The sequence below is a fragment of the Georhizobium sp. MAB10 genome (assembly GCF_045012825.1).
GTDB classification, from domain to species: domain Bacteria; phylum Pseudomonadota; class Alphaproteobacteria; order Rhizobiales; family Rhizobiaceae; genus Georhizobium; species Georhizobium profundi.
The window spans coordinates 1634529-1689646 of record NZ_CP118314.1 but is presented as its reverse complement, the minus strand read 5'-3'; the positions used below and the strand labels follow the sequence as shown (position 1 = coordinate 1689646).

The following is a 55118-nucleotide window of genomic DNA, read 5'->3' as shown; positions in this document are numbered from 1 at the left end:
TGCGCGAAGCAGAAACGGCCCGTGAGGCGCTCACGGCCAGCAACCAGGCAATGGACGAAGTGCTGGCCGCCATGCGCACGGCCGAGATCGCCGATCGCGACCTGCAGACCTCAAACTTCGCCATCCAGCCGCAATATGTCTATCCGGACGGTGACAGCCAGCCGCAGCAGCCGCGGATCACGGGATATGAGGCATCCAATACGCTGACCGTCCGCCTGCGCGACCTGGAAAAGCTGGGCGGCCTTCTCGACGAGGCGGTGACGCTCGGCGTCAACCAGGGCGGCAACATCGTCTTCACCAATGACGATCCGAGCGCGACCTTGAACGAGGCGCGCCGCGATGCCGTCGGCGATGCACGCGAACGCGCCGAGATCCTGGCCGAAGCGGCAGGTGTCGAACTGGGCCGCATCCTGTCGATCGACGAGCAGACGATGATGCCCCAGCCGATCCCCATGGCGCGCATGGAAGCCCGCAGTTTCGACGCAGCGGCTGCCGTGCCGGTCGCGACCGGTGAGAACGCCTATCGGATCACCGTGACGATGCGCTTCGAGATCGAGGAAGGCACGGCCGAATAAGTCGGTCGCCTCTCGCTCGACAAGAGTGAATCGAAACTCCCCGCCGGCGGCTCGCCAGCGGGGATTTTTCATGCAGCATGCAATGTGCGGCAGCGCTTGGCGGTAGCCGCTCGCTTATCGGTATCCGATGACCGGGCAGCCGCGCTGATTGGCAAACACGACCCGAACCTGCTGGCCGCGCTGAAAGCCGGCGACGGCGACGCGGCGCGGCGCATTGCGCACCACATGGGCGCGGCGGATGCCCATGCTCTGGGCCTTGCCGAGCGCATGGCGCGGGTCGCAGAAATTCGGAGCGAAATGCCGCCCGCCATGGCGCGGACCGTGGTGATAGCGCGGCGCATGGCCATTACCGAAGCGAAGCTCGATCGACTGAGCAGCCGCCTGGCCACTTGCCGATGCGGTCGCTGCAAGGGTGCCCACGCCGCCGGCAACAAGGGCAGCGCTGAGCACGACGGCTTTGATCATTTTCTTGAACATGATTGTCTCTCCACTAGGAAATCTTTGACCGAAGATCGCCGTCCCATGCGACCGAAGGTGAGATTAGGTGGAGGAGTGTGAACCGTGCCGGAACCGCGCATTCATCCCGCATTCATGGGCAACGCGATGCTTCTTTGCATTATTTGAGCGCAGCAGCCAGCGCCTGCTGATCAAAAAATCGCGTGAAGCGCACGATCTTCGCGCCGTCGATCTCGAAAAACAGGCCGGCCGACACCGAAAACGGCTGGCCACCGGCCTTCGTCCATCCATCGAGCGTTCGCTCATAGGTGCCTCGAAGCGTTGCCTCCACCGCGATGCGATCGCCGGCCTGCGATGAAAGCAGGACCCGATCGGCAAAGCGTTCGTTCAAGGCCGAGGCGCGTTCGACAAGTGCGTCCCGGACAGCGCTTGCGCCAACGATCCGGTGTCCATGGCCATCGTCATAGACAGCGTCTTCGTCAAGCAAAGCCGAAAGGGCGTTGCCATCAACCGCTTCCAGAGCGTCGAGAAATTCGGTGACGATCTTTGCACTGTCCATGCGGGCGTCCTCAGCAGGCTACAGTGGCATTGGTGACAGGATCGACGCAGATCGTAGCCGATCCCCGGCGTGTCTGCACATTGGTGCCGCTTGGTCCGACAGCGGCCGTCGCACTGCGGCTCTCGACCGCGATCCGGCCGTCGCTGACCGATGCGCCGGCGACGCCCCCCGAGACAAAGCCGCTGCAGCCCGACAGGGCAAGCGACGCAATCAAAGCGACACCTACTTGGACGCCAGCCCTGAGGCCGTGACAGTTGATACGCATCGTCGATCTCCCCAGTCGATTTGTTGTGAACTTAGTTCAAAGGTGCGGCGGTTGAAAAGAAAATGCCCGGCAGAGCCGGGCATGAGTTTAAGCTGGCAGCTTGGTTGTTTGTCTCTTCCCCAATGAGGAAACGCTGCCAATGCGTGTCGCTTTACTGTGCCGGTGCGGGGGCCGGGGCAGCAGGCGCTTCCGGAGCAGCCGGAGCTTCCGGTGCAGCGGGAGCTTCAGGTGCGGCAGGTGCCTCAGGCGCTGCCGGTGCGGCGTCCGGTGCAGTGTCTGTGGCAGCCGGTGCAGTAGTGCCCGTGTCGGCAGGTGCAGTCACGTCCACATCAACGCCGGCTCCGTCGCCGCCCCCGGAATTCATGTAGAAAAACGCTGCAATGGCAACCGCCACGACGAGAAGACCAGCGATGAACCAGCTGGCGCCGCCGCCGCTTCCACCATTGTTGCTGACAACGGTTTCGCGCGTCGTGTGCGTGTGAAGTGGATCGGCCGGACGCGTCGGGTCTGCGGGACGTGCCGGATCGGTGTAGCGAGGATCTCTGTTATCGACCATTTGATGGCCTCCATTATCGTTTGTCCGTCGCGAAATGAACGCGGATCATGGGGTAACGTTCCCGTGAAAGCACGAATTCGCTAATTCAGGGACCGCGAATGGCGGTTTGGCCCCTCGCAAGTAAAGTCACGAGGCCAAATGGAGCACGATTTCGCGGGAATGGGGCCGGTCGCGGTGTTCGAAGAGATAAAGGCCTTGCCAGGTCCCCAGCAGGAGCCGCCCCGTCGCGACGGGGATGGAGAGCGACACCGCCGTCAACGCAGCCTTGATGTGCGCCGGCATGTCGTCGACGCCTTCGGAGCGGTGAACGATGAAGCCCATGGACGGGTCATCCGCGGGCGGCACCAGCCGACGGAAGAAGGCATTGAGGTCCCGCCGCACGTCTGGATCGGCGTTCTCCTGGACGAGCAGGGAGCAGGATGTGTGGCGCACGAATACCGTCAGCAGCCCGGGACCTGACGCCTGAGCGGCGGCAACGAAGGCACGGGCCCTGTCGGTGAATTCGTAGAGCCCCTGCCCCTTGGTCTGAAGCGTGATCAGTTCCTGCATCGCCATGACGCCATTCTAGGCGGGCAATGCGGGCTGCGAAAGCCTCAGGCGGTCAGGAGCATGAGCGACTCGGTGCGCTCGGCGACACAGAGCCGGTTGCGGCCTTCCTTCTTGGCCCGATAGAGCGCGTCGTCGGCGAGTGCCACCAGATCGGTAAAGTCGAAGCCGTTCTCCGGGAACATCGCCATGCCGACAGAGATCGTGACATTCGGCAATGCCCGCTCTTCGTGCGAGAGTTGCAGTTCGGAGACGCTCGCGATGATCCGCTCGAAGCGTGATTGCGCGTTTTCGGGCGAAACCCCGCGCATCATCACGAGGAACTCTTCGCCGCCATACCGGAAGAGCCAGTCGCCGGAGCGGAGATTTTCCTGCAGATGATCGACGACGCTCGAGAGCGCCACGTCGCCTGCCAGATGGCCGTTCAGATCGTTGAACCGCTTGAAGTGATCGATATCCAGCATCGCAATGGCGACGTTCTGGCCGAGGCGACGGGCCTGCGCGATTTCCTTCTCCGCCACCATGTCGAGATAGCGTCGGTTGAAGGCATTGGTCAGCGGGTCGCGAATGGATTGTTCGTTCAACGTCTCGCGCAGGCGGATGTTGGAGAGCGTCAGGCCCAGTTGGTGGACAAGCATGTTGGCCAACCGGATCGTCTCAGGTGCAATCTGATTACCGTTTTCCGGCACCTTGAGCGCCAATAGGCCGATCGCTTCTCCGTGAGCGAGCAGAGGCAGGCACAACGTGTCGTGCGCGTCATGATGGTGCCGGCACGACGGTGCAGAGCCGGCCTGTTCATGATGGTGCACCATGCCGCGGCGCAGCGCCCAGCACTCCTGCGGATCGATGACCTCATCCGGAGTGCCCTCGCCCCAATGGACCAGGACGGTCAGCTGATTGCGTGACGCCGCATAGATATAGAGCCCGCCGGAAAGCGCAGGGAACAGCCGCTGCATGAAAGGCCCGGCCAGATCGGCCACTTCCGACATCGTGTTGCAGCTTTGAAGAAAGCTTCCAGCTTCGTTGAGAAGCTTGATTTCCGATCGTTCCACGGTGAGCCGCGAAACTGTATCGTTCAATGAATTCGCATAGCTCTCGATCTGCTTGGCAGCTTCGTGCTTGTTGAGCACCGCGCGCCGCGTGCTCCACCAGATGGTGGCAAACAGGCCCACGACAGCAGCCATGAGCACGGCAAAGGAGATGAAAGCAACGATACGCGCTGCTTCATAGCGCGCTTCGCGTTCCCTCAGCTCCTGGTTCTCCAACTGCTGCAATTCACCGATGAGCAGCCGCAGCCGATCCATCATGAACTTGCCGCGGTTTTGCGCGACCAGCGCGTTGGAAGCGTCGCTGCCCTGTTCCCCATGCACCTGGATCGTGCTGGCGAGTTCGTCGAGCTTTTGGTCGACAAGCCGGTTCATTTCGAGGAAGCGGCGTCGATAGTCTTCCGTCTGGGCGAGCGTCTCATCAAGCACCCGCATCTTTTGGCGCAGTTCCACCTCCGCCTGGTGATAGGGCGCAAGATATAGCTGTTCGGACGTCAGCAGATAACCACGCTGGCCAGTTTCGGCACTCAACAGGTCTGCCTTGATGCCAATCAATGTCTCGCGCACTTCCAGCGACTGGCGCACCCATTGGCTTGCCAGGAATAGCTGATTGACACTTGTGTGGAGAAACCAGCTGTTGATGCCCAAAAGCACGAGCGGTATCGCGACCGCCAAAATCCGATTTCGACGTCCAGAATGTGTCATGAAGCACCCCAGCAGCACTGGGGTGATCAGGCGCTCGGTCTGGTGAATTTTCCGTAACGATGCTGTAGCAAATGCTAACACTCAGGCTTCATGATGCGGCTGATCCGGGCGCGTAGGCATCGGTAAATTCCGCCGCTGGCGCGATAGGCTTGATGACGTCGATCAAGACGCCATTCGGATCCGCCGTGATGAAATGACGCTGGCCGAAGGCTTCGTCACGGAGCGGGAGCAGCATGGGGAGGCCGGCTCCTTGAAGCCGCTCCCACTCCGCATCGACATCATCGACTTCGAAGTTCAGAAGCAGACCCGATGCCGATCCGCCCCGCGCGCTCTGCGGGATGGTGTCATGATTGCGATCGAGGACGGCGAGATTGATATCCGGTTGCTCGGGCATCGTCAGATGCACGTACCAATCGCTCGTGAACGCCGGCTCGAAACCGAAATGGGTTTGATAGAACGCGGCGGTCTTGGCCACTTGGTCGGTCATGATGACGGGGTAATAGCTGTTGATCTGCATGGTCTTCCCCTCAGAGATAAAAACATACATACTGATTGCATGTTATTAACATACAGGCTGTATGCATGCAAGCGAAGCGTCCGCGGATCAGCAATGAAGACAGAAGCCAGGCGATGCGCCGGGCCTTACTTGAAGCCGGCAGAGCTCTTTTCGTGGCTAAATCCTACACGGAGACCTCGACACCTGACATCGTCGCGGCGGCCGGAGTGACGCGCGGAGCGCTCTATCACCACTTCGAAGACAAGAAAGCGCTCTTCCAGGCAGTGGTGGAGGCAGAGGCTGAGGCAGTGGCACGCTCTATCGACGAGGTCAGCGATGGCGAACTCACGGCCATCGGCGCTCTCATCAAGGGCGGTGAAGCTTTCGTCACGGCCATGACCGAACCGGGCCGCACGCGGCTGCTGCTTCTCGATGGTCCCGCCGTGCTGGGACCAGCCGCAATGCGGGCAATCGACGAACGACACGCGCGCAAGCAGCTGCGCGAGGGCATTGAGGCGGCCATTGCATCAGGCGCGCTCCCCGCTCTTCCGGCTGGCGCCCTGACAGCCCAGCTATCGGCTGCCTTCGACGCAGCTGCGCTCGGCATCGAGATGGGCGATGCCATCGCCGACCACCGCGCCGCCTTGCACGGCCTGATCGAAGGCCTCGCCGGCAGCCCGGCGGAGCGATGAACAAAAAAAGGGACGCCCGAGGACGTCCCTTTCACATTAGAATGGTGTTGTATCAGCTGTCGAGGAAGCTGCGCAGCTTGCGCGACCGGCTCGGATGCTTGAGCTTGCGCAGTGCCTTCGCCTCGATCTGGCGAATGCGTTCGCGCGTCACCGAGAACTGCTGGCCAACTTCTTCCAGCGTGTGATCGGTGTTCATGCCGATGCCGAAGCGCATGCGCAGCACGCGCTCTTCGCGCGGCGTCAGCGAGGCGAGAACGCGCGTGGTGGTTTCACGCAAGTTCGCCTGGATCGCAGCGTCGATCGGCAGGATCGCATTCTTGTCCTCGATGAAATCCCCGAGGTGCGAATCTTCCTCGTCGCCGACCGGCGTTTCGAGCGAGATCGGCTCCTTGGCGATCTTGAGGACCTTGCGGACCTTCTCGAGCGGCATCGCAAGCTTTTCAGCCAGTTCTTCCGGGGTCGGTTCGCGGCCGATTTCGTGCAGCATCTGGCGCGATGTCCGGACGATTTTGTTGATCGTCTCGATCATGTGCACCGGAATACGGATCGTGCGCGCCTGGTCGGCGATCGAGCGGGTGATCGCCTGCCGGATCCACCACGTGGCGTAGGTGGAGAACTTGTAACCGCGGCGGTACTCGAACTTGTCCACGGCCTTCATCAGGCCGATATTGCCTTCCTGGATGAGATCCAGGAACTGCAGGCCGCGGTTCGTGTACTTCTTGGCGATCGAGATCACGAGACGGAGGTTGGCTTCTACCATCTCCTTCTTGGCGATGCGCGCTTCGCGCTCGCCCTTCTGCACCATGTTCACGATGCGGCGGAACTCGGTGATCGAAATACCGGTCTCGGTGGCGAGATTCTGGATTTCGCCGCGGAGATCCTTGATCGCGCCATTCTCGCTCTTGGCGAACTCCTTCCAGCCCTTGGCCGAAAGGTTGGCGATCGACTTCATCCAGTTCGGGTCGAGCTCGGCGCCGCGATATTCCTCAAGGAAGGACTCGCGCTTGACGCCATAGCTCTCGGCCAGACGCAGCAAGCGGCCTTCATTCTGCATGAGGCGCTTGTTGATGTCGTAGAGCTGCTCGACGAGGCTGTCGATGCGGTTCTGGTTGAGCGCCAGCGACTTCACAGCCGTGATCAGCTCTTCCTTCAGCTTCTTGTAGCTGCGCTCCTGGCTGGGCGACAGCGTGGCCGAAGCGGCGAGGCGCGCTTCCACCTGCTGGTCCTGCAGCTTGCGCAGCTTCTTGTAGGTCTCGGCAATGAGATCGAAAGTTGCCATGACCTGCGGGCGCAGCTCGGCTTCCATCGCGGCGAGCGAGAGGTTCGACTCGTCTTCGTCATCCTCTTCCTCTTCGCCAGGAAGGCCCTCGCCACCGACATTGGTGACGTCGTCGCTCGCAGCACGCTCGCGGCGCACCTTTTCCTTTTCCTCGGCAGCCTTACGGTCCGCCTCGATCTTCTCGGCGCTCTGGAACTGCGGAGCAGCCTTCGCCTCCGGACCGGAATAGGTGGTTTCGAGATCGATGATCTCGCGCAGGAGCGTCGAACCTTCGTTCAACTGGTCGCGCCAGATGATGATGGCCTGGAACGTGAGCGGGCTTTCGCAAAGCCCTGCGATCATCGTCTCGCGGCCAGCCTCGATGCGCTTGGCAATCGCGATTTCGCCTTCGCGCGACAGAAGCTCGACCGAGCCCATCTCGCGCAGATACATGCGCACCGGATCATCGGTACGGTCGGTCGGCTCTTTCTTCTTGGCCGTGGCGAGCGCGGTGCCGCTGCTCGTGGCAATCTCGTTGCCATCGCTCTCTTCGTCGGCGCTATCGTCCGGCTTCTCTTCCTGCTCTTCCTCGTCCTCGACCACATTGATGCCCATGTCTGAAAGCATGGACATGGTGTCTTCGATTTGCTCGGACGTAACTTCTTCGGAAGGCAGGACGGCGTTGAGCTCGTCCATAGTGACATAGCCGCGCTTCTTGGCGGCCTTGATCATCTTCTTGACGGCGTCATCGGAAAGATCGAGAAGCGGACCATCGCCGGAACCCTCGCGTTCGACTTCGGCTTCCTCGTTTTCCTTAACTTTTGTGGCCATATGGTCTGATCACTTTCCTTCGACGCCGATGGAGCGAGGCGCACATTCCGAAGCCAAATCGGCTGCGGCGCGCCGGCTGCGCTCGCGGCTATCTGCAAGTTTTTGGTTCACAATCTGATAAGGTAACGTCACTGGGGCAAAAAAATGCGATCCCGTTGACGTCGCAACAACCGCTCCGGGAAAATCGGGTCTCCCGAACACCGTAAGATTTTGGGTTAATGCCATAGGCAATGGTGATTCCCACAAATTCGGTCGTCGTCAAGGCTCACACTGAAAAAAGGGCCGTTTCGCCCGATTTCCACTCCGGCCAGACGCCGCAACGAGAATAACGATAGCCAGTGGCGCGCCTGCCAATTTGCGAGCGGCTGTACAGTCAGCACTAGATTTAGGTGTCGACTCCCATTTCGCAAGGGCTGAGGCGACGCTTTAACCGTCTGCCCGGCTGGATGTTCCCGATAGAGGAGCGAAACTCATCAGACGCGGGCGACGGCCTTGGACCGCCCCGACAGCACTCCGAACCCGTCGATGATGGCGTGCTGATTCTCAAACCGGGTGATTTCCATCTGAACCTGTTCGAGATTGAGCAACAAGGTCGAGATCAGTTCTTCGTCGCTGGCCTCGGTTGCCTCCGCGATGTCGCGCTCGAGTTCCTGCTTCTGCCACTTCAACACACGGGCGCGCTTGTTGAGCGAGAGCGCCTGGAAAAAACCTTCTCGCGCATCTTCAAGGGCAGCCTCCTGCGTCGCCACCCAAAGGCGCGCGTTCCGGATCTGGCGTTCCAGCGTGGCAACGAGCGGCGAAAACCCTTGCGCCTCCAGATGCGCAAGCATGCGTTCGCGGTCGATGCGGGCGCTGTCTGTCGAAGCGCCGAGGATCGCCTTCCACAGCCGATCTAGATCGACATTGTCGAATTCGACGCTGGTGATTTCGTCGAACTCCTCGATGATCAGGCTGGGATGATTGACGACAGTCAGAGCGAGCGCGCTTTCCCGGAGGGCCGGCACATCCGAGACGCCGCGCACCAGCGCAGAGCGCGTCAGCCGATCCGATGGTGTCAGGCGCGCCGGCGTCGTCCCGAACCCGCCCGCATTCTGCCCTCGCCCGCCGCCCGATCGACGACCCGGCTGGCCACCGCGCTGCTGGCCCACCCCTTGGGGTGCCGCACGGAAATGGCCGAGCATTCGTTCACGCATGTCCTGGGCGTAATGATAGCGCACGCTGTCGTCGGGGATCGCCGCCGTCACCGCCTTCAGCCTGGCCTCCAGTTCCGCGCGCCGCTCCGGCGTATCGTAGGACCCGCCGCCAAGTTCGCGCAGCCAGACCATGTCGGCCAGCGGTCGTGCCGCAGCAAGCACCGCGTCGAAAGGCGCCCTTCCCTCGCGACGCACGAGATCATCCGGATCCTTGCCCTCGGGCAGCATCGCAAACTGGACGGACCGACCGGGCTTCAACCCCTTCAGCGCGAGATCGACCGCACGAAAAGCCGCGCGCTGTCCCGCCCCATCGCCGTCGAAGCAGAGAACTGGTGTCGGCGCGATCCGCCACAGAAGCTCCAGCTGATCTTCCGTCAGCGCTGTCCCGAGCGGCGCGACCGCCTGTTTGAACCCGGCCTGATGCAGCGCGATCACGTCCATATAGCCTTCGACGGCAACGATCTGACCGCTGGAACCGGCCTGCTGCGCCGCGCGCCGGGCGCGTGTGAAATTGTAGAGCACGCGGCCCTTGTGGAAGAGCTCCGTCTCGTTGGAGTTCAGGTATTTCGCCGGCGCGTCCGCCGCCATAGCACGACCGCCGAAGGCAATCGGCTTTTCCCGCGCGGACAGGATCGGGAACATGATGCGGTCGCGAAAGCGGTCGTAGGACACCGGAATGTCGGGGCCGTGCACCAGAAGCCCGCATGCTTCCATCTGCTGCAACTCGATCCCTTTGGAGGCGAGATGCTCCTTCAGCCCATTGCGCGAGGGTGGCGCATAACCAAGCCCGAAGGTCTCCAGCGAGCGCCCGGTCAGCCCGCGATCACGCAGATAAGCCCGCGCCTTCGCGCCGTCGGAGCTTTGCAGCCGATCCTGAAACCAAGCGACCGCCATCTCCATGACGTCGAGCAGGCTCGCGCGCTCGCGCTCCCGGCGTTCCGCTTGCGGGTCGGCAATCGGCATGGCGATGCCGGCCATATCCGCGACCCGTTCGACGGCCTCTGGAAAGGACAGTCCCTCCAGTTCGGAGAGAAAGCGGAAATGATCGCCCGACACGCCGCACCCGAAGCAGTGATAGCGGCCCTTGCGATCCTCGCAGTGGAAGCTCGGCGACTTCTCGCCATGGAACGGGCAGCAGGCCCACCAGTCGCCACGACCGGTGTTCGTCTTGCGCTTGTCCCAGGAAACGCGCTTGCCAATGACGTCCGAGATAGGGACGCGTTCGCGGATCTCATCGAGAAAGGCGGGTGAAAAGCGCATGGTTCATCCAGCTGTCGGGAGCGCGTGACCTACACTTAGCGTCCCCGCTTGACCATGGCCCGACTGGCGCCACGCCGCAATAGTTTTAGACGTTCAAGCCGGCCCGGCGTTGTGCCGGACCGGCTTGAACGGTGATCAGCCTGGATTGCCTTACTTGTCGAGATAAGCCGGGCCGTTCGTCGACATGACGAAGGAATTCGAGCGGCCGTCTGAGCGGGCATCGTTCGAGACACTGCCGGTCGCGAAGCGGTCGATACCGGTGGAACTGCCGCCGAGCGGGCTTTCCAGAACCGGTCCTTCGAAGGACATGACGCGGCTGTGTGTGCTTTGGGCAAATGAAGCCTGCGAGAGGGCAGCAAGAGCGATCGCAGAAACAAGAAGAATTTTCATGACAGTCATCCCTTTTACGATCAATGGCGAAGATAAAAACGGCGGTATTGCCGGCTTTCCGCGCCTCGATTACCTGCAGCGCCGCGACCACCGCCGCGCTTACAATCAGATGACAAATATATAGTCCCGGCGCTTGATCCGGTCGCGTCACATGGACTTGAGCGGAAGGTGAGCCGCAGTGATTGTGATCGGCAGTCAAGAAAAAAGCCCGGAGAACCGGGCTTTCAAGAATTCTCAGCGCCTGCTGATCTCGCCAAGCGCACGTCCAGTTGATCGACAGTGCGGCTTCGTGATTAGCGAAGCAGGCCTTTGACCTTATTGGAAGCCTTGGCGAAGTCCATCTGGCCTGGATAACGCTCCTTCAGAGCGTTCATGCACTTGCCCATATCACGCAAGCCGTGAGCGCCGGTTTCCTCGACGACCTTGGCGCACGCCTTCTCCACCTCGGCCTCGGACAGCTGCGCGGGCAGAAACTCCTTGATGATCGCAATTTCCTCGCGCTCCTGCTCGGCCAGTTCGAAGCGCGACGCCTCGTCGTAGATCCTGGCCGATTCCTCGCGCTGCTTGATCATCTTGGCGAGGATCTGGGTGATGTCGTCATCACTCACATGGTCCTTGCCCGATCCGCGATTGGCGATGTCGCGGTCCTTTATGGCAGCCTGGATCAAGCGCAAGGTGGAAACCTTGCGGCTATCGCGCGCCTTCAATGCATCTTTCAACGACTGTGCGAACCTGTCGCGCATCGCCCTGAACTCCTGGAATTGAACACTTAACCTTAGCGCGCAATGCCACTTGGGCAAAGGCGACGGAACTAAGAACCTGTATTGATAAGAGTTTTTCGTCTGCCGATAGGTGCGAGCGCATCATTGACGATCCGCGACGCAATCTCTATTTTCCGGCCACAGCATCCACATAGTGCCGCGTCTCCTACCTGTCATCAACGATGACTGGGGCCGGAACGCGGCTTCGGCCACCAGCAGCATCAGATGGCACTGACGCTGCGCTTCTTCAAGAGCCGACCGGGACACAGAAGGACCTGCATTCATGACCGCTACCCCCGCGCAAAGCCCCGCCCCCTGGACCGCGCAACCGCAGACTGCGGTTCTCGTGCTGGCCGATGGCACGGTCATCAAGGGCCGCGGTATCGGGGCGACGGGCACGGTCGAGGCTGAGGTGTGTTTCAACACCGCACTGACTGGATACCAGGAAATCCTTACCGACCCTTCCTATCTCGGCCAGATCGTTACCTTTACCTTCCCACATATCGGCAATATCGGCGCGAATGACGAGGACATCGAAGACCTGACGCCCGCCGCGCGGCGCGGCGCCGTCGGCGCGATCTTCAAGGCCGACGTGACCGACCCTTCCAACTACCGCTCCGTCCAGCATCTCGATGCCTGGCTTAAAGCGCGCGGCATCGTCGGCATGACCGGTATCGACACCCGCGCCTTGACCGCATGGATCCGCGAGAATGGCGCGCCGAACGCCGTCATCGCCCACGATCCCCGCGGCGAGTTCGACATCGACGCGCTGAAAGACAAGGCCAGGCAGTGGCATGGTCTCGTTGATCTGGATCTCGCCAAGGAGGCCACGAGCGGCCAGTCCTCACGCTGGAGCGAAAAGCCGTGGGCATGGGACAAGAGCTATGAAACGGTAGGCGACGACGCGACGGGTCCGCACATCGTCGCCATCGATTACGGCGTGAAGCGCAACATCCTGCGCCTCCTCACCGGCCTCGGTGCACGCATCACGCTCGTACCGGCCGCTACGGAGGCCGAGGATATCCTGGCCATGGCGCCGGACGGCATCTTCCTGTCGAACGGCCCCGGCGACCCTGCCGCCACGGGAGCTTACGCGGTGCCCACGATCCGCAAGCTCATGGAAAGCAACATCCCCATTTTCGGCATCTGTCTCGGACACCAGATGCTGGCGCTCGCGCTTGGCGGCAAGACCGTGAAGATGCATCAGGGCCATCACGGCGCGAACCACCCGGTGAAGGACTTCACCACCGGCAAGGTCGAGATCGTCTCGATGAACCACGGCTTTGCGGTCGACACGCAGTCGTTGCCCGCGGGCGTTGAAGAAACGCACATCTCGCTGTTCGACGGCACCAATTGCGGACTGGCGGTCAAAGGCAAGCCGATCTTCTCGGTCCAGCATCATCCCGAGGCCTCGCCCGGCCCGCAGGACAGCCACTATCTGTTCCGTCGGTTCATGGACATGGTCGAAGCCCATCAGGCCAAGAAGGCCGCGGAACCGGCCTGATCGGCCGGTATCCTCTTTCCAGTCGATCAGGAACTGATCCGGACCCGGCGGATGCTGTCGGCGATCTTCCCGAAGGTTTCGTCAAGCGTTGCCGCATCGGGCACGTCGAAATAATGCGCCTCCGACGTCGCGCATTGTGACAGCAGCGTTCCGGTCGATTTGTCCTGCAGTTCCAGCCGGATCACATAGATGGTGATGCCGTCGGCCTTGGCGTTCGTGCAGCCTGCGAGCGTCTTGGTATCCATAGCATTCGAGACCATCACCGCACCCGATCCGGCACTGACAAGGCGCTCGTCCACCGCGTAGCCGAAGCTGGAATACATAGAGCCCAGGCTGTTGCTGAGCTGGTTCCAGGTGTTGGCCCCGTCAGTCAGGAAGATCATGATCTTCTCGTTGTTGGCCACACTCTTGGCGCGGCCCTCGGCGAAGGGCTCGCCCGGAGACAGCACCCGCCAACCCCAGGTGACACCCTCGAGCATGTTGGTGGCGCCCTCGGCGACCAGACCGTCGATGCGCTCCTTGATGAGATCGTAGTCGCTGGTCAGCGGCAGGATGGGCTGGGCCTGGCAGTCGAGGTTCGGCCCCTTCGACCAGTTCTCGCCGCTCCAGAATACGGCTCTTGAATCGTCGACTGCCGGCGGCTCTTCGAAAAGCACATCCGTCACCGTGTCGAGGAGCCCTCCGATCAGATCTGGGTCACCGGATCCCTGCAACTCGACGTGATACTTTTCGCGCAGGCGCTTGCGCTTGGGATCGCGCAGCGTGGTGCCGTCGTCCTCCAGGTAACTGTTGGGGTAGAGAGGACGTCCCGTGCGGCTTCTGTCATCCGGTTCGTCGATCGAGAAAGCCGGCACGAAAAGCGAGCGCCGGTCCTTGGAGGTCGCAGGCGCATCGGTCACATCATAAGCCATGTCCTTGTGCGGCGGACGTGTCTCGATGCAGCCTTCCCACTCTTGGCCCAGATGATGAAACATCTGAAACCGGCTGAGATTGTGCGCAAGCTCCACCTGCGGGATGGGGTTCTTGCCGCGCATGTCGAGCCACGGCGCAGCCTCGCGCGTCACCTTGCCGTCGGCGTCGAATTGCGGTCCGAACTGGGGGCCGACATTGACGAAGGACGAGAATGGCACGAGCGCCATCTTCACCATGTCGGGATCGACCGCGCTTTCGGCCATCGTATCGACGAGCTGCGTTGCAGCGGATTTCAGCTGCTCGAGCTTTTCGCCGCGCATTGATCCGGTCGTATCGAGAACAAGCCCGATCTCGTAAGTGTTCAGCGCGAATGTAGCGGCCGACTCGACCGATACGCTCGATGCATCGGCCCCGAAGATCTTGGCAAACCGCGTCGCGGACGACGCCGCCACGGCAACCGACCAGGTATCGTCGGTCTTGACGACCGTAAGATCGGAGTAGGAACCGGCGAAATGCGCCTGGATGAATTCATCCGCGAGCTGCTCGGCCTCCAGCTGGCTGAGCTCGTCCCCGCGGCGGGCAAGGGCGAGCGCCGCGGCATCGGCGGCATTGTGCAATTCGCTCCGCTGACGGGACGCAGCCGTGTAGTCGACCGCAAGCGCCACGGCTCCGACGATCGGAACCATCGCCAGACCGAACATGATCGCAAAATTGCCGGACCGATTGGTTGCGAAACGACGAAGCATCAAAGCACTCCCCAGAATGATGTTTCACATCACCAGAAAGCACTAAAATTTCAGTGAATTCAGACCCTAGGATTATTCAGGTGTCGTCATGTTGAGGAATTGCTTTCCCATTTCATAACGCTTCTTCAGATGCCCAAGGCCTAGACTGGACCATTGAACGTGTCGCAGTCCTCCAGCCGGCCGCTTTCGAAGCCACGCTGAAACCACTCGCGACGCTGGGCCGATGTGCCGTGATTGAAGCTGTCCGGCACCACGTAGCCCTGCGTGCGCCGCTGAAGGGTGTCGTCACCGATCTGCGTCGCGGCATTCAGCGCTTCCTCGAGGTCGCCCGCTTCGAGCAACCCGCGTTCAGCGGTGTAGTGTCCCCAAATGCCGGCGAAGCAGTCGGCCTGCAGTTCGACACGAACCGAAAGCGCATTGGCTTCCGTTTCGCCCATCTGCTGTCGCATCTGGTTGAACTGCGGCAGAACGCCGATCACGTTCTGGACGTGATGCCCGACCTCGTGCGCAACCACGTAAGCCTGCGCGAAGTCGCCGGCCGCATCGAACCGCTCTGCCAATTCATTAAAGAAGCCGAGATCGATGTAAAGCTGCTGGTCGTTGGGGCAGTAGAATGGCCCGACGGCGGAACTTGCCTGGCCGCAGGCCGAGGATACCGCGCCTTCGAACAGAACCAGCGTCGGCTCCGGATAATCCGCGCCTTCCGCTTCCATGATGCCGTTCCAAGTGTCCTCCGTTTCGGCAAGCACCGTGGCGATGAATTCCGAAGCTTCGTCACGCTGACCGGGAGCAAGACCCTGCGTCGATGGCCCTGCCTGCTGCTCGATGCTCGTAGAAGTACCGCTCCCGCCATCGAGCAGGATCATCGGATTGATGCCGACCGCCCACAGGATGATGCCGAGCACGATGAGCACGAAGATCGACCCGATACCGCCGCCACCGCGACCGCCGCGGATCACGCCACCGGGAATGCGCATCCGTGGGCCTGCACCGCCGAAGCCACCCGATCGTCCGCGCCGATCATCGATGTTGGAACTCTGTCGCCTGCCCCGCCAACGCATCCGCATCTCTCCGCGAAAAGGATCATCGATCCACCGAAAGTGCCCGCCGTCATTTTGGTTCCGGAACGACGTCACTGGCCGACGATCTTATCGAATCCGCCGACCTCGGCCAGCCTCCCCTCACCACTTCAAAGGCGGTCGAACACATCTGTCACAAACATCTGCAACAGTGCGGCCCAAGCTGTGCCGATGGAAGGCATGGTCAGCTGATGACCGAATAAACGGGCAAGCAAATCAATGTATTTAAGTTTATGCTTTTTAAGTATGGGCCGATTCGGTTCATTAGGACTACGGGGTTCATAACGGGATTGCTGGCAAACGGGTTGGCATCAGAAAACGGGCAGCGACACGATATGACGCCAGATGATTTCCGCCGTTGGCGCAAGGCGCTCGGGCTCAAGCAGAAAGATGCCGCCGACGCGCTCGGACTGAAGAAGCGCGTCATCCAATACTACGAGAAGGGCGACCGGGACGGTAAGGCCGTTGAAATCCCCGTTGCCGTCGCGCTGGCCTGCTATGCCATTTCCCAGGGCGTCACCCGCTATGACGCATCCGAACTGATTTACGAGAGCGAATGAGCGCAGGTTTGACCCCTGCCTGAAAAAGCGTCGGAACGTGCGCGTGCAGGGTTTTCCTCTCAGAACCTTTACCCTATAAGGCCGGCCTAGCCTCAAAATCGATAGACGAGCGCGGGTGCCGCATGAGCCAATCTTGGCCATGCCATACCCGGTGCCGACCTGACAGATGGATGACCCATGCCGAAAAGAACCGATATCCAATCGATCCTGATCATCGGCGCCGGCCCCATCATCATCGGCCAGGCCTGCGAGTTCGATTATTCCGGCACCCAAGCTGTCAAAGCTCTGAAAGAGGAAGGTTACCGGGTCATCCTGGTCAACTCCAACCCGGCGACGATCATGACCGATCCGGAGCTTGCGGATGCCACCTATATCGAGCCGATCACGCCAGAAGTCGTCGCCAAGATCATCGCCAAGGAGCGGCCCGATGCGCTGCTGCCCACGATGGGCGGCCAGACCGCACTGAACACGGCCCTGTCGCTGAAGCGCATGGGCACGCTGGAGCGCCACAATGTCGAGATGATCGGCGCCAAGCCCGAGGCGATCGACAAGGCCGAAGACCGCGCGCTGTTCCGCGAGGCGATGGCAAAGATCGGCCTCGAAACGCCCCGCTCGCTGCTCGCCAACGCCACCGCCATCAAGGAAGAAGACCGCAAGGCCCACGAAGCGCTGAAGGCGAAGATTCGCGCCGACCATTCGGGCGATGCGCTCGACAAGGCGCTCGACGATCTCGAGACGCAGTGGAACCTCGGCGAGAGCGACCGCAAGCAGCGTTACATGAGCCACGCCATGGCGATCGCAGCGCAAGCCCTCGACACAATCGGCCTGCCGGCCATCATCCGTCCGTCCTTCACCATGGGCGGAACCGGCGGTGGTATTGCTTACAACCGCACCGAATTCTTCGACATCATCTCCTCCGGCCTCGATGCCTCCCCGACCACCGAAGTGCTGATCGAGGAAAGCGTGCTCGGCTGGAAAGAGTACGAGATGGAGGTCGTGCGCGATCACGCCGACAATTGCATCATCGTCTGCTCCATCGAGAACATCGACCCTATGGGCGTGCACACGGGCGATTCCATAACGGTCGCGCCGGCACTCACGCTGACGGACAAGGAATACCAGATCATGCGCAACGCCTCGATCGCGGTGCTGCGCGAGATCGGGGTCGAGACCGGTGGCTCGAACGTGCAGTTCGCCGTCAACCCGGACAATGGCCGCCTGGTCGTCATCGAGATGAACCCGCGTGTGTCACGCTCGTCCGCACTTGCCTCCAAGGCGACCGGTTTCCCGATCGCCAAGATCGCAGCCAAGCTCGCCGTCGGCTATACACTCGACGAACTGGACAACGACATCACCGGCGGCGCGACACCTGCCTCCTTTGAGCCGTCGATCGACTACGTCGTCACCAAGATCCCGCGCTTTGCGTTCGAGAAGTTCCCGGGCGCCGAACCGACGCTGACCACGGCGATGAAATCGGTCGGTGAAGTCATGGCGATCGGCCGTACCTTCGCCGAAAGCCTGCAAAAGGCCCTACGCGGCCTGGAAACCGGCCTCACCGGCCTCGACGAGATCGAAATCCCGGGCCTCGGCATCGATGGCGACAGATCCGACGACCGCAACGCGATCAAGGCCGCGCTCGGCACGCCGACACCCAATCGCCTGCGCATGGTGGCGCAGGCGCTCCGTCTCGGCATGAGCGAAGCCGAAATCTATGCGAGTTGCAAGATCGATCCGTGGTTCCTTGCCCAGCTCAAGGCGATCGTCGACATGGAAGCGCGCGTGCGCGCCCATGGCCTGCCGCAGGATGCAGAGAACCTGCGCATGCTGAAGAGCATGGGCTTTTCCGATGCCCGCCTTGCGGGCTTGACCGGCCAGAGCGAAAAGGATGTCGCCAAGCTGCGCACAGCGCTCGACGTGCATCCGGTCTTCAAGCGCATCGACACCTGCGCGGCCGAATTCGCTTCGCCGACCGCCTACATGTACTCGACCTACGAGACACCCTTTGCAGGCGAATTGCGCTCGGAAGCCTTCGTCTCGGATCGCAAGAAGGTCGTGATCCTCGGCGGCGGGCCGAACCGCATCGGCCAGGGCATTGAGTTCGACTATTGCTGCTGCCACGCAGCCTTCGCGCTCGCCGATGCGGGCTATGAAGCCATCATGGTCAACTGCAACCCGGAGACGGTCTCGACCGACTACGACACGTCCGACCGGCTCTATTTCGAGCCGCTGACGGCTGAGGACGTGCTGGAGATCCTGCGCATCGAGCAGTCGAAGGGCACGCTGCACGGCGTCATCGTCCAGTTCGGCGGCCAGACGCCGCTGAAGCTTGCAGAAGCTCTTGAGAAAGCCGGCATCCCGATCCTCGGCACCGCGCCGGACATGATCGACCTTGCCGAAGACCGCGATCGCTTCCAGAAGCTACTGGTCAAGCTGGACCTCGCCCAGCCTAAGAACGGCATCGCCTATTCCGTCGAGCAGGCACGCATCGTCGCGGCGGAGATCGGCTTCCCGCTCGTCGTTCGCCCATCCTACGTGCTCGGCGGCCGCGCCATGCAGATCATTCGGGACGAGACGACGCTCTCTAACTACCTGCTCGGCACGGTGCCGGAGTTGGTGCCGGAAGATATCAAGGCGCGCTATCCGAACGACAAGACGGGCCAGATCAACACGCTGCTTGGCAGGAACCCGCTGCTCTTCGACAGCTATCTGACCAATGCCATCGAAGTGGACGTCGACTGCCTGTGCGATGGCACCAACGTCTATGTCTGCGGCATCATGGAGCACATCGAGGAAGCCGGCATCCACTCCGGCGACAGCGCCTGCTCGCTCCCCGTTTACTCCCTGTCCGACGACATCGTCGCCGAACTGAAGAAGCAGACAGAGGCCCTTGCCAAGGCGCTGCATGTCGGCGGCCTGATGAACGTCCAGTATGCGGTCAAGGACGGCACGATCTACGTGCTCGAGGTCAATCCGTGCGCCTCGCGCACGGTGCCCTTCGTCGCCAAGACCATCGGCGCGCCGATCGCCAAGATCGCCGCGCGCATCATGGCCGGCGAAACGCTGTCGGAAGCGCTTGCTGCCTACGGCGCCTCCGCCGAGCCGAAGAAGCTCGACCATATCGCCGTCAAGGAAGCCGTCTTCCCCTTCGCCCGCTTCCCGGGCGTGGACACGCTGCTCGGCCCGGAAATGCGCTCGACCGGTGAAGTCATGGGCCTCGACCGTGACTTCACGCTGGCTTTCGCCAAGGCGCAGCTCGGAGCCGGGGTGGAGCTGCCCCGAGACGGTGCAGTCTTCGTCTCGGTCAGGGACGACGACAAGGAACGTGTTCTCCCCGCCATCGAAACGCTGGTCTCGGTCGGCTTCCGCGTGATCGCGACGAGCGGCACGGCGAGCTTCCTCAAGGAGCGTGGCATCGCGGTGGAGCGGGTGAACAAGGTTCTCGAAGGTCGGCCGCATGTCGAAGACGCGATCCGCAACCGTCAGATCCAGCTTGTGATCAACACGACCGATGGCGCCAAGGCCGTGTCTGATTCGAAATCGCTGCGTCGTGCAGCGCTGATGCAGAAGGTGCCGTACTTCACCACCATGGCCGGATCGGTCGCTGCGGCGAAAGCGATTGCGGCACTGAAGGCCGGAAATCTTGAAGTGCGGCCTTTGCAGAGTTATTTCAGCATTTAAGAAGAGTGCGATCCATGCGATCGCATCTTTTCAGGTGAATTCGCCGGCATTATTTGATAATCACTCGCGATGGACAGCGAGAACGGTTCCGAGATCACTGCTCGAGAACCGTTTTCTTTTTTGCCCGATTGAGCACTTTTCAGCGGCCCGGAACACGGACCGGGCGATGGTGCTTTGAATCGGGACGCTACGGAAAGGGATACGACAATGGTCGACAAAGTGCCCATGACGCCTTCCGGCTTCAAGAAGCTGCAGGAAGAGCTGCGCATGCGCCAACAGGAAGAGCGCCCGCGCATCATCGAGGCGATCTCCGAGGCTCGCGCCCATGGGGATCTCTCCGAAAACGCGGAATACCATGCCGCCAAGGAAGCGCAGAGCCACAATGAGGGCCGGATCACCGAGCTCGAAGACCTGCTAGCACGCGCTGAAGTCATCGACCTGACGAAGATGTCCGGCGATACGGTGAAGTTCGGCGCGACCGTCAAGATCGTCGACGAGGATACCGAAGAAGAAAAGACCTACCAGATCGTCGGCGACCAGGAAGCCGATGTGAAGGATGGCCGGATCTCGATCTCCTCGCCGATCTCGCGCGCCCTCATCGGAAAGAGCGTCGGCGACTCGATCGAAGTCAACGCGCCCGGCGGCTCCAAGGCCTACGAGATCCTCGCGATCAACTGGGGCTGAGCCACAGGCTCCAGCCCATTGCACGACGATAGTTCAGGGGCGTGGCGGGAAACCGCTGCGCTCCTTGTGTATTGAGGTTGCGATGCTCGAAAGGCTCGACGCGAGACCTCAGATGGCAACTTCGCCTTCGTCCTTGATCTGGCGAATGGTCAGCATCGTGCGAACGGTGTCCACGTTCGGTGCCGCCGTCAGCGTATCCACGACGAAATCCTGGAAGCTCGACAGGTCCTTTGCGACACAATGCAGCAGAAAGTCGCTTTCGCCCGAAACCATCCACGCGGCCCGCACGATCGGCCACGTCGTGGTCATTGCGGCGAATTCCTTCAGATTGCCGTCCGACTGATGGATCAACCCGACCATGGTGAAGGCCACCAAGTCGTAGCCGAGCGCCTGTGCATTGATCAGCGCGCGGTAGCCGCGGATGATGCCTGCTTCTTCCAGTTTCCGCACCCGGCGCAGGCAGGGCGGAGCGGAGATCCCGACGCGTTCGGACAGTTCGACATTGGTGATCCGGCCTTCGCGCTGCAATTCGCGGAGGATTTTCATATCGATCGCGTCGAGATCTGCGCGAAATACCATTCCTGATGCCTCTGGCAATAAGATTGCGTTCATTTCGCCGTTTCACGCAATTTTATTGCGGGGCGATTCTTGTGTCTCCAAGTAGCACAATCGCCGCAAATGCGAGATACCTCTTGTGAGAAAGTCGTGGGTACGCCTTGAAACGGCGGCGTCCCCATTCGTAGATTAGCGACAGTGGTGATATGGACTGTCGCCAAAGACCAATAGGACATTACCGACATGAGCGAGCGTCATACGCCGGTCCTGATCATCGGCTCCGGCCCCGCGGGATACACCGCCGCCATCTACGCAGCCCGCGCCATGCTGAAGCCGATTATCATCGCCGGCATGGAACAGGGCGGCCAGTTGATGATCACCACGGATGTGGAAAATTATCCGGGCTATGCCGATCCCGTTCAGGGTCCCTGGATGATGGAGCAGATGCTCAACCAGGCGATCAATGTGGGCGCGGAAATCGTCAACGACCTCGTCGTCGAGGTCGAGACTGACCGCCGCCCCTTCCGCGTGCGCACGGATGGTGGGCAGGTCTTCACCGCCGATGCCCTGATCATCGCCACCGGCGCCAAGGCCAAATGGCTCGGCATCGAGAGCGAGCAGACCTTCATGGGCTTCGGCGTCTCCGCCTGCGCCACCTGCGACGGCTTCTTCTATCGCGGCAAGGATGTCGCGGTCGTCGGTGGTGGCAACACCGCGGTCGAAGAAGCGCTCTACCTCTCCAATCTCGCGAAGTCCGTGACGCTCATTCATCGGCGCGAGGGCCTTCGTGCGGAACGCATCCTTCAGGACCGCCTCTTCGCCAAGGACAACGTCAATGTGGTCTGGAACGCCGTGATCGACGAGATCACCGGAACGCCGGCCAAGCCGCCGATGCCACCTTCCGTGACGGGTGTGCGGCTCAAGGATACGCAGACGGGCGAGATCAAGGACCTCGCCGTCGATGGCGTCTTCGTCGCGATTGGCCATGCGCCGGCGGTCGATCTGTTCAAGGACAAGCTCAAGATGAAGCCGAACGGCTATCTCTGGAGCGCGCCGGATTCGACGGCAACCGACGTGCCGGGCATCTTCGCCGCCGGCGACGTGACCGACGACGTTTACCGGCAGGCGGTCACCGCAGCGGGCATGGGCTGCATGGCAGCGCTCGAAGTGGAACGATATCTTGCCGGCTACGTCCACATCGCGGAAGCCGCCGAATAAACAAGACGACCTGAGGGGATGGTCTGATCACATGGTAGCTCCTTTGGACTGGGACAAGCTGCGCATTTTTCACGCAGCCGCCGAGGCGGGTTCGTTTACCCACGCGGCAGACGCCCTGCATCTGTCGCAGTCCGCGATCAGCCGCCAGGTCAGCGCGCTGGAGCACGAAGTCGGCACCAAGCTCTTCCACCGCCACGCCCGCGGCCTGATCCTCACCGAACAGGGCGAGATGCTCTACCACACGGCGCATGACGTGCTGCTCAAGCTGGAGACGGTCCGCGCCCGTCTGACCGAGACCAGTAACAAGCCGAGCGGCAAGCTGCGGGTGACGACGACGGTCGGCCTCGGCCAGGGCTGGCTGACCGAAAAGGTTCAGGAGTTCCTCGAACTCTACCCGGAAATGCAGCTCCAGCTGATCCTCGACAATGAGGAGCTGGACGTGAACATGCGCCACGCCGATTGCGCGATCCGCCTGCGCCAGCCGCAACAGCCGGACCTCATCCAGCGCAAGCTTTTCACCGTGCACCTGCATGTCTACGCGTCGCCCAACTACATCAACCGCTTCGGCGAGCCGAAATCGCCGCAGGATCTCGATGGCCACCGCATCATCACCTTCGGTGAGCCGGCACCAGGCTATCTCCTCGGCCTCAACTCGCTCGAGGTCGCCGGTCGAACCGCCGACAATCCCCGCGTGCCGCACCTGCAGATCAACAATCTCACTTCCGTGAAGCGGGCGGTGCAGATGGGCATCGGCATCGCCATGTTGCCCGACTACATGGTCGGCCGCGATTCCGGCCTCGTGCAGCTGGAGACGACCGCTGACGCCCCCTCCTTCGACACCTATTTCTGCTATCCGGAAGAAATAAAGAACGCCGCAAAGCTGAAGGCATTTCGCGACTTCCTGATCTCGAAAGCCAGAAACTGGAACTATTAGGCGATGGAGTTCAGCACACCGTTAATTTGGTCACGATTAGAAAAATAAAAATATAATCCAATACCGAAAAACGAGTGATCCCAAATTAAGGCACTGACGGATGACCGAGGCATCGGTTCCAGCGGCGGCGGAATGATGCCTCGCTCGCGCGCGAAATTCTCCAGATCAGAGCTAGGTCGCATTTTCCGGCCTCGGAAAATTCTAAAACTCCAATATGCCACCGACAGGAAAATAGCCGGATAGAACCCGAGGAAGCCGGAAACGAACATCAATGGTCGTGTGAGGAGACTACTTAGCGGAAACACAATTGCCTCTTTGGCGCGCAATGATCCTGCACTGTTGCCTCTTCGACATCCACCGTCCAGTGATATGTGCGTGGCGCATGGCAGAAATGCGCGGCCGAACCTTGCCGTTTGCCTACCGAAGCATCATATCGCCTACAGCAGATGCACACGGTGACTACTTTCCTCCCACGTCATCGCATCTTGCTGTTCCCCTCTGGAGGTTTTGACCTTCAAACTTAAAAGGGCCCGGGTCTTCCCGTGGCCCTCTTTTTTTGTCCGGATGCCCTCCCCGCAATGAAAAAGCGCCGCCCCGAAGCCGGGAACGGCGCTTTGTTCAGTGTCAGATAGGCTGCCTCAGCGGCAGGCAGCGCAGAAGCGCTGGATGCGGCTGCAGGCTTCTTCGAGAAGCTCTTCCGAAGTCGCGTAGGAAATGCGGAAGTTCGGGCCGAGGCCGAATGCCGAGCCGTGCACGACGGCCACGCCTTCGGCTTCCAGAAGCTCGCTTACGAAATCCTCGTCCGTTTCGATGACCTTGCCGCTCGGCGACGTCTTTCCGATCAGGCCTGCGCAGGATGGATAGACGTAGAACGCGCCTTCCGGCGTCGGGCAGTTGATGCCCTTGGCCTGGTTCAGCATCGACACGACGAGATCGCGGCGACGTTCGAAGATCTTCTTGTTCTCCGGAATGAAGTCCTGGGTGCCGTTGAGCGCTTCGACAGCGGCCCATTGAGCGATCGAGCAGGCACCTGAGGTTTGCTGGCCCTGGATCATGTCCATGGCCTTGATCAGCTGCAGCGGACCGGCTGCATAACCGATGCGCCAGCCCGTCATCGCGTAGGCCTTCGAGACGCCGTTCATCGTCAGCGTGCGGTCGTAGAGCTTCGGCTCCACCTGAACCGGCGTCGTGAAGGTGAAGTCGCCGTAGACGAGATGCTCGTACATGTCGTCGGTCAGCACCCAGACATGCTCGTGCTTCAAAAGCACGTCCGTCAGGGCCTTCAGCTCAGCCTCGCTGTAGGCGGCGCCAGAGGGGTTCGAAGGTGAGTTGAAGATCAGCCACTTGGTCTTCGGCGTGATCGCCTTGTCGAGCGCTTCCGGTGTCAGCTTGAAGCTGTTGTCTATGGTCGTTTCGACGAAGACCGGGGTACCGCCGCAGATCGCGACCATTTCCGGGTAGCTCACCCAGTAGGGAGCCGGGATCACGACTTCGTCGCCGGGGTTCATCGTCGCCATGAAGGCGTTGAACAGGATCTGCTTGCCGCCGGTGCCGACGATCGTCTGGGACGGATCGTAATCGAGACCGTTTTCACGCTTGAACTTGTCGGCGATCGCCTTGCGCAGTTCCGGGATACCCGAAACCGGCGTATATTTCGTCTCGCCGCGATTGATCGCAGCGATGGCGGCGTTCTTGATGTTGTCCGGCGTATCGAAGTCTGGCTCACCTGCGCCAAGCCCGATCACGTCCCGGCCCTGCGCTTTCAGTTCGCGGGCCTTCTGGCTGACAGCGATCGTTGCCGATGGTTTGACGCGCGAGAGCGCGTCGGCGAGAAAAGCCATGCTCTTAACTCCGGTTCGATTGCACCGGTGCGCCGAATGAAATGCCGCACGCGCCGGCGAGGAAAATGCCGGTCTGGTATGTCCAATCTGCCCGCGACTTTCAAGCGCACCGGTGAGATGAGTGGGCCGGTTGTGTTAAGAAGATGTCAGTTGGAAGCTGCGACAGTGCCTGATCGGCCGCTTGGGAGAGAGACGGGGCGATGCAGAACCATACGCTCTCGCAAAATATCGTTCGGCAGCAAGATGGCTGGTACGCTGCCGTCTATGGTCCCTTTGCGCTCAAATCCGCATTCCAGCCGATTTTTCGCCAGATCGGGCACGGCAAACTCCGCCTGGAAGCCTTCGAAGGCCTGATCCGGCCGAGCAAGGGCGGCCAGAGCGTTTCGCCCTACGGGTTTTTCGCAAGCGTGCCCCCGGAGGATGGCGGGCCTGTCGACGCGCTCTGTCGCCAACTGCATCTTCTGAACATGGGCCAGCTCGATCGACCAACGGCGACGTTGTTCCTCAACTTCGATCCGAGGCTCTTCAACGATGCGCGCACAACCGCAACGGAAGTCGCGCGCCTCCTGGATCTCACCTCGCAGATCGGCCTGGCACCGCGGCAGATCGTTTGCGAGATCACCGAAAAGAAGGCTGCCAATCGCGCCGCGCTCGTCGCCGTCGTCGACGATTTCCGTGGATGCGGTTTCCGCATCGCGGTCGACGACTATGGCGCGGAAGATTCCGACATCGCGCGCATCGAACTGCTCAAGCCCGACATCGTGAAATTCGACGGGGATTGGGTGCTGCGCTATATGGAACATGCACCCGGCGTAGACCTGCTGCGAGACACGGTGCAGCGGTTCCGGGCAAACGGCATCGCGACACTGTTCGAGGGACTGGAGCATCCATGGCATGTAGATGTCGCGATCGACTTGAAGGTGGATCTGCTGCAGGGCTACGCGCTGGCGAAGCCGGACACGATCCTCGGCAAGTTCAACGATCTTTTCCCCGATCAACCGGGCGCCTCATCAATAACCGAGGCACCGCGGTTGCACGAGGCAGCCGTGGCTCCCGTGCTGCCGGAAGCGCCGTCGATCATCGCTCCGCCACCCGTCCCGCAGCGGCCGATCACGGCCCGAAAAACCTTCGGCAAACGCAGCCGCTAAGCCGCCCCGGCATGATATGACCGATTTGCTGGCCCCGATTGAAGCCATCTGCGAATGAAGATGTTCTTCGTAATCCTCGTCGTCGTCATCGGCCTCATCGTTCTGGCGGCCATCGTCTATGGTCGCGAACGCATCTGGGAACGCATGACCGGACCGGCGGATCTCGGCCGCTATGATTTCACGCAAGGCCGGCGCAGCGGTTCGCCCAACGATGCCCTTGCGTGCACCGAGGGCGCCTGCACTGCACCAGGCGTCACGATCGCGACGCCCGACCAGCCGCCGACCGAGATCGTTGCCCGGCTTGCCGAACGGCTCGCAGCCATCGAAGCGCATGTGCGTCGGGTCGATGATCGCAGCAATCCCCTCTATGCCCGCTTCGTCATCTACACGCCGTTGATGCGCTTCCCCGACACGCTGGACATCGAAGTCACTGAACATTCGGATGGCGCACCCGCCATCCGCGCCTATTCCCGCTCGAAACTGGGGCGATCGGATCTCGGCACGAACAGGAAGCGGCTGGAAGAGCTTTTCGGCGTCAGGTGAGCAGGCGCTACTGCGCAGCCGGCCAGACAAGCGGCCAGGACTCTGGGCCGTCGCCATAATCGCCGTCGCAGTCGTCCTTCACGCGCTGTTCGACAAGCGTAAGCGAGGGGCCGTACCCGTCGTTCTCCACGGACCAGACCGACAGCGTTCCACAATCGCCGATGCCGCGCCCCTTGAAGAAGGATGTGATCCGGTCGGTCGTCTGATCGAAATCGATGTTGTAGGCGAAGGGCTCCGATTGCGGGCCATCCTCGCCCATCACCGGAAAATCCCGTGCGCGCACGGTGGCGAGTTCACCGCCGATATAGACCGCATAGGGGAAATTGTAGGCGCCGCCGAGCCCGCAGGGCAAAAGCAGCATCACGCCCTCATCGCCGCGATCCACGAGCACGCCTTCCATCGCGGCGAAGCGGTCGTCATCGAGGCCGCCGCAATAGCCCGTGTCGTCGGTGAAATCCGCAGCGATATGGGCCGGAAGTTCGTCGAACGAGGTGATCGCACTGATCGGAGACGAGGCCGGCGGCTGGCGATCGCCGATGGCCTGCAGCGCATCTGTGCGCTCCAGGCGGTCCTGGCTTTCGTCGATGAAGAGCAGCGACGCGGTGACGCCCGAAAGCGACACTTCGGTGATCGCCGATGGATCATCCGACGAAATAGAAACAGTCATCTCGGTACCGTTCTTCATGGCCTCGATCAGGCTGCGCAGAACGGCATCGTCTTCGAAGTGAAGCTCGGAATAATCCTCGCGCCGCTCCGCCTCGGCAAATTCGAGCGAGAGGGCCGGGCCGTCCGTGATCTCGATGTCCATGCGCGCGCTTGCGTCTGGAAGCGTCTCCCGAAAGCCGACGGTGAGTTCCACCGGGGCATCCGGCGCGTTGCTGCGGCTGAGGGTGAAAGCATAGAACGGCGCGTCATCCGGCAGGGTCGGCGTCAGCCGGCAGGTGAGCGCAGAGGAGCAGTTCACCTGCCAGTCGCGAAACTCGCGATATCCGGAGGCGACTGCAGCCTCCGTAAGGATGAAAAGCCCGACTGCGGCGAGCGAAAGGTGCTGTAGGTGGGCCTTTTTCATCCAGCAGATCCTCGGCGTGGCGACGATAATGCCGCGCGTCTTGCAGCGGCTTTCACCAACTGTTAGCGCAAGTGCGGGCGATAGCAATCCGACTCCTGTCGTCGTCCTGCCCCTCTCCTTCCCGCTGGCTTTTGATGTCCCGTCTGCTTGCCAATTCCATCCTGCTGACCGCCGGCGCCATTTGGGGCATGGGCTTCGTGGCGCAGTCGACCGCGATGGACGCGATCGGTCCGCTGCTGTTCGTCGCCCTGCGTTCCGCCATCGCCATGCTGGTGACGCTTCCCTTCGCGATCGCCGAAGGTCGAAGGGCGGCAGACGGCCCCGTCATCGCCTTCAGCCCGGGCTTCGTGCTTGCCGGCCTCGCGCTTTTTGGCGGCATCGTCTTCCAGCAGATCGGACTGGTGACCACGACCGTCACCAATTCCGGATTTCTGACCGGCCTTTACGTGGTCTTCGTTCCCATTCTCATGACGGTGATCCTGAGGCGGCCGCCGCATCCCGTCGTGTGGCCGGGCGCGATCCTCGCCTTTGCCGGCCTCGTGCTCCTCTCCGATGGTGCGCTCACCTCGCTCCGGCCGGGCGACCTCTTCACCATTCTCGCCGCAGTCTTCTGGGCCATGCAGGTGATCCTCGTCGGCCAGCAGGCATCGATGACCGGCCGACCTGTTGCGCTGGCCTTCGTGCAGTTCAGCGTCTGCACCCTGCTTGGCCTTGCCGCAGCGCTTGTCTTCGAACCCATCGAGTGGACCGCGATCCAGGCAGCATTGCCCGAAATTCTCTATGCAGGCGCCATCGCGAGCGGCCTTGCCTTTACCCTGCAGGCCATCGGCCAGCGTTATGCCGCGCCCGCCACTGCCGCCATCCTGCTGTCGACCGAAGTGCTTTTTGCCGCCCTTTTCGGCGCCGTGCTGCTCGGCGAAACCATCGGCAGCCTCGGCTATCTCGGCGGCCTCTGCATCTTCGTCGCCATCCTGCTCATCGAAGTCCTGCCTGCGCGTCAGGCTCGAAACGCTGCCGCCTCCAGTTGAGATTTCGCAAGAAACTTTCACTTGCGAAATCTAAGGAGTTCAATCAGTCTTCCCATTGTTCGGACCCGTCGCGAACGAAGGAAAGATGCGTTCCGGAGACGCAAGAATCCTCCGGGCGGATAGACTTGGCCTTGCTTGTCGAAAGCATTGGCAGCCGCAACAACACGAACACTTTTCCTCTCATGACCGATCGAGACCGAGGCATGCCCCATGCATGCAGTGGGGTCGTTCAAGCATGGCCGCGCGCCACCCAGCGGGCGGCGGAAAAAGGGACTGCGTAGAATGCCCGAGACCGGTACAGTCAAATTCTTCAATTCCGAAAAAGGCTTCGGCTTCATCAAACCCGACAGGGGCGGCGCCGACATCTTTGTCCATATCTCCGCCGTGCAGGCCTCCGGCTTGTCGGGATTGGCCGAGAACCAGAAGGTCAAGTTCGACACCGAGCCCGATCGACACGGGAAAGGGCCGAAAGCGGTGAACCTCGCCGTAGACGGCTGATCAGACAGCTCGAGGCCAAGTGCTTGCGGACATGAAAACCTCCCGGCCATGCGTGGCCGGGCATCTCTCCGCTCATAAAATCGTACGGCGGGAAGCTGACGAAATTCGTTCAGCCAGCGTTCAGGCAGCACCCGATAAATTCTCATCATCGCCCAGCGCTTCCAAAGGCTGCGGGGTTCTGTTCAGGAGCGAGGCTCCTTGGGGATCAAGACCATGAAGAAATTGTCGCAGATGCTTGTTCTTGGTGTCGCCGCAGCGGCGACCCTCTTCACCACGCTGGCTCCGGCTGAAGCAGGCCATCGTCATTGGCACAACCGTGATCGCGGCGATGCCGTTGCGCTCGGTGTGCTGGGTCTCGCCGCCGGCGCCATCATCGGCGGTGCAATTGCCGATAGCAACAACAACCGCCGCGTCTATGTCGATCCGGCGCCGACCTATTACCCGCCGCAGCCGACCTACTATCCGCCGGCACCGAGCTATCAACCGGCCTTCCGGCCTGCGCCCGTCTATCACCCTGCGCCAGCCTATCGCCCTGCCCCGGTTTACCGGCCGGTCGTCAGCCAGGGTTATCAGCCCTGGAGCCCGGCCTGGTACGACTATTGCTCTCGCCGTTACCGGTCCTTCGACCCCTCCTCCGGCACGTTCGTGGGCTATGATGGTCAGGAGCGCTTCTGCGTCGCCAACTGACGATCGATCGAACGCCTCAACGAAAAGGCCGGTTCGCGAGAACCGGCTTTTTTTGTTTTATGGGTCAAAGACCCTTCAGATAGGGATTGGTCAGGCGCTCCTCGCCAATGCGACCGCCAGGCCCATGCCCGCAGAGAAAACCGAAATCGTCGCCGAGCGGCAGCACCTTGTCCTTGATCGATCGAAGGAGGGTTTCATGGTCGCCGCCCGGCAGATCCGTCCTGCCGATCGAGCCGCGAAACAGAACGTCGCCGACATGAGCGAACTTGGCTTCGTCATTGACGAAGATGACGTGGCCAGGCGCGTGCCCCGGACAATGGCGCACGGTGAAGACGTGACCGCCGGCGCTCACGCTGTCGCCATCGTCCAGCCAGCGATCGGGTGTGCAATTGCGCACCGGATCGTCGACGCCAAACCGGCGGCCCTGCTCTTCCAGCCCCTCGAGCAGGAAACCATCATCCCTGTGCGGACCGATGATGTCGATGCCGAGCGCTTCTTTGAGCTCCATGGCACCACCCGCGTGGTCGATATGTCCGTGCGTCAGCCAGATCGCCTCGATCACAAGGCCGTTTTGCGCGATCACCTCCTGAATCTTGTCCACCTCACCACCCGGGTCGACAACGACGCCGCGCTTGGTCTCACTGTCGAAGAGGATCGTGCAATTCTGCTGAAATGCCGTGACCGGGATGATGCCCGCCTGAAGTTGTCCCATAAGCAAAACCCCTGTTGCAGTCGCGGGCTAGCACCTTGAGCTTCATGTGAAAAGGGCCGCCTGAAAGAGGCGGCCCACATGGAACATTCCGGAAAGCAGTGGTTAGAGTTCCATCAGCTCGCGCGTGCGGGCACCGCCGAAGCCGGCAACAGCCGAAATCCCGGCGCCGATGAGGCAAGCCAGAAACGCCCAGAGCGACGCGCTGGAAATCGCATCGGCTGCCTGAGCGGCCTGCTCGCGCGCCTGCGCTTCAAGCTGCTCGATTTCCGTGCCGAGACCCTGGACTGACTGGACAGCGGCATCGACCTGTTCGCGCACGGACGTCGAGAACTCTTCGTAACGGGCAATCGCCTGGTCGGTCGCCTGCTCGGCCTCCTGCTGGGTCATGTCGGTGTTTTCAGTCAGCGAAGCAACGATCGCATTGCGATCGATCTCTTCGCCAAACCCTTCAAGACGCGTCTGCAGGTCGTTGGCGAGATTGTCCAGAACAGCAGCATACTCCGTCGGGTTGCTGCGGAGCGCTTCGAACGCATCGGCAAAGTCCGCCCGCGTACCCTGCAGTTCCTCGGAGATCGCTTCCGGCTGAAGGGCCTCGATATCGGTGTCCTGGAGAAGCTCACGAATGTCGGCAGCGGCACCCTCGGCGTCCACATCGGCGAACTGGTCTTCGTCGAAATTGGAAACGACGGCGGAAATCGCATCACCGCCGAGGCCAGCCGTGGTGGAAATGGCAGAGCCGGTCAGCGAGGCGACCGAGCCGATCGCCGAGCCTGCGAGCTGCGTCGCACCGCTGATGGCGAATGCCGAAAGAACGACAGCGGCAATCAAAGCTGTAGCCCAGGACAGAAGACCGTGGACCCAGCCAGCCTGCAGCGAGAGGTAACCTGCAACGAAACCGCCGGCGGCAAGGCTGATGAAGAGCGACAGAACGGACCAAATCCCGAACCCGACACCAATGCCGCCGAGCGGATCGTTCGACTGGGGATCTACGGCGCCAAAGCCGAGACCGGCGCCCAGAAGGGAAAGGAGAATGGAAACGGCAATCACAGTTACTGCGCCGCCGAAAATGCTGCCCCACGAAGCGACGGGGGTTACAACGCCGTGTCGATCAATCATCTGAGTTTTCCATGATAGAGAAAGCGGCGCCGAGGGCGCAGCATCACTCCCAAAAACGAAGATCACTCAGAAAATGTTCCGCCGGATCACGTCCCGTGATCCGGCGTAATGGCACAATATTCGAGCTGCCCTATTCGGCGGCGAGACGTTTCGGCTGCACTTCGGCAGCGTAGTCGTTGACGAGATTGGTCGCGATTTCACCGACGGTAAAGCTGTAGGGCCCGATTTCCGAAACAGGGGTTACTTCCGCCGCCGTGCCAGTCAAGAAGCACTGCTCGAAGCCTTCCAGCTCTTCCGGCATGATCGCCCGCTCTACCACTTCGTAGCCGCGGCGCTTGGCCAGATCGATAACCGTGCGGCGCGTGATGCCGTCGAGGAAGCAGTCGGGCGTCGGCGTGTGGATGACGCCATCCTTGACGAAGAACACGTTGGCGCCCGTCGCCTCGGCGACCTGGCCGCGCCAGTCGAGCATCAATGCATCGGCATAGCCCTTCTTCTCGGCCGCGTGCTTCGACAGGGTGCAGATCATGTAGAGGCCAGCAGCCTTCGACTTCGAAGGAGCCGTGCGCGGGTCCGGCCGGCGGTATTCCGCCATGTCGAGGCGGATGCCCTTCAGCTTCTCTTCCGGCTTGAAGTAGCTCGGCCACTGCCAGATGGCGATCGCGACATTGATCCGGTTGGCCTGGGCCGAAACGCCCATCATTTCCGAACCGCGCCAGGCGATCGGGCGCACATAGGCGTCCTGGAAGCCCTGCATTTCGAGAAGCTTGATGCAGGCATCATCGATCTCGGCAACGCTGTAGGGAATGTCGAAACCGAGGATCTCGCCGGACTTGATCAGGCGTTCGGTGTGTTCGGTCAGCTTGAAGATGCGCCCGCCATAGGCCCGCTCGCCCTCGAACACCGACGAAGCATAGTGGAGGCCATGCGTCAGCACGTGAATCTTCGCGTCCTTCCAAGGCACGAATTCGCCATTGAACCAGATGTGACCATCGAGTTGATCGAAAGGAACGGAAGCCATCGTGTTTCCTCCGCCGCGCCGGAGCTCTTGTGGATCGGTTGCGGCTCTAGTTGTGGACGCCCATCTGCATGAACCCGGCTGCGCGTCGAACCCGGCCGGTGCAGTGTGAGGCAGAACGAAAAGCTAGCAATCCGGTAAAAATATGTCAATATGCCTGACATATCTGAAAGGATCGAACGCGACGATGGCACCAGGCGCAACAAAACCGCAAGCCGCCGAGGCAGGCAAAAGCCAGGCATCCGATCTCGCATCCATCGATACGGAACTCATCGAGCTTCTGTTTTTCGCCTATCGAGACTTCACGTCGGACCCTGACCAGATCCTCCAGCGCATCGAGTTTGGGCGGGCGCACCACCGTGTGCTCCACTTTGTCGACCGTCAACCAGGGCTGACTGTTGCCGATCTCCTCGACACGCTGCGCATCACGAAGCAGAGCCTCGCACGCGTGCTGAAGCAGTTGGTCGATTCAGGCCACATCCATCAAGTCATGGGCGCTGAAGACAGGCGGCAGCGGAAGTTGTATACGACCGAAAAAGGGCGCAAACTCGCACTCGATCTGGCAAAGCCACAGTCTCGCCGTATCGCGAAGGCATTGCGCGATCTGCCCGCCGGGAGCCGCGAAACGGTCGTGAGTTTCCTGCGCGGCATGCTGGATGGGGGCAAGTAGCGACCGGCGGTGGACCTTTGCCGCCGCCCGGCGCGCAGAGGATGTGAGAGGTACTGCGTGACACAAAATCCATCGCCTGAACCGATTTCCGACGATGCTGCCCATCTGCTCGTCGTGGATGACGACACCCGCATCCGCGATCTCCTCAAGCGCTATCTCTCCGAACGCGGCTTCCGCGTCACGACCGCAGCCGACGCTGCGGAAGCGCGCCGCAAGCTCGAGGGCATCGATTTCGATCTGCTCATCCTCGACGTGATGATGCCCGGTGAATCCGGCGTCGATCTCACGCGCAGCCTGCGGGCCGTAAAGGACGTGCCGATCCTCATGCTCACGGCGTTGACGGAAGCCGACAACCGGATCGAAGGCCTCGAAGCCGGTGCGGACGACTATCTGCCGAAGCCGTTCGAGCCGCGCGAACTGGCACTGAGGGTCAGCAACATCCTGAAGCGCGGCGCACAGCCGGCAACGCCCAAGATCGAACAGGTGGTCTTCGGCCCTTACACCTTCGTGATCACCAAGCGCGAGTTGAAACGTGCCGGCGAGCCGATCCGCCTCACCGACCGCGAGCAGGAGATCATGACGCAGTTCGCCGAACGCGCCGGTGAAACGATCCCACGCCATGAACTCGTCGGCTCCGACGCCGAGGTTGGCGAACGCACGATCGACGTGCAGATCAATCGCCTTCGCCGCAAGATCGAGACCGATCCTGCAAACCCCATCTGGCTGCAGACCGTCAGAGGCATCGGCTATCGCCTGAGCGTGGAATAGACGGAGGCTTGGCCGATGGGTCGGCACGAGAGACAGCCGACCGACGCGGCACAGGCACCGCCGCAGGCGGGCCTGAGCCAGCACGCCTTGTCCGCAAGTGCGCTGGAGGACCGCCGCCCAGTGAGCGGCCTGCGCCGCGTGACGCGCTGGCTCAAGCGGCGCGTGCCACGCGGTCTCTACGCACGCGCTCTTCTGATCATCATCCTGCCGATGGTGATCCTGCAGTCGGTAATCGCCTTCAACTTCATGGAGCGGCACTGGCAGACCGTGACGCAACGTCTCTCGACAGCGGTGACGCGCGACATCGCGGCAATCATCGACGTCATCGAGACCTATCCGCAGACAGCGGACCACGCCGAGATCATTCGCATCGCGCGTGAGCGCTTAGCGCTCAACATCGCCATCGAACCGTCGGGAGACCTGCCTCCACCCCGGCCGAAGCCGTTCTTTTCGATCCTCGATCGCATCCTGTCGCAAGAACTGTCCCGCCAGGTGCGCCGCCCCTTCTGGATCGACACGGTGGGCAATTCCGATCTCGTCGAAGTGCGCATCCAGATGGACAATTCGATCCTCCGGATCTTCGCGCGGCGCAGTCAGGCCTATGCGTCCAATACCCACATCTTCCTGCTCTGGATGGTGATCACGTCACTCGTGTTGCTCGCCATCGCCATTCTCTTCCTGCGCGGTCAGATCAGGCCGATCCTGAAGCTTGCAGAAGCGGCGGAGCGATTCGGCAAGGGCCAGAAGCTGTCCGGTTTCCAGCCGCGCGGCGCCGACGAGGTGAGACGCGCGGGCCAGGCCTTCATCCAGATGCGCGAGCGCATCGAGCGTCAGATCGAGCAGCGCACGGCGATGCTATCGGGCGTCAGCCACGATCTGCGCACCATCCTCACGCGCTTCAAGCTGCAACTGGCCTTCCTGGGCGATGGCCCAGAGGTCAAAAGCCTCAACCAGGATGTCGAGGACATGCAGTTGATGCTGGAAGGCTATCTCTCCTTCGCCAAGGGCGAAGCGGAGGAAGACATCGGCACGCTGAACATCGAGACCCTGTTCGGCCGTATCCGCGACGAGGCGGCGCTGCTCGAATCCGGCATCATGATCTCGATCGAGGGCGATCCGCTGGTCAACGTCCGGCCGAACGCCTTCTCGCGGCTTGTTCACAACCTCACGTCGAACGCGTTTCGATATGCCGACAATGTGCGCCTCACTGCTGTCCACGGGCCGCGATGGCTGACGATCACGGTCGATGACGACGGCCCCGGTATTCCGCTGAAGGCGCGCGAGGATGTCTTCAAGCCGTTTTTCCGGCTGGATGAAGCGCGAAATCTCAACGAGAGCGGCACCGGGCTCGGCCTCGCGATTGCCCGCGACATCGCACGCAGCCATGGCGGCGACGTGATGCTGGACGACAGCCCCATCGGGGGCCTGCGGGCAATCATCCGGGTCCCGGCGTGACAGACGCTACCTGAACCGTCAGGCAGCTCGAGGGTACGGACCGCTTCGGACGCGGTTGCGCCCTTCGGTCTTGGCCCGGTAGAGCGCGTCATCGGCAACGGCGATCAGTGCATCGATCGGCTGGCCGCGCTCCGAGCTTACGGTAACGCCCGCGCTCACGGTGGCAGCGATGCTGCGGCCCTCGGCTGCGAAAAGTTGTGCGGCCAGTTCATGCCGGATGCGCTCGGCGATCGCCACGGCGGTGCGCTGGTCGGCGTCCTGGAGGATCACGCAGAACTCCTCGCCCCCGAACCGGGCTGCGATGTCTGTCGAGCGGATATTCGCCCTCATCACGCCTGCAAATCGCGACAGCACGACATCGCCCACGCCGTGGCCGTAGAGATCATTGATCGCCTTGAAGCGATCGAGGTCGAAGACGATGACGGCCGAGCGGGCATTTTGCGTGACAGCGCCATAGCGCTCCGCCAGCCCGCGCCGGTTCAAAAGGCCGGTTAGCGGGTCGGTTTGTGCCTGAAGATGATGATAGCGCGCGATACGCGACTGGTTGACGCCGAGCGATAGCGCGCCGATGCCGGTGAGGCCAATGATGGCGACGATCGAATTCAGGTCTTCAGCCCAGTTGGAAGGTCGCTCCGTCAGAATCCAGAGCCCATCCGCCGCAAGGACGAAGCCGCAGAGGAAGAACGAGATCGCAGTTGCGACATAGAGAATGGCGCCGGTCGTCATCGCAAGCGGCACTTCCTTCCGGCCCGTCCAGTATTCTCTCGCGATCAAAAGCAGGATCGCACCGATCATCACGTTACCGACGATCGTCCCGATGCCGGAGTAACCGAGAAGAAAGGCGACGGTGGTTGGTGCGACACCCGCGAAGACGGCAAACCCGACCAGACGCCAGTTCGCGCGCCCGGTTCGAAACTGCATCGACCCGCCATAGATCAACCCGAACCCCGACAGAAAGGCCATGAACGAGGCCCATTGCAGGGGTTCGTTGTAGGTTTCGCCGAGCATTGCAAACAGGATCACGCCGGCGACGATGGCTGCCAATCCGCCTGACCAATTGACCAGGAAGAGATCGGTGCGCGCCCCCATCCAGGCGCCCAGCAGGGTGACACACAATGCAGCGCCGGAAAAACCGATCGCTGCAAGAAGTGACACTTGATCGAAACCCATACCCACGCCCTGCCCGTTGACGGCGTCACCTTTGAGGATGAAACCCTAAGACGACGTCAACCGAAATGGACACTATCCGGATGCAGCCGAGTTTTGAGCTGCGTGGTGGCGAAAAGGTTAAGGCGGAGGTTTAGGTGTATCAGAACACGCGGCCGCCATTCGGCACGACCTTGTCGACTGCTGCCAGCACGACCTGACCTTCTTCATCCGGCAATCCGAGCGTTAGCACTTCCGAGCGCATCGGGCCGATCTGTCGCGGCGGGAAGTTCACGACCGCGATGATCTGGCGTCCAACGAGCTCACCGGGCTCATAATGCTTGGTGATCTGTGCCGAAGACTTCTTGATGCCGAGTGGCCCAAAGTCGATCCTGAGCTTGATCGCCGGCTTGCGTGCCTCAGGAAACGGCTCCGCTTCCACGATCGTGCCCACGCGGATATCGACTTTTTCGAAGTCGCTCCATGTGATCTCGGCACTCGTCTCTTCGCTCATCATTCGCTCTTGGACAGTTCTTCGGATCGGCTCTTGGCGGCTGCAACGGCCCGGTCGAAGAGGGCCTGCATCGCTCCGTCTTCCATCAGCACGGAGAGCGCCGCCGCCGTGGTGCCGTTGGGCGAGGTCACGTTCTTGCGGAGCGTTCCGGCATCATCGGGTGAACGATGCATCAGTTCGCCGGCACCGGAAACGGTGGCCCGCGCAAGGCGCATCGCCAGATCTTCCGGAAGGCCGGCCTTGCGACCAGCTTCTGCCATGCATTCCACCAGATAAAACGCATAGGCCGGCCCGCTGCCCGAGACAGCCGTGACCGCATCGATGAGCGCTTCGTCCTCCAGCCATTCCACCGGGCCGGAAACGGCGAGCAACGCATCGACCGCAGATTTCTGCCGGTCATCGACGGCATGCGTAGGCACGGCCGCGGTGATGCCCCGCCCGACCATGGCCGGAGTGTTCGGCATGGCGCGCACGATCGCTTCCGCTCCCAGCCCATCGCGAAGAGTGTCGATCGTGGTGCCGGCAGCGACCGAAACGACAACCGTCTGCGCATCGACAAGCGGACGCAGGGTCGGCAGCACCGCCGCCATGGCCTGCGGCTTGACCGCGACGAAGAGGATGCCGGCCTTTACATCACTGGAGGCTGCGGCATCGATCTGGATGCCCGATGCCTCGCTATAGGCCAACATCTCTGGAGATGGATTTGGATCGACGATTCGGATATCCGCGCCCGACAGGCCGGCGGCGACCCAGCCGCGCAGCATGGCGCCGCCCATATTGCCTGCGCCAACGAGGACGACAGGCCCGTGTGCTGCGATATCTCCGATCGCCAAGGCCTCAAGCCTCGCCGACGGTCTCGAACAGAACCGTTTCGAGAGCGCTCTTCGCTTCCATGCCGGACCAGACCACGAACTGGAAAGCCTGGAAATAGATCTCGCAGGTCTCGAGCGCGCTCGAAAGCAGCACTTCCACCTGCTGGTTGGTGGGCTCCGCACCGCCGGCCAGCAGCAGCGACTGGCGGAAGATCACGACGTCTTCCTGCTCCCAAAGATCGAAATGGCCCATCAGCACCTGGCTATTGACCAGCGACAGAAGCCGCACGACCTCGGTGACGCGGCTCGGCGCAACCTTCATGTCGAAGGCGCAGGCCAGATGCAGCGCCTCGAACTCTTCCATCCAGGAGAAGGAGATGTGGTAGTCGGACCACTTGCCTTCGACTGTCATGGCGATTTCGTCTTCGCCTGAGCGTTCGAACGACCATTGGTTCGTCGCAGCCACGAACTCGATCATATCGACCGGATTCGTTGCGCGTTCGAAGCTCACTTCCTGAAGGCTCATGCCACACCCTTTGTCAGCCGGAACCATCGCACCCGTATCCCTCTCATCAGGAAACCGCGGCGCTTATGCGACAGTCTTGCCGGACCTACCCCTTGGACGACGATCCGTGTTCACCAAGCGCATCATGCGCCAAGCCAAACTCAAAGAGCCCGTTTCGAATCATCATTAAAAATCAGTCTATAACGGGAGATTGCTTGCGCCAGCCCTGTCACGGCGGAGGATGGAAATGGGGTGTGGACAGTTCCTGCCAGACAGATTCAGCGGTGAGTCATAACTGACTCTGCCGCCTCGTCTTTTTCCCTCCGGCCAGAGCCGGAAGGGCATGGTTAAAAATCTATGGATAAGTGTGTCGACGGCCCGCGGCGTGTCCCGGGCCGGCACGCATGATCCAGCGACAATCAGCCGATCTTGTCGGTCGTGCCCGTCGCGGTCGTGCCTGTGGCGGTCGTGCTCGACGCGAGCTTGCCTTCGAGGGCTTCGATGCGCTTGAGGAGACGCTCGTTCTCGTCGCGCGCCTTGATCGCCATGTCGCGCACGGCCTCGAATTCCTCGCGCTTGACCACGTCCATCGTGTTCAAGACGCGATCGGCCTGGCTGCGGAATGCCGTTTCGAATTCCTGCCGCACGCTTTGCGCCGTGCCGGCGGCGTCGGTCATCAGCTTGGCGAATTCGTCGAGGATTCGGTTCGATCCGGAGGCCATGAAGTACCCTTTCTGTCTCTGTCAGGCCGACCACGACCTTTAAGCCTTCGAACTAGGAGCGCGAGGCCCTAAATTCAAGCGAATAGAGGATGGTCGGGACGTTTGTGTCTCGCGCCTTGACCACACCACGTTCCACCGTCATCTTCCGCCCGCCATCAACCAGGGTTCCGAGAGCTTGGACTATCTCCTGACACCGCTTGCGGTCCTCCCCTTCCCGACGATCGATCCCGTCATCGTGCAGATCGGCCCGGTTGCCGTTCGCTGGTACGGACTGGCCTATGTGGCCGGCATCATCCTCGGCTGGATCTATGCCCGCAGGCTCGTCGCGAACGAGCGTCTGTGGCCGACAGGCCGGGCGCCCATGACGCTGACGGATCTCGATGACTTCCTGTTGTGGGCGGCGGTCGGCATCGTCGCCGGCGGGCGCATCGGTTACGTGCTGTTTTACGATTTCGCGAGCTTCCTGGCGAACCCCCTGTCGATCTTCGCTGTCTGGACCGGGGGCATGTCGTTCCATGGCGGGTTCCTCGGCACGACGATCGCGATCATCCTCTTTGCGCGATCGCGCCAGATCCCGGTCTGGACGCTGCTCGACACCGTGGCTGCCGTCGTTCCGATCGGCCTTCTGTTCGGACGCCTCGCGAACTTCATCAATTCGGAGCTCTGGGGACGGCCGACGGACGTGCCGTGGGCGTTCGTCTTCCCGACAGGCGGACCGGAGCCGCGCCATCCAAGCCAGCTCTACGAGGCAGCGCTTGAAGGCATCGTGCTCTTCGTCGTGATCTGGCTGCTCATTCATTTCGGCCGCAAGCTGAAGCAGCCGGGCTTCATTGCCGGCACGTTCGTCGCGGGATATGCGGCCTCGCGCATTTTCGTGGAGTTCTTCCGCGAGCCGGACGCTCATATTGGCTACCTCTCCGGCGGCTGGCTGACAATGGGCATGCTGCTGTCGTTGCCGATGCTCGCTGCTGGCCTGTGGGCCATGGCCACCGCCGGTGGCCGCAAGGCGGCTTCGACCAGTGGCGCTCCATCCTGACATGAGCGGGCGCCCACCGCGCAAGACCCCACTTGCCGACAAGATAGTCCGCCTGATCGAAACGGGCGGGCCGCTCAGCGTCTCCGACTACTTCCATATCTGCCTGTCTGATCCGCAACACGGCTATTACATGACCCGCGAGCCGTTCGGTGCGTCAGGTGATTTCATCACCGCTCCGGAGGTCACGCAGCTCTTCGGCGAAATGATCGCGATCTTCCTGCTCGGCGGCTGGCAGGCGGCCGGAATGCCGAGACCGGTGCGCCTGGTGGAACTTGGCCCGGGCCGCGGCACGCTGATGAAGGACATGCTGCGCACGATCCGCAAGGTACTGGGCGCCGACATGGCCAGCTGGAGCGCCCACCTCGTGGAGACGAGCCCCCGGCTGCGCACCATCCAGGCCGAAACGCTGCGGGATTATGCCGATCGCTGCTCATGGCACGAGCGCCTCGAAGATGTGCCGAAGGGGCACATGCTGCTTGCCGCCAACGAGCTGTTCGACGCGCTTCCGATCCGGCAGTTCGTCAAATCCGGATCAGCCTTTCGCGAAAAGGTCATTGGCCTCGACCTGGCAGGAGAGCTCACCTTCGGCATCGGACCGGCGGTAATCGAGGCAAGCGCTCTCCCTCATGACTGGGAAAGCCAGCCTGAGGGCACCGTGTTCGAAGCCTCGCCCATTCGCGAAGCGTTCATGGCCGCGCTCGCGACGAAACTTCGCGCTGAAGGCGGGCTTGCCGCTGTCATCGACTACGGTCATCGCGTGGCGGGTTTCGGCGACACCCTGCAGGCCATGCGCAATCACGCCTTTGACGATCCGCTGGCGCATCCCGGCGAAGCCGACCTGACCAGCCATGTGGATTTTGCGGTTCTCAGCGCCGCTGCACAGGCTTCAGGCGCACATGTGCTGCGCCTGACATGCCAGAGCGACTTTCTCCTCGGCCTTGGTCTTCTTGATCGCGCGGGCCGGCTCGGTGCGGACAAAGACCGGGAAACGCAAAAAGCGATCGAAGTTGCCGTGGACCGCATCGCAGGGATGGGGCCAGGGCGGATGGGCGAATTGTTCAAGGTGCTTGCCATCTCTGGCCAACCGATGGATTTCGCTCCCTTTGCACGCTTTGGCGAAGCCGCCCCCAAGGGCCGCTGAGCTTGATGATTGACAGACTGCCGAGCCGTCGCCACCATCGCCGCGCTTCGACCAAGGGACGGGACGATTGATGCTTGCCACTTCACCACCCCAGCCGATCGAGAGCGATCTGATCGCGCAGGCGACGAGCGGAACCCCTATCAGACATGGGTTTTTCACCCGCCACGGCGGTGTTTCCCAAGGGATCTATCAGGGCCTTAATGTGGGCCTCGGCTCCAATGACGAGCGGGATGCAGTCATCGAGAATCGCGTGCGTGTCTGCGGCCATTTCAACCGGTCGATCGACGATCTCGCCACGCCGCATCAGATCCATTCGCCGGATGTGGTTGTCGCCACCGGCTCTTTCGGGGACGAGCGCCCGAAGGCGGACGCCGTGGTCACCAACATCCCCGGCGTCGTCATCGGCGTCTTGACGGCCGATTGCGGACCCATCCTGTTCTGCGACCCGGATGCAGGCGTCGTCGGAGCGGCACACGCAGGTTGGCGCGGCGCCCTGACCGGCGTGCTGGAAAATACGATCGCCGCCATGGAGAACCTTGGTGCCGACCGTCGGTCGATCCGAGCAAGCCTCGGCCCATCCATCAGCGTGCGCAATTACGAGGTCGGCCCGGAGTTCGTGGAGCGTTTCACAGACGCTGATCCCGACAACCAGCGCTTTTTTGCCGATTCCGATCGTGCCGGGCATGCCATGTTCGATCTGCCGGCCTACACGCTTCACCGTTTGAAGCGGGCCGGCGTCGCGGCAGAATCGACCGGCCACTGCACCTATGAGGACGAGGCCGCCTTCTTCTCCTACAGGCGCACCACCCATCGCGGCGAGCCGGACTACGGTCGGCAGATCGCAGCGATCGCAATCACGGAGTAACCCCCATGGCCCCGCGCTTTGCCCCGGAAGAATATTCCGGCCGTCTCGAACGGTTGCTCATGGCCATGAAGGAGGAGCGGCTCGACGCGCTGCTTTTGTTTGCCCAGGAGAGCATGTACTGGCTGACCGGTTACGACACCTTCGGCTTCTGCTTCTTCCAGAGCCTGATCGTGAAGGCCGATGGGCAGATGAGCCTTCTGACGCGCTCGGCCGATCTTCGTCAGGCACGCCACACCTCCACGATCGAGAACATCACCGTGTGGACCGATCGCGCCAACGCCGATCCGACGGTGGAACTGAAGAACCTGCTCGACGAGATGGACCTGCTCGGCGCGCGCATCGGCGTCGAATACGACACGCACGGGCTGACCGGAACGAACACGCGCCGACTGGACAACCAGCTCCAGTCCTTCGGCAAGATCATCGATGCATCCTACGTCGTCAGCAATCTGCGCCTGACCAAGAGCCCGGCCGAGATCGTGCATGTGCGCAAGGCGGCAAAGCTCGCCGATGCCGCGCTCGACGCGGCCTTGCCGCTGATCGAGCCCGGTGCACGCGAAGCGGATCTGTTGGCTGCCATGCAGGGCGCCGTACTGGCTGGCGACGGCGAGTATCCCGGCAATGAGTTCATCATCGGCTCAGGCGACGATGCCCTGCTCTGCCGCTCCAAGTCGGGTCGCCGGAAGCTCAACAAGACCGACCAGCTGACGCTCGAATGGGCCGGCACCAGCGCGCGCTACCATGCCGCCATGATGCGCACGATCATGATCGGCAAGCCGAAGCAGCGCCACATCGAGCTTTTCGACGCCTGCCTCGATGCGATCCAGCAGATCGAGCCGGTGCTGACCACGGGTCACACTTTCGGCGAGGTCTTCGACGTTCATGCCAGGGTGATGGATGAGCGTGGCCTTGCCCGTCACCGGCTGAACGCTTGCGGCTACTCGCTCGGCGCGCGCTTTGCGCCGTCATGGATGGAACACCAGATGTTTTACCAGGGCAGCCCGCAGCCGATCGAGCCGGACATGTCGCTCTTCGTCCACATGATCATCATGGACTCCGACGCAGGCGTCGCGATGACGCTCGGGCAAACCTATCTGACGACGCCAGGCGCCCCGGAAGCCCTGTCCAAACATAAGCTTGAACTTATTCAGCGTTGACTTAGCCGAACGCCCCGAACCATAAGTTGGCGTGGGCCTGCGCTTGTGTGCCCAGCTTCAAACGGGACGATGAGACGACAGGGATAACGGCATGAGGCGTGCTCCCGGACCGATCCGGATCATCTTGGCGCTCGGCCTCTTGGCCGGATTGGCCGCCTGCACATCGACCGATGGCCCTGTTGCCGCCATTGAGACAGCCGGTCAAAGCAGCAATCCGACCAGCCCGATCGAAATCGACGCTGCGACCTACGCGACACCGGCTGGCGAAGGCGATGGTGCCGAGCTCGCCCTTGTCCCACCGACCTCAGACCAGTCCGCCACGCCGACAATCCGCTTCATGCCGATCATCGGTGCTCCACTGGAAGCCGTGACGCCAATGTCACGCCGTTTGCGCACCGAAGCCGGACGGCTGGGCCTGACTGTCCTGCCTTTCCAGGACGAAACCAGCGCCTACGTGCTGAAAGGCTATTTGTCGGCCGAGCGCGGCGAGACCACCAACACGGTCTATTACGTCTGGGACGTGCTCGACGGCAGCGGCAACCGTCTCCACCGCATTCGCGGCACGATCGAAGCCGAAAAGCCGAGCCAGGCAGGCGCGACGTCCTGGGACGACATCCCGAGCGCAGCCATGGAGAGCGTGGCTGAGCAGAGCCTTCAAGCCTTCACACTGTGGGAAAGCCAGCGGCAGGGCTGATCCTTGGCGAACAATCCGCCGCCGCGGCTTGCAATCGAGACGAGACTGGCTAAAAGGCCGGCAACGGCGCGCAGCACGGGCGGACAATCATGAAAATCTTCGCGGGCAATTCCAACAAGATGCTTGCCGACTCCATCTGCACCTATCTCAATCTACAACTCGGCAAGGCCAGCGTCCGCCGCTTCGCGGACCAGGAAATCTTCGTCGAGATCCAGGAGAACGTGCGCGGCGAAGACGTCTTCGTCGTCCAGTCGACCTCCTACCCCGCCAACGACCACCTCATGGAACTGTTGATCATGATCGACGCGTTCCGCCGGTCGTCGGCCCGCCGCATCACCGCGGTGCTGCCCTATTTCGGCTATGCCCGCCAGGATCGCAAACCCGGTCCGCGCACGCCGATCTCGGCAAAGCTTGTGGCCAATCTGATTACCCATGCCGGCGCCGATCGCGTTCTGACGCTCGATCTCCACGCTGGCCAGATCCAGGGCTTCTTCGATATCCCGACCGACAACCTCTACGCCGTGCCGATCCTGTCGCGCGACGTGAAGGAGCATTACGATCTGTCGAACATCACCGTCGTGTCGCCCGACGTCGGCGGCGTGGTGCGTGCCCGCTCGTTGGCGAAGCGCCTCGATGCACAACTCGCCATCGTGGACAAGCGCCGCGACCGGCCCGGTGAGTCCGAAGTGATGAACGTGATCGGCGACATCGTCGGCCGCGACTGCCTGCTGATCGACGACATCGTCGATTCTGGCGGCACGCTCTGCAACGCGGCCGAAGCGCTGTTGAACCAGGGCGCGACGAGCGTCACCGCCTACATCACCCACGGCGTGCTGTCCGGCGGCGCGGTCGCCCGCGTCACCTCCTCCAAGCTGAAAGAGCTGGTCATCACCGACAGCATCCAGCCGTCGCCAGCGGTCCAGGCGGCCCACAACATCCGCGTCATCACGACGGCGAACCTGATCGGCGAAGCCATCAACCGCACCGCAGCGGAAGAGTCGGTCTCCAGCCTCTTCGACTGATCAACATTCCGATCGCTTTAACGAAAAAAGGCCGGGCGATGCGCCCGGCCTTTTTCACGATTGGACCGTGGAGAACTCCTACTCCGGCAAGATCCGCACCGCGCCCTTATCGGCGCTCGATGCGAAGGCGGCGTAGGCCTTCAGAGCGGTTGTGACGTTGCGCTTGCGCGGCGCCGCCGGCTTCCAGCCAAGCCTGTCCTGTTCGGCACGACGCTGAGCCAACTCGTCTTCAGCGACGGCCAGATTGATTGTGCGATTCGGGATATCGATCTCGATCATGTCGCCATCGCGCACCAGCCCGATCATCCCGCCCTGCGCTGCTTCCGGCGACGCGTGGCCGATGGAGAGGCCGGACGTGCCGCCTGAGAAGCGGCCATCGGTAACGAGCGCGCAGGCCTTGCCGAGACCTTTCGACTTCAAATAGCTCGTCGGGTAGAGCATTTCCTGCATGCCCGGTCCGCCCTTCGGCCCTTCGTAGCGGATGACGACCACATCGCCGGCCTTCACCTCATTGCCGAGAATGCCCTTCACCGCCGCATCCTGGCTTTCGAAGACGACCGCTGGACCGGTGAATTTCAGGATCGACTCGTCTACGCCCGCCGTCTTCACGATGCAGCCGTCGAGCGCGATGTTGCCCTTGAGCACGGCAAGACCGCCATCCTTGGAGAAGGGATTCGCGACAGAGCGGATAACGCCATTTTCGCGGTCGATGTCGAGCTCTTCCCAACGCGCTTCCTGGCTGAATGCCACCTGGGTCGGAATGCCGCCGGGCGCTGCGCTGAAGAACTTGCGCACGCTCTCGCTCGACGTGCGGCCGATGTCCCAATGGTCGATCGCATCGCCAAGCGTGGGTGCATGCACGGTCGGGCTGTCGCGATGAATGAGCCCGCCCTTTTCCAGTTCGCCGAGGATCGACATGATGCCGCCTGCCCGGTGGACGTCTTCCATGTGAACATCCGACTTAGCGGGCGCCACCTTCGACAGGCACGGCACCTTGCGCGACAGCTGGTCGATGTCGTCCATGGTGAAATCGATCTCGCCCTCATGGGCGGCGGCGAGGATATGCAGCACCGTGTTGGTCGAACCGCCCATGGCGATATCGAGCGACATGGCGTTTTCGAAGGCCCGCTTGTTCGCGACATTGCGCGGCAGGACGCTTTCGTCCTCCTGCTCGTAATAGCGCTTGGCGATATCGACGATAAGGTGACCGGCCTCCACGAACAGCCGCTTGCGATCCGCATGCGTGGCGAGCGTGGAGCCATTGCCCGGCAACGAGAGGCCGAGCGCTTCGGTCAGGCAGTTCATCGAATTGGCCGTGAACATGCCCGAGCACGAGCCGCAGGTCGGGCAGGCGGAGCGTTCGATCGCCTTGACGTCTTCGTCGGACACGCTGTCGTCGGCTGCAGCCACCATCGCATCGACGAGGTCGAGCGCCTTCACCTTGCCGTTCAGCACCACCTTGCCGGCTTCCATTGGCCCGCCGGACACGAAGACGGCAGGGATGTTGAGGCGCATGGCAGCGTTCAGCATGCCGGGCGTGATCTTGTCGCAGTTGGAGATGCAGACCATGGCGTCCGCGCAATGCGCGTTGACCATGTACTCGACGCTGTCGGCGATGATCTCGCGCGACGGCAGCGAATAGAGCATGCCGTCATGGCCCATGGCGATGCCGTCATCGACCGCGATCGTGTTGAACTCCTTGGCGACACCGCCGGCGGCCTCGATTTCGCGCGCGACGAGCTGGCCGAGATCCTTGAGGTGCACGTGGCCCGGCACGAACTGGGTGAAGGAGTTCACGACCGCGATGATCGGCTTGCCGAAATCGCCGTCCTTCATGCCGGTGGCGCGCCAGAGGCCGCGCGCGCCGGCCATGTTGCGGCCATGGGTCGTGGTGCGGGAGCGATATGCGGGCATGATTATTTCAATCCGTGTCGGTGTCAGGAAATGCCGTTGCGTAATTCGGGCCGCACCTTCGGTCAAGCATCCGGCTTTGTCCACCGATGGAGCGGAATTTCCGGTGCCGGATCTTCAGCCGAGCGTGAGGATCACGCCAGCGGCCGCAGCCGCTCCGAGAACGAGAAAGATGTTGAGGTGAAACCGGATGAGCGCAATGCCGGCGGCGAGCGCGATGGCAAGAGCCGCAATATCCAGCGCCGCCGGATCGAACGAAGGGAGCGAGAACGGGCCCCAATCGACACTCGACGTTTCGCCGAAGAGAACCTGCAGGCCGAACCAGACGGCAAGATTGGCGATGACGCCCACCACGGCTGCCGTGATGGCGGAAAGTGCTGCCGAAAGCCATTTCACGCCGCGCAGGCGCTCGATGTAAGGCGCGCCGACGAAGATCCAGAGGAAGCAGGGAATGAACGTGAAGAAGAGCGCCGTCGTGCTGCCGAGAACGCCGCCCGTGACCGGATCGAGACCGGACATGCGCGATGCGCCCAGGAAGCCAACGAAGACCAGAACGAGAATGAGCGGTCCCGGCGTCGTCTCGGCCAGTCCCAGGCCCGTCAGCATTTCGTCCGGCCGCAGCCAGCCGTAAAATTCAACCGCCTGCTGCGCCACATAGGCAAGCACCGCATAGGCCCCGCCGAATGTGACGATCGCGGTTTGCGAAAAGAACAGAGCCTGATCCGCAAACACCTGCCCCCTGCCGAAAATGATGACGAGCAAGGCGAGCGGACCGAGCCAGAGCGCTCCCCAGACGGCAAGCGTCTTCACCGTCGACGAAAACGGCACCTTCGGTTCCGGCAGGACGTCATCTGCCGGCTGGCCGGAATCCGCAGCGCCGAAGACGCGATGACGCAGAATCCCGAGAAGGCCGGCCGCGGCGATGATCAGCGGGAACGGCACCTGCAGAAACGCAATAGCCACGAAAGCGGCAATCGCGATGGCATAGGCGAAGCGTCCGTGCAGCGCGCGCCTGGCGACCTTGATCATTGCTTCCAGCACGATTGCGAGAACCGCTGCCTTCAGGCCGAACAGCAACCCATCGACGATCGGCACGTCGCCCAGCGTGATGTAGAGGATCGAAAGCCCCAGCAGCACGAAAAAGCCGGGCAGGACAAAGAGAAGGCCGGCCAGAAGCCCGCCGCGGACGCCTTTTAGAAGCCAACCGGAATAGGTGGCGAGTTGCATGGCCTCGGGTCCGGGCAGCAGCATGCAGAAATTCAGCGCATGAAGGAACTGCGGCTCGGACAACCAGCGTTTTTCATCGACCAGTATGCGATGCATGAGCGCGATCTGGCCCGCAGGCCCCCCAAAGGAGAGAAGCCCGATCTTGCCGAAGGTTTGAAAGAGCTCGCCCATCTCGACGGTCGGCCGTTCGGCAGCGAGATTGTCGCCGGTCATCGTCGATCGCTGCACTGTCATCGTCGCGGTCCTGATAAAATGCGTTTTACTCAGGCACCCATGCCGCGCCCGTGTAACAGTTCCGTGTCGTTCTACCGGCCGCAGCCTCGATCACAAGGCAAGGCTTTTCAAAATTGGACGTCTCCGCGCGAAAGCCGGCCGTGCTTGCGCTTTTTCCACCTGTCGGTTATAGACGCGCCGTCCGCGTAGACACCCTTGGAGGCAACGCGGATGGATCTCTCGACATGAGCGGTTCCACGTTTCGCGACTTCCTTAACTGGAAACGCGGGGCGCTCCAGATCATACCTCGAAAGGAAATGCCATGAGCGACACATACGAGCTCAAGGCCGAGGCGCGCGAACGGGTTGGTAAGGGGTCCGCCCGTGAACTCCGCCGCAACGGCAAAGTCCCTGCAGTCATCTACGGTGACAAGCAGCCCCCAATGGCCATCACGCTTCCCTCCAAGGAAGTGACGCTGAAGATCCGTGGCGGTGGTTTCATGACCACGGTTGCAACGATCGACGTGGATGGCAAGAAGATCCAGGTTCTCCCCAAGGACTACCAGCTGGATCCCGTCCGTGACTTCACCATGCATGTCGACTTTCTGCGCGTCGGCAAGAACACGGTCGTCACGGTCGAAGTCCCGGTGCATTTCGAAAACGAAGAAGCCTCGCCCGGCATCAAGCAAGGCGGCGTCCTCAACGTCGTGCGCCACACGGTCGAAGTTCACTGCCCGGCAGACAAGATCCCGGACGCTTTTGTTGCAGACCTCACCGGTCTCGAAATCGGCGACGGCATCCACATCTCCAACATCACCCTTCCGGAAGGCGTCGAGCCGACGATCACCGATCGCGATTTCACCATCGCAACGATCGCTGCTCCGGCTGTCCTGACGGCCGAGGAAGAAGCTGAAGGCCAGGAAGCGCCGGAAGCCGATGAAGTCGAAGCCATCGAGCAGAACGACGAAGCAGAAGAAGAAGGCGGCGAAGAGAAGTAATTCTTCTTGTCCCTGTTGTCTTTGGGTCGGCCCGGACGCTTGGCGCTCCGGGCCGATCGCTTTATACGACCTTGAAACAGCCGCAAGGTAAGGATCACGCGCATGCTGGTGATTGCAGGGCTCGGAAATCCCGGTTCGCGCTATCAGGCAAACCGCCACAATATCGGCTTCATGGCCGTCGACGCGATCGCGCGGGCTCAGGGCTTTTCCGGCTGGTCGAAGAAGTTCAAGGCCGAGATCGCGGAGGGCGAGATCGGCGGCGAGCGGGTTCTGCTGGTCAAGCCGCAGACCTTCATGAACCTGTCGGGCGAATCCGTTGGCGAGGCCTTGCGCTTTTACAAGCTCGGCCCGGATGCGCTGACCGTGATCTATGACGAGCTCGACCTTGCGCCCGGCAAGGTTAGGATCAAGACCGGCGGCGGCCATGGCGGCCACAACGGCATCAAGTCGCTCGATGCGCATGTGGGCAAGGACTACCGCCGCGTGCGCCTCGGCATCGGCCATCCGGGCGCGAAGGAGCTCGTGCACAACCATGTGCTCGGCGATTTTGCGAAGGCGGATGCAGTCTGGCGCGATCCGCTGCTCGATGCGATTGGCACCCATGCGGGGCTTCTCGTCTCAGGCGACGATGCCGGCTTCATGAACAAGATCGCCACCGCGATCGGCAGCTCTTCGGAAAATACCGGCGATGCGCCTTCCGCAAAGACTTCAGGCGCTGGCAAGGCAAAAAGCCACATCCGACAGGCCAACCGCCCCATGGGCACAAATCAGCCGGTTTCCGGCCCGATGGCAGACATGCTGAAGCGGCTCTTCGGCAACAAGAACGGCGAGTGACGGTGAAAGCGGTTGACGATCGTCGACCCCTTCCCGCATACGCCACCCAATCATCTTTTAAGCAATAGCGGACGCACCATCCATGGGTTTCAAATGCGGCATCGTCGGACTGCCCAATGTCGGCAAGTCGACGCTTTTCAACGCGCTGACCAAGACGGCGGCAGCCCAGGCAGCGAACTATCCGTTCTGCACTATCGAGCCGAACACCGGCGAAGTTGCAGTGCCCGATGAGCGGCTGCGCAAGATTGCAGCGATCGCCAAATCCAAGGAGATCATCCCGACGCGCATCTCCTTCGTCGACATCGCTGGCCTCGTGCGCGGCGCCTCGAAGGGCGAAGGCCTCGGCAACCAGTTCCTCGCCAACATCCGCGAAGTGGATGCCATTGTCCACGTGCTGCGCTGCTTCGAGGATGACGACATCACCCATGTGGAAGGCCGGATCGATCCGGTCGCCGATGCCGAAACAATCGAGACGGAGCTGATGCTCGCCGATCTGGAGAGCCTCGAGCGCCGCACCGAACAGACCCGCAAGCGCGCAACCGGCAAGGACAAGGAAGCCGCTCTGCTCCTGCCGATGATGGAAGCGTCGCTGAAGCTTCTGCAGGAAGGCAAGCCCGTGCGCCTGCTGCTCGAGGGCATGGCTGCGGAAGACCTGAAGATCTTGCGCACGCTCAACCTTTTGACCTCGAAGCCCGTGCTCTACGTTTGCAACGTCGCCGAAGGCGATGCGGCGGAAGGCAACGCGCACACGAAGGCTGTCGCCGAGATGGCTGCCGCCCAGGGCGCCGAGGCAGTGGTCATCTCCGCCGCGATCGAGTCGGAAGTGGCCCAGCTGCCGGAAGCCGAAGCGCGCGAATTCCTCGACGCCATGGGCCTCGAAGAGCCCGGCCTCGATCGCCTCATTCGCGCGGGCTACCGCCTGCTCGAGCTCATCACCTATTTCACGGCCGGCCCGAAGGAAACGCGCGCCTGGACCGTGAAGCGTGGTTCCAAGGCCCCCCAGGCCGCCGGCGTCATCCATTCGGACTTCGAGCGTGGCTTCATCCGCGCACAGACGATCGCCTATGACGACTATGTCGAGCTCGGCGGCGAAGTGCCCGCCAAGGAAGCCGGCAAGGCGCGCGACGAAGGCAAGGAATATGTCGTTCAGGACGGCGACGTTCTCCTGTTCCGCTTCAACACGTAAGCGACCGCCAGACCCGCCATGTACGATCAAAGCTTCATCCATTTCGAGGACATGGAACCCGGCCGCTCTTTCGAGCTTGGTCCGGTCACGGTCTCGGCGGAAGAGATCGTCGAGTTTGCCCGCCAGTTCGATCCGCAGCCGATGCATCTGAGCGAAGAAGCCGGCAAGGCAAGCATTCTCGGCGGCCTGGCAGCGTCCGGCTGGCACACATGCGCCATCCTGCACCGCATGATGTACGATGCCATGATCCGCCGCACGGCTTCCGAAGGCGGCCCAGGCATTGATTACGCGGAATGGAAGAAGCCCGTGCTTGCCGGCGATACGCTCACCGGCACCTGCACCGTGCTGGAGGCTCGCCCGTCAGCGTCGCGACCCCAGATCGGCATCGTGACGATCGAAAACAAGCTCTATAACCAGCGCGGCGAACTCGTCTGCGAGACGAAGCAGCCGACCATGATCCGCCGTCGTGACCACACCACGGCAGGAGCCACGGCATGAGCCCGCTTGATTATTACGAGATCGGCGCGCGTCAGGATTTCGGCACGCACACCTTCACCGCCGAAGAGATCATCGCCTTCGGAAAAGCATTCGACCCGCAGCCATTCCATGTGGATGCGGACGCAGCGAAAGAGAGCCTCTTTGGCGGCCTCTGTGCGTCCGGTTGGCATACGGGTGCCGTCTGGATGCGCATGATCTGCGATTTCCGCGAGAAGGAGACCGCGCGCATCAAGGCGGAAGGCGGCACACCGCCGATCCTCGGTCCCTCCCCCGGCATCCGCAACATGCGCTGGCTGAAGCCGGTTTTCGCCGGTGAGACGATCCGCTTCGGCTGCGATGTGGTGAATGCGCGAGAACTGCGCTCAAAACCCGGCTGGGGCATCGTCGAGACGCGCAACTTTGCCGAAAACGCCAAAGGCGAGCGCGTCATGGAATTCGACAGCGCTGTCCTGATCCAGATCTGAGAGATCGCAGAGCTTAGTGACCGTCGAAGGAGACGAGGGTGCGCACGTCGACGCCCATGTCTTCTAACTTCTTGCGGCCACCGAGATCCGGCAGGTCGATCACGAAGCAGGCCGCCACGATATTCGCCCCCATCTGCGTCAGAAGCTTGCAGGCGGCCTCTGCCGTCCCTCCAGTGGCAATCAAATCGTCGACGACGATGACCTTCTCGCCGGGCGTGATGGCGTCACGGTGCATCTCCATCTCGTCCACGCCGTATTCCAGGCTGTAGGCGATCCGCACCGTGTCGTGCGGCAACTTTCCCTTCTTGCGGATCGGCACGAAGCCGGCCGAAAGCTGGTGCGCGACCGCGCCGCCGAGAATGAACCCGCGTGCCTCTATCCCCGCAATCTTGTCAATCTTGGTGCCAGCATAGGGATGCACGAGATCATCCACCGCCCGGCGAAACGCCCGCGGATCGCCAAGCAGCGTCGTGATGTCACGGAAGACGATGCCCGGCTTCGGATAATCCGGAATGGCGCGGATGGACGAAACGAGGTCGCGATAGCGGTTTTCCATCAAGCTCTCCTACAGGGCGTGGCGCGTGACAAGACAGAGCGGCTAACGGCTCGCCGTCCCGAAAACGCATAAACAGAAATCTGAGACCAGTTGGGACGTTTCGGAGCGCGAAGCACGCGCGTGGTGGACATGAAAAAGGCGCCACTCTTGTGACGCCTTTTTCTCAATGACTGGTTTTGGAAACCGGATCAATGATCCGTCCGCGACCACACCGCTTTCTTGGTGAAGAACAACAGCACGGCAAAGATCAGCAGGAAGATAACGACCCGGAAGCCGGTCTGCTTACGATCTTCAAGGTGCGGCTCGGCCGCCCACATCAAGAAGGCACTGACGTCGGCCGCATACTGGTCGAGCGTCTCCGGCGAACCATCGTCATAGGTCACGAGCCCGTCGGAGAGCGGCGGCGCCATCGCAAGCGAAGGACCCGCGATATAGTACGGATTGTAGTAGGTGCCCTCGGGGATCGTCACCCCTTCCGGCGCATCCGTGTATCCCGTCAGCAGCGAGTACAGATAATCGGGACCGTTTTCGGCATACATCGTGAAGATGTCGAAGACGAAGTTCGGGAACCCTCGCTCGACCGCGCGTGCCTTGGCGAGCAACGAGAAGTCAGGCGGAATGGCGCCGCCCATCGCCGCTGCAGCGGCCTGGGGGTTGGCGAACGGTGCCGGGAAGTGGTCGGAGCCAGTTGCCGGACGCATGAACATGTCGCCATTGGCGTCCGGACCGTCCTGAACCTCGTACTGGGCCGCGAAGGTGCGAACCTGATCTTCGGAGTAGCCGAGATCGGCGAGGCTGCGGAAAGCAACGCGGTTCATCGAGTGACAGACGGCGCAGACTTCCGTGTAGACCTTCAGGCCACGCTGCAACTGGCCCTTGTCGTAGGTGCCGAACGGACCTGCAAACGACCAGTCCACGTGACGCGGCTTGTTGATCGGGTAATGCGGGGTCTCACCTTCCGCAGCCTGCGCGCCGAGTGTCGCCGTGAAGGCGATACCGACGGCCAAGGCGGCCGACAGAAGGCTAGCCAGACGAATTTTCATGAGAATTTCCTTTCAGACTCGTCTGGACGTCAACCACGGTGTTCCGGCGAAGCAGGCGCTGCGGCAGGTCGGCCCGCACCAGCCTTCTTCGCAAGCACGGCTTCCGAGATCGAATTCGGCACGCGACGCGGCGTCTCGAACATGCCGAGAAGCGGCATGATGATCAGGAAAAATGCGAAGTAGTAGAGAGTGGAAAGCTGCGAAGCCGTCACGTACCAGCCTTCTGCCGGGCGCGAGCCGAGCCAGCCGAGGAAGACGGCGTTCACGGCGAAGATCCAGAAGAACAGCTTGTACCACGGGCGATAGACAGCCGACCGAACCTTGGACGTGTCGAGCCAGGGCAGGAAGAACAGGACGATGATCGAGCCGAACATGGCCAGAACGCCGCCGAGCTTGGAGTCGATCGGTCCGATGTTGAAGGTGATGGCGCGCAGGATCGCGTAGAACGGCAGGAAGTACCATTCCGGAACGATGTGCGACGGCGTCACCAGCGCATTGGCGGGGATGTAGTTGTCCGCATGCCCGAGATAGTTCGGGATGTAGAAGATGAAATAGGCATAGAC

The 55118-nt window shown here is 61.8% G+C and carries 57 protein-coding genes (2 of these 57 cut by a window edge); 28 read left to right on the top strand and 29 right to left on the bottom strand.

Annotation, left to right across the window (positions count from 1 at the left end):
• On the top strand, positions 1-575 hold the 3' portion of the coding sequence (locus PU133_RS07760) for an SIMPL domain-containing protein (RefSeq protein WP_404864167.1). Its footprint begins 178 nt before the window's first position; the window shows 575 of its 753 coding nt (coding positions 179-753); its start codon lies beyond the left edge, outside the window; it ends in the stop codon at positions 573-575.
• 114 nt (positions 576-689) lie between these two features.
• On the opposite strand, the gene PU133_RS07755 is transcribed toward PU133_RS07760, so the two are convergent.
• The 7 genes from PU133_RS07755 to PU133_RS07725 form a co-directional block, all read right to left on the bottom strand.
• Positions 690-1052 carry a hypothetical protein gene (locus PU133_RS07755; RefSeq protein WP_404864166.1) on the bottom strand — a complete coding sequence of 121 codons (363 nt, stop codon included), beginning with the start codon at positions 1050-1052 and terminating at the stop codon, positions 690-692.
• A gap of 139 nt (positions 1053-1191) precedes the next feature.
• Positions 1192-1590, bottom strand: coding sequence for a nuclear transport factor 2 family protein (locus PU133_RS07750; protein WP_404864165.1), 399 nt, complete (start codon positions 1588-1590; stop codon positions 1192-1194).
• Between the two features lie 10 nt (positions 1591-1600).
• The gene (locus PU133_RS07745) at positions 1601-1855 is read right to left on the bottom strand and encodes a hypothetical protein (RefSeq protein WP_404864164.1); all 255 of its coding nucleotides are present in this window, start codon (positions 1853-1855) and stop codon (positions 1601-1603) included.
• A 151-nt stretch (positions 1856-2006) separates the two neighbouring features.
• On the bottom strand, positions 2007-2411 hold the full coding sequence (locus tag PU133_RS07740) for a hypothetical protein (RefSeq protein WP_404864163.1): 405 nt from the start codon (positions 2409-2411) through the stop codon (positions 2007-2009).
• A 126-nt stretch (positions 2412-2537) separates the two neighbouring features.
• Positions 2538-2960, bottom strand: coding sequence for a secondary thiamine-phosphate synthase enzyme YjbQ (locus tag PU133_RS07735; protein WP_404864475.1), 423 nt, complete (start codon positions 2958-2960; stop codon positions 2538-2540).
• Between the two features lie 44 nt (positions 2961-3004).
• Positions 3005-4708, bottom strand: a complete 1704-nt coding sequence (locus PU133_RS07730) for a diguanylate cyclase (RefSeq protein WP_404864162.1) — start codon at positions 4706-4708, stop codon at positions 3005-3007.
• Between the two features lie 88 nt (positions 4709-4796).
• Positions 4797-5225, bottom strand: coding sequence for a VOC family protein (locus PU133_RS07725; RefSeq protein WP_404864161.1), 429 nt, complete (start codon positions 5223-5225; stop codon positions 4797-4799).
• A 65-nt stretch (positions 5226-5290) separates the two neighbouring features.
• On the opposite strand from PU133_RS07725, the gene PU133_RS07720 reads away from it, so the two are divergent.
• Positions 5291-5896 carry a TetR/AcrR family transcriptional regulator gene (locus PU133_RS07720; RefSeq protein ID WP_404864160.1) on the top strand — a complete coding sequence of 202 codons (606 nt, stop codon included), beginning with the start codon at positions 5291-5293 and terminating at the stop codon, positions 5894-5896.
• Positions 5897-5948: 52 nt separating this feature from the next.
• On the opposite strand, the gene rpoD is transcribed toward PU133_RS07720, so the two are convergent.
• From rpoD to PU133_RS07705, 3 genes are all read right to left on the bottom strand, one after another.
• Entirely contained in the window at positions 5949-7985 is a 2037-nt protein-coding gene (gene rpoD, locus PU133_RS07715; protein WP_404864159.1) for an RNA polymerase sigma factor RpoD, read from the bottom strand.
• Between the two features lie 473 nt (positions 7986-8458).
• Positions 8459-10438, bottom strand: coding sequence for a DNA primase (dnaG, locus tag PU133_RS07710; protein WP_404864158.1), 1980 nt, complete (start codon positions 10436-10438; stop codon positions 8459-8461).
• A gap of 150 nt (positions 10439-10588) precedes the next feature.
• Positions 10589-10828: a hypothetical protein gene (locus PU133_RS07705; RefSeq protein ID WP_404864157.1), complete on the bottom strand. Its 240-nt coding sequence runs from the start codon at positions 10826-10828 to the stop codon at positions 10589-10591.
• On the opposite strand from PU133_RS07705, the gene PU133_RS07700 reads away from it, so the two are divergent.
• Entirely contained in the window at positions 10827-10952 is a 126-nt protein-coding gene (locus PU133_RS07700) for a hypothetical protein (RefSeq protein ID WP_404864156.1), read from the top strand. The genes PU133_RS07705 and PU133_RS07700 overlap by 2 nt on opposite strands.
• 169 nt (positions 10953-11121) lie before the next feature.
• Here PU133_RS07700 and PU133_RS07695 read toward each other — a convergent pair whose 3' ends face one another.
• Complete coding sequence (locus tag PU133_RS07695; RefSeq protein WP_126009244.1) at positions 11122-11571, bottom strand: GatB/YqeY domain-containing protein; 450 nt, start codon at positions 11569-11571, stop codon at positions 11122-11124.
• A gap of 301 nt (positions 11572-11872) precedes the next feature.
• On the opposite strand from PU133_RS07695, the gene carA reads away from it, so the two are divergent.
• Positions 11873-13093: a glutamine-hydrolyzing carbamoyl-phosphate synthase small subunit gene (gene carA, locus PU133_RS07690; protein WP_404864155.1), complete on the top strand. Its 1221-nt coding sequence runs from the start codon at positions 11873-11875 to the stop codon at positions 13091-13093.
• A 26-nt stretch (positions 13094-13119) separates the two neighbouring features.
• Here the strand turns inward: carA and PU133_RS07685 are convergent, their stop codons facing one another.
• A complete protein-coding gene (locus PU133_RS07685; protein WP_404864154.1) occupies positions 13120-14751 on the bottom strand; it encodes a pilus assembly protein TadG-related protein in 1632 nt (543 codons plus the stop codon).
• A 140-nt stretch (positions 14752-14891) separates the two neighbouring features.
• The gene (locus tag PU133_RS07680) at positions 14892-15812 is read right to left on the bottom strand and encodes a neutral zinc metallopeptidase (protein WP_404864153.1); all 921 of its coding nucleotides are present in this window, start codon (positions 15810-15812) and stop codon (positions 14892-14894) included.
• A 353-nt stretch (positions 15813-16165) separates the two neighbouring features.
• Here PU133_RS07680 and PU133_RS07675 point away from each other — a divergent pair, with 353 nt between their 5' ends.
• From PU133_RS07675 to greA, 3 genes are all read left to right on the top strand, one after another.
• Positions 16166-16390: a DNA-binding transcriptional regulator gene (locus tag PU133_RS07675; RefSeq protein ID WP_126009237.1), complete on the top strand. Its 225-nt coding sequence runs from the start codon at positions 16166-16168 to the stop codon at positions 16388-16390.
• A gap of 177 nt (positions 16391-16567) precedes the next feature.
• Positions 16568-20068 carry a carbamoyl-phosphate synthase large subunit gene (gene carB / locus PU133_RS07670; protein WP_404864152.1) on the top strand — a complete coding sequence of 1167 codons (3501 nt, stop codon included), beginning with the start codon at positions 16568-16570 and terminating at the stop codon, positions 20066-20068.
• 207 nt (positions 20069-20275) lie between these two features.
• Positions 20276-20752, top strand: a complete 477-nt coding sequence (gene greA, locus PU133_RS07665) for a transcription elongation factor GreA (protein ID WP_126009233.1) — start codon at positions 20276-20278, stop codon at positions 20750-20752.
• A 108-nt stretch (positions 20753-20860) separates the two neighbouring features.
• On the opposite strand, the gene PU133_RS07660 is transcribed toward greA, so the two are convergent.
• Positions 20861-21331, bottom strand: coding sequence for an Lrp/AsnC family transcriptional regulator (locus tag PU133_RS07660; protein ID WP_126009231.1), 471 nt, complete (start codon positions 21329-21331; stop codon positions 20861-20863).
• A 219-nt stretch (positions 21332-21550) separates the two neighbouring features.
• Between PU133_RS07660 and trxB the strand changes: the two genes are divergently transcribed.
• Positions 21551-22525, top strand: a complete 975-nt coding sequence (gene trxB, locus PU133_RS07655) for a thioredoxin-disulfide reductase (RefSeq protein WP_404864151.1) — start codon at positions 21551-21553, stop codon at positions 22523-22525.
• Positions 22526-22556: 31 nt separating this feature from the next.
• Positions 22557-23459, top strand: coding sequence for a LysR family transcriptional regulator (locus PU133_RS07650; protein WP_126009227.1), 903 nt, complete (start codon positions 22557-22559; stop codon positions 23457-23459).
• Between the two features lie 638 nt (positions 23460-24097).
• On the opposite strand, the gene PU133_RS07645 is transcribed toward PU133_RS07650, so the two are convergent.
• Entirely contained in the window at positions 24098-25300 is a 1203-nt protein-coding gene (locus tag PU133_RS07645; RefSeq protein ID WP_126009225.1) for a pyridoxal phosphate-dependent aminotransferase, read from the bottom strand.
• A 200-nt stretch (positions 25301-25500) separates the two neighbouring features.
• Between PU133_RS07645 and PU133_RS07640 the strand changes: the two genes are divergently transcribed.
• Both PU133_RS07640 and PU133_RS07635 read left to right on the top strand, forming a co-directional pair.
• Positions 25501-26448, top strand: coding sequence for an EAL domain-containing protein (locus PU133_RS07640; RefSeq protein WP_404864150.1), 948 nt, complete (start codon positions 25501-25503; stop codon positions 26446-26448).
• 54 nt (positions 26449-26502) lie between these two features.
• Complete coding sequence (locus PU133_RS07635) at positions 26503-26991, top strand: DUF1499 domain-containing protein (protein ID WP_404864149.1); 489 nt, start codon at positions 26503-26505, stop codon at positions 26989-26991.
• 7 nt (positions 26992-26998) lie between these two features.
• On the opposite strand, the gene PU133_RS07630 is transcribed toward PU133_RS07635, so the two are convergent.
• On the bottom strand, positions 26999-28060 hold the full coding sequence (locus PU133_RS07630) for a DUF1176 domain-containing protein (RefSeq protein ID WP_404864148.1): 1062 nt from the start codon (positions 28058-28060) through the stop codon (positions 26999-27001).
• 134 nt (positions 28061-28194) lie between these two features.
• Between PU133_RS07630 and PU133_RS07625 the strand changes: the two genes are divergently transcribed.
• The 3 genes from PU133_RS07625 to PU133_RS07615 all read left to right on the top strand — a co-directional run bounded on the left by PU133_RS07625 (position 28195) and on the right by PU133_RS07615 (position 30273).
• Positions 28195-29088, top strand: coding sequence for a DMT family transporter (locus tag PU133_RS07625; protein ID WP_404864147.1), 894 nt, complete (start codon positions 28195-28197; stop codon positions 29086-29088).
• A gap of 282 nt (positions 29089-29370) precedes the next feature.
• Positions 29371-29586 carry a cold-shock protein gene (locus PU133_RS07620; RefSeq protein WP_126009215.1) on the top strand — a complete coding sequence of 72 codons (216 nt, stop codon included), beginning with the start codon at positions 29371-29373 and terminating at the stop codon, positions 29584-29586.
• A gap of 213 nt (positions 29587-29799) precedes the next feature.
• Positions 29800-30273 (top strand): BA14K family protein, encoded by a 474-nt coding sequence (locus PU133_RS07615; RefSeq protein ID WP_404864146.1) that lies wholly within the window; start codon positions 29800-29802, stop codon positions 30271-30273.
• 64 nt (positions 30274-30337) lie between these two features.
• On the opposite strand, the gene PU133_RS07610 is transcribed toward PU133_RS07615, so the two are convergent.
• From PU133_RS07610 to PU133_RS07600, 3 genes are all read right to left on the bottom strand, one after another.
• Positions 30338-30985 (bottom strand): MBL fold metallo-hydrolase, encoded by a 648-nt coding sequence (locus tag PU133_RS07610; RefSeq protein WP_404864145.1) that lies wholly within the window; start codon positions 30983-30985, stop codon positions 30338-30340.
• A 102-nt stretch (positions 30986-31087) separates the two neighbouring features.
• A complete protein-coding gene (locus PU133_RS07605; protein ID WP_404864144.1) occupies positions 31088-32101 on the bottom strand; it encodes a hypothetical protein in 1014 nt (337 codons plus the stop codon).
• Between the two features lie 130 nt (positions 32102-32231).
• Complete coding sequence (locus PU133_RS07600) at positions 32232-33122, bottom strand: branched-chain amino acid aminotransferase (RefSeq protein ID WP_126009207.1); 891 nt, start codon at positions 33120-33122, stop codon at positions 32232-32234.
• Positions 33123-33306: 184 nt separating this feature from the next.
• On the opposite strand from PU133_RS07600, the gene PU133_RS07595 reads away from it, so the two are divergent.
• From PU133_RS07595 to PU133_RS07585, 3 genes are all read left to right on the top strand, one after another.
• Complete coding sequence (locus PU133_RS07595) at positions 33307-33789, top strand: MarR family winged helix-turn-helix transcriptional regulator (RefSeq protein WP_126009205.1); 483 nt, start codon at positions 33307-33309, stop codon at positions 33787-33789.
• 57 nt (positions 33790-33846) lie between these two features.
• Positions 33847-34557, top strand: a complete 711-nt coding sequence (locus PU133_RS07590; RefSeq protein ID WP_126009203.1) for a response regulator — start codon at positions 33847-33849, stop codon at positions 34555-34557.
• Positions 34558-34677: 120 nt separating this feature from the next.
• Positions 34678-36012 carry an ATP-binding protein gene (locus PU133_RS07585; RefSeq protein WP_404864474.1) on the top strand — a complete coding sequence of 445 codons (1335 nt, stop codon included), beginning with the start codon at positions 34678-34680 and terminating at the stop codon, positions 36010-36012.
• A gap of 18 nt (positions 36013-36030) precedes the next feature.
• Here PU133_RS07585 and PU133_RS07580 read toward each other — a convergent pair whose 3' ends face one another.
• The 5 genes from PU133_RS07580 to PU133_RS07560 all read right to left on the bottom strand — a co-directional run bounded on the left by PU133_RS07580 (position 36031) and on the right by PU133_RS07560 (position 39711).
• Entirely contained in the window at positions 36031-37182 is a 1152-nt protein-coding gene (locus PU133_RS07580) for a GGDEF domain-containing protein (RefSeq protein ID WP_404864143.1), read from the bottom strand.
• Between the two features lie 139 nt (positions 37183-37321).
• Entirely contained in the window at positions 37322-37672 is a 351-nt protein-coding gene (locus PU133_RS07575; protein ID WP_404864473.1) for a tRNA-binding protein, read from the bottom strand.
• Positions 37672-38448: a pyrroline-5-carboxylate reductase gene (gene proC / locus PU133_RS07570; RefSeq protein ID WP_404864472.1), complete on the bottom strand. Its 777-nt coding sequence runs from the start codon at positions 38446-38448 to the stop codon at positions 37672-37674. The genes PU133_RS07575 and proC overlap by 1 nt, the downstream gene beginning before the upstream one ends.
• A 61-nt stretch (positions 38449-38509) precedes the next feature.
• Entirely contained in the window at positions 38510-39010 is a 501-nt protein-coding gene (locus PU133_RS07565; RefSeq protein ID WP_126009194.1) for a YbjN domain-containing protein, read from the bottom strand.
• Positions 39011-39408: 398 nt separating this feature from the next.
• The gene (locus PU133_RS07560; protein ID WP_404864142.1) at positions 39409-39711 is read right to left on the bottom strand and encodes an accessory factor UbiK family protein; all 303 of its coding nucleotides are present in this window, start codon (positions 39709-39711) and stop codon (positions 39409-39411) included.
• A gap of 175 nt (positions 39712-39886) precedes the next feature.
• Here PU133_RS07560 and lgt point away from each other — a divergent pair, with 175 nt between their 5' ends.
• The 6 genes from lgt (at position 39887) to PU133_RS07530 (ending at position 45626) form a co-directional block, all read left to right on the top strand.
• Entirely contained in the window at positions 39887-40747 is an 861-nt protein-coding gene (gene lgt, locus PU133_RS07555) for a prolipoprotein diacylglyceryl transferase (RefSeq protein WP_404864141.1), read from the top strand.
• Between the two features lies 1 nt (position 40748).
• Positions 40749-41888 (top strand): class I SAM-dependent methyltransferase, encoded by a 1140-nt coding sequence (locus PU133_RS07550; RefSeq protein ID WP_404864471.1) that lies wholly within the window; start codon positions 40749-40751, stop codon positions 41886-41888.
• 70 nt (positions 41889-41958) lie between these two features.
• Positions 41959-42753, top strand: a complete 795-nt coding sequence (gene pgeF / locus PU133_RS07545) for a peptidoglycan editing factor PgeF (protein ID WP_126009186.1) — start codon at positions 41959-41961, stop codon at positions 42751-42753.
• Positions 42754-42758: 5 nt separating this feature from the next.
• On the top strand, positions 42759-43910 hold the full coding sequence (locus PU133_RS07540) for a Xaa-Pro peptidase family protein (RefSeq protein ID WP_126009184.1): 1152 nt from the start codon (positions 42759-42761) through the stop codon (positions 43908-43910).
• Between the two features lie 91 nt (positions 43911-44001).
• Positions 44002-44604, top strand: a complete 603-nt coding sequence (locus tag PU133_RS07535; protein ID WP_404864140.1) for a hypothetical protein — start codon at positions 44002-44004, stop codon at positions 44602-44604.
• Between the two features lie 89 nt (positions 44605-44693).
• The gene (locus PU133_RS07530) at positions 44694-45626 is read left to right on the top strand and encodes a ribose-phosphate pyrophosphokinase (protein ID WP_404864139.1); all 933 of its coding nucleotides are present in this window, start codon (positions 44694-44696) and stop codon (positions 45624-45626) included.
• A 78-nt stretch (positions 45627-45704) separates the two neighbouring features.
• Here the strand turns inward: PU133_RS07530 and ilvD are convergent, their stop codons facing one another.
• Both ilvD and chrA read right to left on the bottom strand, forming a co-directional pair.
• Positions 45705-47540 carry a dihydroxy-acid dehydratase gene (gene ilvD / locus PU133_RS07525; protein ID WP_404864138.1) on the bottom strand — a complete coding sequence of 612 codons (1836 nt, stop codon included), beginning with the start codon at positions 47538-47540 and terminating at the stop codon, positions 45705-45707.
• A gap of 114 nt (positions 47541-47654) precedes the next feature.
• Entirely contained in the window at positions 47655-48977 is a 1323-nt protein-coding gene (gene chrA / locus PU133_RS07520) for a chromate efflux transporter (RefSeq protein ID WP_404864470.1), read from the bottom strand.
• Positions 48978-49299: 322 nt separating this feature from the next.
• On the opposite strand from chrA, the gene PU133_RS07515 reads away from it, so the two are divergent.
• From PU133_RS07515 to PU133_RS07495, 5 genes are all read left to right on the top strand, one after another.
• Complete coding sequence (locus PU133_RS07515; RefSeq protein ID WP_404864137.1) at positions 49300-49974, top strand: 50S ribosomal protein L25/general stress protein Ctc; 675 nt, start codon at positions 49300-49302, stop codon at positions 49972-49974.
• A 102-nt stretch (positions 49975-50076) separates the two neighbouring features.
• Positions 50077-50808 carry an aminoacyl-tRNA hydrolase gene (gene pth, locus PU133_RS07510; protein ID WP_126009172.1) on the top strand — a complete coding sequence of 244 codons (732 nt, stop codon included), beginning with the start codon at positions 50077-50079 and terminating at the stop codon, positions 50806-50808.
• A gap of 82 nt (positions 50809-50890) precedes the next feature.
• Positions 50891-51994 (top strand): redox-regulated ATPase YchF, encoded by a 1104-nt coding sequence (gene ychF, locus PU133_RS07505; protein ID WP_404864136.1) that lies wholly within the window; start codon positions 50891-50893, stop codon positions 51992-51994.
• An 18-nt stretch (positions 51995-52012) separates the two neighbouring features.
• The gene (locus PU133_RS07500) at positions 52013-52492 is read left to right on the top strand and encodes a MaoC family dehydratase (RefSeq protein WP_126009168.1); all 480 of its coding nucleotides are present in this window, start codon (positions 52013-52015) and stop codon (positions 52490-52492) included.
• On the top strand, positions 52489-52956 hold the full coding sequence (locus PU133_RS07495) for a MaoC family dehydratase (RefSeq protein WP_404864135.1): 468 nt from the start codon (positions 52489-52491) through the stop codon (positions 52954-52956). The genes PU133_RS07500 and PU133_RS07495 overlap by 4 nt, the downstream gene beginning before the upstream one ends.
• Before the next feature lie 13 nt (positions 52957-52969).
• On the opposite strand, the gene PU133_RS07490 is transcribed toward PU133_RS07495, so the two are convergent.
• The 3 genes from PU133_RS07490 to PU133_RS07480 all read right to left on the bottom strand — a co-directional run.
• A complete protein-coding gene (locus PU133_RS07490; protein ID WP_404864134.1) occupies positions 52970-53512 on the bottom strand; it encodes an adenine phosphoribosyltransferase in 543 nt (180 codons plus the stop codon).
• 188 nt (positions 53513-53700) lie between these two features.
• Positions 53701-54555: a cytochrome c1 gene (locus tag PU133_RS07485; protein WP_404864133.1), complete on the bottom strand. Its 855-nt coding sequence runs from the start codon at positions 54553-54555 to the stop codon at positions 53701-53703.
• Between the two features lie 29 nt (positions 54556-54584).
• Positions 54585-55118, bottom strand: partial view of a cytochrome bc complex cytochrome b subunit gene (locus PU133_RS07480; RefSeq protein WP_404864132.1) — the final stretch only. The gene runs 765 nt beyond the window's last position; the window shows 534 of its 1299 coding nt (coding positions 766-1299); the start codon falls outside the window, past its right edge; the stop codon is at positions 54585-54587.

What these genes read in the sequence shown, in the direction of transcription:
- PU133_RS07755 (WP_404864166.1), bottom strand. Translation starts at nt 1,052, where the DNA reads ATGTTCAAGAAAATGATCAAAGCCGTCGTGCTCAGCGCTGCCCTTGTT.
- PU133_RS07750 (WP_404864165.1), bottom strand. Translation starts at nt 1,590, where the DNA reads ATGGACAGTGCAAAGATCGTCACCGAATTTCTCGACGCTCTGGAAGCG.
- PU133_RS07745 (WP_404864164.1), bottom strand. Translation starts at nt 1,855, where the DNA reads ATGCGTATCAACTGTCACGGCCTCAGGGCTGGCGTCCAAGTAGGTGTC.
- PU133_RS07740 (WP_404864163.1), bottom strand. Translation starts at nt 2,411, where the DNA reads ATGGTCGATAACAGAGATCCTCGCTACACCGATCCGGCACGTCCCGCA.
- PU133_RS07735 (WP_404864475.1), bottom strand. Translation starts at nt 2,960, where the DNA reads ATGCAGGAACTGATCACGCTTCAGACCAAGGGGCAGGGGCTCTACGAA.
- PU133_RS07730 (WP_404864162.1), bottom strand. Translation starts at nt 4,708, where the DNA reads ATGACACATTCTGGACGTCGAAATCGGATTTTGGCGGTCGCGATACCG.
- PU133_RS07725 (WP_404864161.1), bottom strand. Translation starts at nt 5,225, where the DNA reads ATGCAGATCAACAGCTATTACCCCGTCATCATGACCGACCAAGTGGCC.
- PU133_RS07720 (WP_404864160.1), top strand. Translation starts at nt 5,291, where the DNA reads ATGCAAGCGAAGCGTCCGCGGATCAGCAATGAAGACAGAAGCCAGGCG.
- rpoD (WP_404864159.1), bottom strand. Translation starts at nt 7,985, where the DNA reads ATGGCCACAAAAGTTAAGGAAAACGAGGAAGCCGAAGTCGAACGCGAG.
- dnaG (WP_404864158.1), bottom strand. Translation starts at nt 10,438, where the DNA reads ATGCGCTTTTCACCCGCCTTTCTCGATGAGATCCGCGAACGCGTCCCT.
- PU133_RS07700 (WP_404864156.1), top strand. Translation starts at nt 10,827, where the DNA reads ATGACAGTCATCCCTTTTACGATCAATGGCGAAGATAAAAACGGCGGT.
- PU133_RS07705 (WP_404864157.1), bottom strand. Translation starts at nt 10,828, where the DNA reads ATGAAAATTCTTCTTGTTTCTGCGATCGCTCTTGCTGCCCTCTCGCAG.
- PU133_RS07695 (WP_126009244.1), bottom strand. Translation starts at nt 11,571, where the DNA reads ATGCGCGACAGGTTCGCACAGTCGTTGAAAGATGCATTGAAGGCGCGC.
- carA (WP_404864155.1), top strand. Translation starts at nt 11,873, where the DNA reads ATGACCGCTACCCCCGCGCAAAGCCCCGCCCCCTGGACCGCGCAACCG.
- PU133_RS07685 (WP_404864154.1), bottom strand. Translation starts at nt 14,751, where the DNA reads ATGCTTCGTCGTTTCGCAACCAATCGGTCCGGCAATTTTGCGATCATG.
- PU133_RS07680 (WP_404864153.1), bottom strand. Translation starts at nt 15,812, where the DNA reads ATGCGTTGGCGGGGCAGGCGACAGAGTTCCAACATCGATGATCGGCGC.
- PU133_RS07675 (WP_126009237.1), top strand. Translation starts at nt 16,166, where the DNA reads ATGACGCCAGATGATTTCCGCCGTTGGCGCAAGGCGCTCGGGCTCAAG.
- carB (WP_404864152.1), top strand. Translation starts at nt 16,568, where the DNA reads ATGCCGAAAAGAACCGATATCCAATCGATCCTGATCATCGGCGCCGGC.
- greA (WP_126009233.1), top strand. Translation starts at nt 20,276, where the DNA reads ATGGTCGACAAAGTGCCCATGACGCCTTCCGGCTTCAAGAAGCTGCAG.
- PU133_RS07660 (WP_126009231.1), bottom strand. Translation starts at nt 21,331, where the DNA reads ATGGTATTTCGCGCAGATCTCGACGCGATCGATATGAAAATCCTCCGC.
- trxB (WP_404864151.1), top strand. Translation starts at nt 21,551, where the DNA reads ATGAGCGAGCGTCATACGCCGGTCCTGATCATCGGCTCCGGCCCCGCG.
- PU133_RS07650 (WP_126009227.1), top strand. Translation starts at nt 22,557, where the DNA reads ATGGTAGCTCCTTTGGACTGGGACAAGCTGCGCATTTTTCACGCAGCC.
- PU133_RS07645 (WP_126009225.1), bottom strand. Translation starts at nt 25,300, where the DNA reads ATGGCTTTTCTCGCCGACGCGCTCTCGCGCGTCAAACCATCGGCAACG.
- PU133_RS07640 (WP_404864150.1), top strand. Translation starts at nt 25,501, where the DNA reads ATGCAGAACCATACGCTCTCGCAAAATATCGTTCGGCAGCAAGATGGC.
- PU133_RS07635 (WP_404864149.1), top strand. Translation starts at nt 26,503, where the DNA reads ATGAAGATGTTCTTCGTAATCCTCGTCGTCGTCATCGGCCTCATCGTT.
- PU133_RS07630 (WP_404864148.1), bottom strand. Translation starts at nt 28,060, where the DNA reads ATGAAAAAGGCCCACCTACAGCACCTTTCGCTCGCCGCAGTCGGGCTT.
- PU133_RS07625 (WP_404864147.1), top strand. Translation starts at nt 28,195, where the DNA reads ATGTCCCGTCTGCTTGCCAATTCCATCCTGCTGACCGCCGGCGCCATT.
- PU133_RS07620 (WP_126009215.1), top strand. Translation starts at nt 29,371, where the DNA reads ATGCCCGAGACCGGTACAGTCAAATTCTTCAATTCCGAAAAAGGCTTC.
- PU133_RS07615 (WP_404864146.1), top strand. Translation starts at nt 29,800, where the DNA reads ATGAAGAAATTGTCGCAGATGCTTGTTCTTGGTGTCGCCGCAGCGGCG.
- PU133_RS07610 (WP_404864145.1), bottom strand. Translation starts at nt 30,985, where the DNA reads ATGGGACAACTTCAGGCGGGCATCATCCCGGTCACGGCATTTCAGCAG.
- PU133_RS07605 (WP_404864144.1), bottom strand. Translation starts at nt 32,101, where the DNA reads ATGATTGATCGACACGGCGTTGTAACCCCCGTCGCTTCGTGGGGCAGC.
- PU133_RS07600 (WP_126009207.1), bottom strand. Translation starts at nt 33,122, where the DNA reads ATGGCTTCCGTTCCTTTCGATCAACTCGATGGTCACATCTGGTTCAAT.
- PU133_RS07595 (WP_126009205.1), top strand. Translation starts at nt 33,307, where the DNA reads ATGGCACCAGGCGCAACAAAACCGCAAGCCGCCGAGGCAGGCAAAAGC.
- PU133_RS07580 (WP_404864143.1), bottom strand. Translation starts at nt 37,182, where the DNA reads ATGGGTTTCGATCAAGTGTCACTTCTTGCAGCGATCGGTTTTTCCGGC.
- PU133_RS07575 (WP_404864473.1), bottom strand. Translation starts at nt 37,672, where the DNA reads ATGAGCGAAGAGACGAGTGCCGAGATCACATGGAGCGACTTCGAAAAA.
- proC (WP_404864472.1), bottom strand. Translation starts at nt 38,448, where the DNA reads ATGGGCGGCGCCATGCTGCGCGGCTGGGTCGCCGCCGGCCTGTCGGGC.
- PU133_RS07565 (WP_126009194.1), bottom strand. Translation starts at nt 39,010, where the DNA reads ATGAGCCTTCAGGAAGTGAGCTTCGAACGCGCAACGAATCCGGTCGAT.
- PU133_RS07560 (WP_404864142.1), bottom strand. Translation starts at nt 39,711, where the DNA reads ATGGCCTCCGGATCGAACCGAATCCTCGACGAATTCGCCAAGCTGATG.
- PU133_RS07550 (WP_404864471.1), top strand. Translation starts at nt 40,749, where the DNA reads ATGAGCGGGCGCCCACCGCGCAAGACCCCACTTGCCGACAAGATAGTC.
- pgeF (WP_126009186.1), top strand. Translation starts at nt 41,959, where the DNA reads ATGCTTGCCACTTCACCACCCCAGCCGATCGAGAGCGATCTGATCGCG.
- PU133_RS07540 (WP_126009184.1), top strand. Translation starts at nt 42,759, where the DNA reads ATGGCCCCGCGCTTTGCCCCGGAAGAATATTCCGGCCGTCTCGAACGG.
- PU133_RS07535 (WP_404864140.1), top strand. Translation starts at nt 44,002, where the DNA reads ATGAGGCGTGCTCCCGGACCGATCCGGATCATCTTGGCGCTCGGCCTC.
- PU133_RS07530 (WP_404864139.1), top strand. Translation starts at nt 44,694, where the DNA reads ATGAAAATCTTCGCGGGCAATTCCAACAAGATGCTTGCCGACTCCATC.
- ilvD (WP_404864138.1), bottom strand. Translation starts at nt 47,540, where the DNA reads ATGCCCGCATATCGCTCCCGCACCACGACCCATGGCCGCAACATGGCC.
- chrA (WP_404864470.1), bottom strand. Translation starts at nt 48,977, where the DNA reads ATGACCGGCGACAATCTCGCTGCCGAACGGCCGACCGTCGAGATGGGC.
- PU133_RS07515 (WP_404864137.1), top strand. Translation starts at nt 49,300, where the DNA reads ATGAGCGACACATACGAGCTCAAGGCCGAGGCGCGCGAACGGGTTGGT.
- pth (WP_126009172.1), top strand. Translation starts at nt 50,077, where the DNA reads ATGCTGGTGATTGCAGGGCTCGGAAATCCCGGTTCGCGCTATCAGGCA.
- ychF (WP_404864136.1), top strand. Translation starts at nt 50,891, where the DNA reads ATGGGTTTCAAATGCGGCATCGTCGGACTGCCCAATGTCGGCAAGTCG.
- PU133_RS07500 (WP_126009168.1), top strand. Translation starts at nt 52,013, where the DNA reads ATGTACGATCAAAGCTTCATCCATTTCGAGGACATGGAACCCGGCCGC.
- PU133_RS07495 (WP_404864135.1), top strand. Translation starts at nt 52,489, where the DNA reads ATGAGCCCGCTTGATTATTACGAGATCGGCGCGCGTCAGGATTTCGGC.
- PU133_RS07490 (WP_404864134.1), bottom strand. Translation starts at nt 53,512, where the DNA reads ATGGAAAACCGCTATCGCGACCTCGTTTCGTCCATCCGCGCCATTCCG.
- PU133_RS07485 (WP_404864133.1), bottom strand. Translation starts at nt 54,555, where the DNA reads ATGAAAATTCGTCTGGCTAGCCTTCTGTCGGCCGCCTTGGCCGTCGGT.